The 57,671-nt window shown below is 69.2% G+C and carries 38 protein-coding genes (1 of these 38 cut by a window edge); 12 read left to right on the top strand and 26 right to left on the bottom strand.

The annotated features are described in order from the left end of the window. The 6 genes from lspA to ASE78_RS16325 form a co-directional block, all read right to left on the bottom strand. A protein-coding gene (gene lspA / locus ASE78_RS16350; RefSeq protein ID WP_200909712.1) for a signal peptidase II crosses the window boundary here: on the bottom strand, positions 1 to 80 show its 5' end (the start). It extends 433 nt beyond the left edge of the window; 80 of the gene's 513 nt are visible here — the first part of the coding sequence; the start codon lies at positions 78 to 80; its stop codon lies beyond the left edge, outside the window. Continuing rightward, complete coding sequence (gene ileS / locus ASE78_RS16345; RefSeq protein ID WP_056498552.1) at positions 77 to 2,992, bottom strand: isoleucine--tRNA ligase; 2,916 nt, start codon at positions 2,990 to 2,992, stop codon at positions 77 to 79. Before ileS ends, lspA begins: the two co-directional genes overlap by 4 nt. Before the next feature lie 227 nt (positions 2,993 to 3,219). Then, positions 3,220 to 3,621, bottom strand: a complete 402-nt coding sequence (locus ASE78_RS16340; RefSeq protein ID WP_056499237.1) for an acyl-CoA thioesterase — start codon at positions 3,619 to 3,621, stop codon at positions 3,220 to 3,222. Further along, positions 3,618 to 4,259 (bottom strand): hypothetical protein, encoded by a 642-nt coding sequence (locus tag ASE78_RS16335; RefSeq protein ID WP_056498550.1) that lies wholly within the window; start codon positions 4,257 to 4,259, stop codon positions 3,618 to 3,620. The genes ASE78_RS16340 and ASE78_RS16335 overlap by 4 nt, the downstream gene beginning before the upstream one ends. Further along, entirely contained in the window at positions 4,256 to 4,597 is a 342-nt protein-coding gene (locus ASE78_RS16330) for a hypothetical protein (protein ID WP_056498548.1), read from the bottom strand. Before ASE78_RS16330 ends, ASE78_RS16335 begins: the two co-directional genes overlap by 4 nt. A 60-nt stretch (positions 4,598 to 4,657) precedes the next feature. Then, a complete protein-coding gene (locus ASE78_RS16325) occupies positions 4,658 to 6,037 on the bottom strand; it encodes a multidrug effflux MFS transporter (RefSeq protein WP_235515115.1) in 1,380 nt (459 codons plus the stop codon). Between the two features lie 32 nt (positions 6,038 to 6,069). Between ASE78_RS16325 and ASE78_RS16320 the strand changes: the two genes are divergently transcribed. From ASE78_RS16320 to ASE78_RS16310, 3 genes are all read left to right on the top strand, one after another. Continuing rightward, positions 6,070 to 7,023: an isopenicillin N synthase family dioxygenase gene (locus ASE78_RS16320; RefSeq protein WP_056499236.1), complete on the top strand. Its 954-nt coding sequence runs from the start codon at positions 6,070 to 6,072 to the stop codon at positions 7,021 to 7,023. 97 nt (positions 7,024 to 7,120) lie between these two features. Then, positions 7,121 to 8,407, top strand: coding sequence for a homoserine dehydrogenase (locus tag ASE78_RS16315; protein ID WP_056498547.1), 1,287 nt, complete (start codon positions 7,121 to 7,123; stop codon positions 8,405 to 8,407). A gap of 745 nt (positions 8,408 to 9,152) precedes the next feature. After that, a complete protein-coding gene (locus ASE78_RS16310) occupies positions 9,153 to 10,265 on the top strand; it encodes an acyltransferase family protein (RefSeq protein ID WP_056498544.1) in 1,113 nt (370 codons plus the stop codon). A gap of 7 nt (positions 10,266 to 10,272) precedes the next feature. Here ASE78_RS16310 and ASE78_RS16305 read toward each other — a convergent pair whose 3' ends face one another. From ASE78_RS16305 to ASE78_RS16255, 11 genes are all read right to left on the bottom strand, one after another. Beyond that, the gene (locus ASE78_RS16305) at positions 10,273 to 10,680 is read right to left on the bottom strand and encodes a hypothetical protein (RefSeq protein ID WP_414887053.1); all 408 of its coding nucleotides are present in this window, start codon (positions 10,678 to 10,680) and stop codon (positions 10,273 to 10,275) included. A 34-nt stretch (positions 10,681 to 10,714) separates the two neighbouring features. After that, positions 10,715 to 11,254 (bottom strand): demethoxyubiquinone hydroxylase family protein, encoded by a 540-nt coding sequence (locus ASE78_RS16300; RefSeq protein WP_056499232.1) that lies wholly within the window; start codon positions 11,252 to 11,254, stop codon positions 10,715 to 10,717. Then, on the bottom strand, positions 11,251 to 11,727 hold the full coding sequence (locus ASE78_RS16295) for a disulfide bond formation protein B (protein ID WP_056498542.1): 477 nt from the start codon (positions 11,725 to 11,727) through the stop codon (positions 11,251 to 11,253). The genes ASE78_RS16300 and ASE78_RS16295 overlap by 4 nt, the downstream gene beginning before the upstream one ends. A gap of 3 nt (positions 11,728 to 11,730) precedes the next feature. Then, positions 11,731 to 13,080, bottom strand: a complete 1,350-nt coding sequence (locus tag ASE78_RS16290) for a S41 family peptidase (protein WP_056499229.1) — start codon at positions 13,078 to 13,080, stop codon at positions 11,731 to 11,733. A 141-nt stretch (positions 13,081 to 13,221) separates the two neighbouring features. Further along, entirely contained in the window at positions 13,222 to 14,796 is a 1,575-nt protein-coding gene (locus tag ASE78_RS16285) for a glycoside hydrolase family 28 protein (protein ID WP_082467281.1), read from the bottom strand. A gap of 58 nt (positions 14,797 to 14,854) precedes the next feature. Then, a complete protein-coding gene (locus ASE78_RS16280) occupies positions 14,855 to 17,932 on the bottom strand; it encodes a TonB-dependent receptor domain-containing protein (RefSeq protein ID WP_056498541.1) in 3,078 nt (1,025 codons plus the stop codon). Between the two features lie 146 nt (positions 17,933 to 18,078). Then, positions 18,079 to 18,261: a hypothetical protein gene (locus ASE78_RS16275; protein ID WP_056498539.1), complete on the bottom strand. Its 183-nt coding sequence runs from the start codon at positions 18,259 to 18,261 to the stop codon at positions 18,079 to 18,081. Positions 18,262 to 18,292: 31 nt separating this feature from the next. After that, positions 18,293 to 18,748 carry a MarR family winged helix-turn-helix transcriptional regulator gene (locus ASE78_RS16270; protein ID WP_055757618.1) on the bottom strand — a complete coding sequence of 152 codons (456 nt, stop codon included), beginning with the start codon at positions 18,746 to 18,748 and terminating at the stop codon, positions 18,293 to 18,295. Continuing rightward, positions 18,724 to 19,197 carry a hypothetical protein gene (locus ASE78_RS16265; RefSeq protein WP_056498537.1) on the bottom strand — a complete coding sequence of 158 codons (474 nt, stop codon included), beginning with the start codon at positions 19,195 to 19,197 and terminating at the stop codon, positions 18,724 to 18,726. Before ASE78_RS16265 ends, ASE78_RS16270 begins: the two co-directional genes overlap by 25 nt. A gap of 21 nt (positions 19,198 to 19,218) precedes the next feature. After that, a complete protein-coding gene (locus ASE78_RS16260) occupies positions 19,219 to 19,557 on the bottom strand; it encodes a hypothetical protein (protein WP_056498535.1) in 339 nt (112 codons plus the stop codon). Between the two features lie 29 nt (positions 19,558 to 19,586). Then, entirely contained in the window at positions 19,587 to 20,021 is a 435-nt protein-coding gene (locus ASE78_RS16255) for a LuxR C-terminal-related transcriptional regulator (protein ID WP_082448062.1), read from the bottom strand. Between the two features lie 151 nt (positions 20,022 to 20,172). On the opposite strand from ASE78_RS16255, the gene galA reads away from it, so the two are divergent. After that, positions 20,173 to 22,659: a beta-galactosidase GalA gene (gene galA / locus ASE78_RS16250; protein WP_056498533.1), complete on the top strand. Its 2,487-nt coding sequence runs from the start codon at positions 20,173 to 20,175 to the stop codon at positions 22,657 to 22,659. A gap of 230 nt (positions 22,660 to 22,889) precedes the next feature. Here galA and ASE78_RS16245 read toward each other — a convergent pair whose 3' ends face one another. Continuing rightward, a complete protein-coding gene (locus ASE78_RS16245; protein WP_056499222.1) occupies positions 22,890 to 23,342 on the bottom strand; it encodes a tRNA (cytidine(34)-2'-O)-methyltransferase in 453 nt (150 codons plus the stop codon). A 107-nt stretch (positions 23,343 to 23,449) separates the two neighbouring features. Here ASE78_RS16245 and ASE78_RS16240 point away from each other — a divergent pair, with 107 nt between their 5' ends. Together ASE78_RS16240 and ASE78_RS16235 are read left to right on the top strand one after the other, a co-directional pair. After that, complete coding sequence (locus ASE78_RS16240) at positions 23,450 to 24,061, top strand: TetR/AcrR family transcriptional regulator (protein WP_056498531.1); 612 nt, start codon at positions 23,450 to 23,452, stop codon at positions 24,059 to 24,061. A gap of 318 nt (positions 24,062 to 24,379) precedes the next feature. Beyond that, entirely contained in the window at positions 24,380 to 25,723 is a 1,344-nt protein-coding gene (locus ASE78_RS16235; RefSeq protein WP_235515114.1) for a polysaccharide deacetylase family protein, read from the top strand. Positions 25,724 to 25,880: 157 nt separating this feature from the next. Here ASE78_RS16235 and ASE78_RS16230 read toward each other — a convergent pair whose 3' ends face one another. After that, on the bottom strand, positions 25,881 to 26,360 hold the full coding sequence (locus ASE78_RS16230) for a nucleoside deaminase (protein WP_056498529.1): 480 nt from the start codon (positions 26,358 to 26,360) through the stop codon (positions 25,881 to 25,883). Positions 26,361 to 26,504: 144 nt separating this feature from the next. Between ASE78_RS16230 and katG the strand changes: the two genes are divergently transcribed. The 5 genes from katG to ASE78_RS16205 all read left to right on the top strand — a co-directional run bounded on the left by katG (position 26,505) and on the right by ASE78_RS16205 (position 33,167). After that, positions 26,505 to 28,724, top strand: coding sequence for a catalase/peroxidase HPI (katG, locus tag ASE78_RS16225; RefSeq protein WP_056498527.1), 2,220 nt, complete (start codon positions 26,505 to 26,507; stop codon positions 28,722 to 28,724). Between the two features lie 121 nt (positions 28,725 to 28,845). Further along, entirely contained in the window at positions 28,846 to 29,148 is a 303-nt protein-coding gene (locus ASE78_RS16220; protein ID WP_321163102.1) for a PadR family transcriptional regulator, read from the top strand. Further along, positions 29,145 to 29,780 (top strand): hypothetical protein, encoded by a 636-nt coding sequence (locus ASE78_RS16215; RefSeq protein ID WP_056498522.1) that lies wholly within the window; start codon positions 29,145 to 29,147, stop codon positions 29,778 to 29,780. Before ASE78_RS16220 ends, ASE78_RS16215 begins: the two co-directional genes overlap by 4 nt. Positions 29,781 to 29,807: 27 nt before the next feature. After that, a complete protein-coding gene (locus tag ASE78_RS16210) occupies positions 29,808 to 30,890 on the top strand; it encodes an alpha/beta fold hydrolase (protein WP_056498521.1) in 1,083 nt (360 codons plus the stop codon). Between the two features lie 153 nt (positions 30,891 to 31,043). Then, complete coding sequence (locus ASE78_RS16205) at positions 31,044 to 33,167, top strand: TonB-dependent siderophore receptor (RefSeq protein ID WP_235515113.1); 2,124 nt, start codon at positions 31,044 to 31,046, stop codon at positions 33,165 to 33,167. Between the two features lie 227 nt (positions 33,168 to 33,394). Here the strand turns inward: ASE78_RS16205 and ASE78_RS16200 are convergent, their stop codons facing one another. Then, on the bottom strand, positions 33,395 to 49,528 hold the full coding sequence (locus ASE78_RS16200; protein ID WP_056498518.1) for an autotransporter outer membrane beta-barrel domain-containing protein: 16,134 nt from the start codon (positions 49,526 to 49,528) through the stop codon (positions 33,395 to 33,397). A 400-nt stretch (positions 49,529 to 49,928) separates the two neighbouring features. Between ASE78_RS16200 and ASE78_RS16195 the strand changes: the two genes are divergently transcribed. After that, on the top strand, positions 49,929 to 50,888 hold the full coding sequence (locus ASE78_RS16195) for an AraC family transcriptional regulator (RefSeq protein ID WP_056498516.1): 960 nt from the start codon (positions 49,929 to 49,931) through the stop codon (positions 50,886 to 50,888). A gap of 46 nt (positions 50,889 to 50,934) precedes the next feature. On the opposite strand, the gene ASE78_RS16190 is transcribed toward ASE78_RS16195, so the two are convergent. The 6 genes from ASE78_RS16190 to ASE78_RS19275 form a co-directional block, all read right to left on the bottom strand. Further along, on the bottom strand, positions 50,935 to 51,285 hold the full coding sequence (locus tag ASE78_RS16190) for a DUF6481 family protein (RefSeq protein WP_055757587.1): 351 nt from the start codon (positions 51,283 to 51,285) through the stop codon (positions 50,935 to 50,937). A gap of 114 nt (positions 51,286 to 51,399) precedes the next feature. Further along, positions 51,400 to 52,299 carry an SDR family NAD(P)-dependent oxidoreductase gene (locus tag ASE78_RS16185; RefSeq protein ID WP_056499214.1) on the bottom strand — a complete coding sequence of 300 codons (900 nt, stop codon included), beginning with the start codon at positions 52,297 to 52,299 and terminating at the stop codon, positions 51,400 to 51,402. Positions 52,300 to 52,319: 20 nt separating this feature from the next. Then, on the bottom strand, positions 52,320 to 53,894 hold the full coding sequence (locus ASE78_RS16180; RefSeq protein ID WP_056499209.1) for an AMP-binding protein: 1,575 nt from the start codon (positions 53,892 to 53,894) through the stop codon (positions 52,320 to 52,322). Beyond that, complete coding sequence (locus ASE78_RS16175; RefSeq protein WP_156351534.1) at positions 53,885 to 55,516, bottom strand: carboxylesterase/lipase family protein; 1,632 nt, start codon at positions 55,514 to 55,516, stop codon at positions 53,885 to 53,887. The genes ASE78_RS16180 and ASE78_RS16175 overlap by 10 nt, the downstream gene beginning before the upstream one ends. Then, positions 55,513 to 56,811 carry a spinster family MFS transporter gene (locus ASE78_RS16170; RefSeq protein WP_200911074.1) on the bottom strand — a complete coding sequence of 433 codons (1,299 nt, stop codon included), beginning with the start codon at positions 56,809 to 56,811 and terminating at the stop codon, positions 55,513 to 55,515. Before ASE78_RS16170 ends, ASE78_RS16175 begins: the two co-directional genes overlap by 4 nt. Before the next feature lie 3 nt (positions 56,812 to 56,814). After that, the coding region (locus ASE78_RS19275; RefSeq protein WP_200911073.1) for a TonB-dependent receptor at positions 56,815 to 57,671 on the bottom strand (857 nt) is incomplete at its 5' end.

Below are 57,671 nucleotides of genomic sequence, written 5' to 3'. Positions count from 1 at the left end.
GTGACGAGATATTTGACGAGCTGGTCGATCGCCAGCACGGCGACCGCCAGCACGACGGCGACCTTGCGCGCGCGGATCATGCCACCACCTTTTCGCAGCGACCGCACAGCGCGCCGTCCTCGACCACATCGGGCAGATGCCGCCAGCACCGCCCGCACTTGGCATAGCCGGTCCGCTCCACGCCGATCGCATCGTCATCGCCCTGCGTGACTTTCGCCACGATGAACAGTTCGGCCAGTTCGTCCGCCGGCAGCGGCAACGCCGGCACGACCACCTCGGCTTCGAGACTGGAACGCACCGTCTTGGCGCGGCGCAGCGGTTCGATCGCCTCGGTCACCTGCTGGCGCAGCGCACGCACCTCGGCCCATTCGGTGCCGAGCGGCAGGTCGGCGGGCAGATGCGGCAGCTCGGGCCATTCGAGCAGATGGACCGACCCATCCTCGCTGGGGAAGCGTGCCTGCCATACTTCCTCGGCAGTGAAGGCGAGGATCGGCGCGGCATAACGCACCAGTGCATGGAACAGCGTGTCGAGCACGGTGCGATAGGCGCGCCGCTTGGGATCGTCCGCCGCATCGCAATACAGCGAATCCTTGCGAATATCGAAGAAGAACGCCGACATATCCTCGTTGGCGAAATCGATCAGCGCGCGGGCATAGCGGTTGAACTCATACGCCTCGGCCGCCGCCCGCAGTTCGGTGTCGAGCTGGCCGAGCAGGTGCAGGACATAGCGTTCCAGCCCCGGCATGTCGGCCACCGCCACCCGCTCGGCCTCGTCGAAGCCGTCGAGCGCGCCCAGCAGATAGCGGAAGGTGTTGCGCAGCTTGCGATAGGCATCGCCGGTCCCGGCGAGCACTTCTTTGCCGATGCGCACATCCTCGAAATAATCGGTCTGCGCGACCCACAGGCGCAGGATGTCCGCACCCGACTCGCCGATCACCTTCAGCGGATCGACGACGTTGCCCAGACTCTTCGACATCTTGCGGCCGTTGCCGTCGAGCGCGAAGCCATGAGTCAGCACCGCCTTGTACGGCGCATGCCCCCGCGTGCCGCACCCTTCGAGCAGCGACGACTGGAACCAGCCGCGATGCTGGTCCGACCCTTCGAGATACAGGTCGGCGCGAGTGCCCTTGCCGAAGCGCGCCTCGATCGTGAACACATGGGTGCAGCCCGAATCGAACCACACGTCGAGGATGTCGGTGACGACCTCATAATCGGCCAGATCATGGTCGGGGCCGAGCAACGCCTGATGATCGGCGGCATACCATGCGTCCGCACCCGATTCGCGGAAGGCGGCGAGGATGCGCTCGTTGACCGCTTCGTCGCGCAGATAGTCGCCGGTTTCGCGGTTCACGTACAGCGCGATCGGCACGCCCCATGCGCGCTGGCGGCTGATGACCCAGTCAGGGCGGCCCGACACCATCGCGCCGATGCGGTTGCGCCCCTTGTCCGGCACGAACCGCGTCCGCTCGATCGCATCGAGTGCCAGTTCGCGCAGGGTCGGGCCGTTGCCGATGGGCAGCGGGGTGAGGTTGGTCAGCCCCAGCAACGGATCGGTCGCGGGCATCGCGGCGGCGGCGATCGCCAGCGCGTCGACGTTGGCGCTGCGGTCCATCGGGATGAACCATTGCGGCGTCGCGCGGAAGATCACCTTGGCCTTCGAGCGCCAGCTATGCGGATAGCTGTGCGCGAAATCATCCGATGCGGCGAGCAGCGCGCCCGCTTCGCGCAGGTCCGAACAGATCGGGCCGTCGCTGGCGGTAAACTTCTTGTTGATGACGCTGCCTTGTCCGCCGAGCCATGCCCAGTCGGCGCGGTAGCTGCCGTCGCCCTGCACCGCGAACACGGGATCGATGCCGTTCGCCTTGCACAGCTCGAAATCGTCCTCGCCGTGGTCGGGGGCCATATGGACGAGGCCGGTGCCGGCATCGGTGGTGACGAAGTCGCCGGGCAGGAACGGGCGCGGACGCGCGAAGAAGGGGCCGAGCGCGTGCATCGGGTGGCGGGCGGTGGCACCGGCGAGTTGCGAGCCTTTGCCACGCCAAAGTATTTCCGGGTGAGCAAGTAGCCCAAGACGCTTCGATACGATTGGCAGTAGCGCTTCGGCGACAACGATGCCGTGACCGTAAACGACTTCCGCAGACTTCTCATCGAGCGGGCCAAAAACCGAGGATACTGCTGTACCTTCGCAACGGAACAGAACGTACTCGACCTCCGGCCCATAGGCCAACGCCTGGTTCACCGGGATCGTCCACGGCGTCGTCGTCCAGATCACCGCATGCGCGCCGACCAGTTCGGGCGCGTTGGGCGCGTCGACGATCTCGAACGCCACGTCGATCTGCGTCGACACGACGTCCTCATATTCGACCTCGGCCTCGGCGAGCGCGGTCTTTTCGACCGGCGACCACATCACCGGCTTGGCCCCGCGATAGAGTTGCCCGCTCATCGCGAACTTGAGCAGTTCCTCGGCGATCGTTGCCTCGGCGTCGAACTTCATGGTGAGGTACGGATCGGCCCAGTCGCCCATCACGCCCAGCCGCTGGAACTGCGCCTTCTGCACATCGACCCATTTGGCGGCATAAGCGCGGCATTCGGCGCGGAATTCGGCGGCGGGCACCTCGTCCTTGTTGCGCTTCTTGGCGCGATACGCTTCCTCGATCTTCCATTCGATCGGCAGGCCGTGACAGTCCCAGCCGGGGATATACGGCGCATCCTTGCCCATCAGCGACTGGGTGCGGACGACGATGTCCTTGAGCACCTTGTTCATCGCATGGCCCATGTGGATGTCGCCATTGGCGTAGGGTGGGCCGTCGTGCAGCAGGAAGCGCTCGCGCCCGGCACGTTCGGCGCGGAGGCGATCGTACAGGCCGATCTTCGCCCAGCGATCGAGAATCGCCGGCTCCTTGGCGGCAAGCCCCGCCTTCATCGGAAAGTCGGTCTTCGGCAGGAAGACGGTGTCGCGCCAGTCGCGTGCGGTATCGGGCGTGTCAGTCATAGGAATGTGCGCGATTAGCCGATGCGAGCGCGTGCGCCTAGGACGGAATCTCTTTGGGGGGGCGGATGGCGGGAAGAAGGGTTTGTTCGCGCGGAGGCGCAGAGGCGCGGAGGGGGGCCGCCCGGCGGCAACTGCCGCCTTCTCATCTCGACGGTATGGAAAGGAAAGAGCGCTGCCACGCGCGCAACACCTCCGCGCCTCCGCGCCTCTGCGCGAACCAACTACTTCTACCCGACGAACCGCGCCGCCACCTCGGCCGGCACCCGCAGCAAGCGGCCGCTGGCCCGGTCGATCAGCGCCCATGTCGTCTTGGCATCGACCTTCACCCGCCCGTCGGCCCCGGTAAACCGCATCATCCGGTCGAAGCGGGCACCACGCGGACCTTCAGGAATCCATGTCTCGCCAAGCACCGTCTCGCCTACGCTCACGTTGCCGCGATAGTCGATCTCGTGCCGGGTCACGACCCACAGATACGCCGCCTGCTGTTCGGGCGTGGCGACCGCGCACCAGTGGGCGACCGCCACGTCCTGAATCCAGCGGACCCAGACCGCGTTGTTGACATGGCCCAGTTCGTCGATCGCTTCCGGCCCGGCGGTGATCGACAACGAGAAGCGCGGCGTCGGGCTCACCGCGCGGCGTCGCCCGTCGGTCGTGGCTTGAGCGCGCTGGCCGAAATCCGCCATGATCGCTGCTCGGCGGTCGCGCCATCGATGTCGCCGGTACGATGCAGCGTCACCGGCCCTTCGAGGACCACCGGCGTCCCGTCGCGCAACCGCCCGGTCACGCGCACCGGAATGTCGATGTAGCGCTGCCCCGCGCCGGCATCAATGCGGCCGGGGGTGCCGATCGTCGCGCGATACTCGTCATAGTTCGCGAAACTGTCGGCGAACGCCCGCGCGCTCATGCCCGCTGCCTCGCCGCGTCCGTTCCACAGTCGGTACGCCTCGGCATAGCGCCTGCCCGACAGTGCGGCGAAATAATCGCGCAGGACCGTAACCGCCGCATCGGCACCCGCTTCCACCGCGACCGGGGGGTTGGGCGACGCTGCCGGCCCCGGCGTTTCGGCCGGTAGCGGTGCGGAAACGCCGGGGATGCCCTCGCCCGCCGGCAACGGTGTCGAGGGGGTCAGCGGCGTCGGTGCGCCCGCGACCGGGGTCGGCTCGGCCGGTGCGACGTTGTTCGCAACCGCACCGTTGTCGCCCATGTCGTCACCGCCGCCGCATGCGCTCAGCAGCAGCGCGGCGGCGGCTCCGACCGACGCTCTCACGGCTCGATCGCGTCGCGATCGGAATCGTCGAGGTCGCCGTCCTCGGCGAGATTGTCCTCGTCAAAATCTTCCTGCAACTCGTCCTCGGTCTGGTTGCCCTTGCCGGTGACGGTCACGTCGTCGTCCTCTTCGGCAAGGTCGTCGTCCGCCATCTCCAGCTCGTCCTCATCCTCGTCATCGGACATGCCAAGATCGGGTTCGAGGTCGGTCAGGATCGTACCGTCGCTGGGGCCGTCGCGCGTGGCTTCGAGGATTTCGGCGCGCTGGCTTTCGTCATAGCCATCCTCGTCATAGCCATCGTCGCCCGTGCCCTGTCCGTTCACCTGATGACCGCCCATCGCCTGACTCCTTGAAAGGTCGTTGAACAGGATCAAACCCGCCGATCGGGGCTGCGGTTCCTACCCCCGCTGGAACAGGCGGCCGTGTTCGGTGCGATGGACGACGACGAGCGCAATCAGCCCGAGGATCAGGAACCCGCCGTAGAGCGGCACGGTCGTCCCGTCGAACGACTGGCCGATTGCCGCGCCCAGCAGCGCGCCGACGAGCATCGAGACGAACCCCTGCAACGACGAGGCGGTGCCGGCGATCGACCCCATATTCTCCATCGCCATCGCCGAAAAGTTGGAGGTGGCAAGCCCGAAACAGGCCATCATGATCGCCTGCAACACGATGAAGCTGGCGAGCGATTCGACGCCAAGCAGCGTCACCGCCAGATGGACGCCTGCGACCACGACGAGGCCGGTAAGCGCGGCATGCGAGATCAGCCGCGTGCCGAACCGCATCACGATCCGCGAATTGAAGAACGACCCCGCCGCCATCGTGCCCGCGACGCAGGCAAAGACGATGGTGAGGAGCTGCGGCGCGCGGAACGTCACTTCCATGATCTGCTGGATCGACCCGACGAACCCGAACAGCCCGCCCGACAGCAACGCGGCGGCGACGGTATAGCCGACCGCGTAGCGATCGCGCAGGACGATGCCATAGCCTTGCACGATGCGTCGGAGATCGAGCGAATGACGGTCGCCGACCGCCAGCGTTTCGGGCATGCGCGCGACGAACCATGCGAAAATCACCACGGTGACGATGGTGATCCCGCCGAAGATCCAGCGCCACGATCCGAACGCCAGCACCGCCTGCCCGAACGACGGGGCGAGGACGGGGGCGGCCATGAAGAAGATGAAGGCAAGGCTCATCACCCGCGCCATCGCCCGACCCGAATAACAGTCGCGCACCAGCGCCACCGTCACCACCCGCGCGCCCGCCACCGCCGCACCCGAGGCAAAGCGCGCGAGCAGCAACAGGGTGAAGCTGCCGGCGACCGCCGCGACCAGATTGGTCAGCGCACTGGCGACCAGCGCGAAGATCAGCACCGGCCGCCGGCCATAGCGATCAGCGAGCGGACCATAGGCGAGCTGCGCGACCGAGAAGCCGAGCAGGAACGCAGTGACGACGAACTGGCGGCTGTTCGGTTCGGCGACGCCGAGCGCCTCGCCGATCGCGGGTAGTGCCGGCAGCATCGAATCGATGCCGAGCGCGGTCAGCGCCATCAGCGCGGCGATCAGCGTGACGAACTCGCCGAACGGCAGCGGCGCGCGGTCGGCCGATGCGGTCGGTTGCGCGGACGCCAGGTCGGCGGCGGCGTCGACGCCGGTATCGGGACGGGCGAGCGGGGCGGTATCACGGCGATCGAGCATAGCAATATCCCCATGACGGATGTCGTCGTCGGCGTCACGCAAAGGATGGGCCTGTTCGCGGCCCTCGCCACGGTCTATCGTCATCGCTTGTGAATTCCGTGTGTTTGGGAATGGATATGGTCGACACGCTGCTTGCAGAAGTTCCGCTCGTCTCGATGGCGCAGGCCGAAGCGGACCCCGATGGTTTCGCACAGGCGTTCGGGCAGTCGTTCCAACGTTTCGGTTTCGCGATGGTATCCGACCATGGCGTCGATCAGGCGGTGATCGATCGCGCCTGGGCGATGACCAAGGCGTTCTTCGACCTGCCCGAAGCGGAAAAGCGCGGCTATTTCGTCGAGGGCGGCGGTGGTGCGCGCGGCTATACCCCGTTCAAGACCGAGATCGCCAAGGGGGCGAGCCATGTCGATCTGAAGGAATTCTGGCACGTCGGGCGCGAACTGGCCGCCGGGCATCACTATGGCGACGTCATGCCCGCCAACGTCTGGCCGACACGGCCCGAAGGATTCCGCGAGGCGTTCCTCGACCTGTTCGCCGCGCTCGATGCCGCCGGCGACCGGTTGCTGTCCGCCATTGCCCGCTATCTCGAACTGGCACCCGACTGGTTCGATACGGCGGTGAAGGACGGCAATTCGGTGCTGCGCCTGCTCCATTATCCGCCGGTCGCGGCGGATGCGCCCGAGGTGCGGGCCGGGGCGCACGAGGACATCAACCTCATCACCCTGTTGCTGGGGGCCGAGGAAGCGGGACTCGAACTGCTCGACCGCGACGGGCGCTGGCTGCCGGTCGCGCCGCCGCCGGGCGCGATGGTGGTCAACGTCGGCGACATGCTCCAGCGGCTGACCAACCATGTGCTGCCCTCCACCACCCACCGTGTGGTCAACCCGCCAGCCGAGCGGCGCGGCCATTCGCGCTATTCGATGCCGTTCTTCCTGCACCCGGCACCCGACTTCCTGATCGAGACGCTGCCGGGCTGCGTGTCGGACGCGAACCCCGACCGTTATCCCGAGCCGATCACCGCGCACGACTATCTCTACGAGCGGCTGGTCGAGATCGGGCTTATCAAGAAGTAAGCGTCTTTCCCTTGGCGCTGGCAACGACTAGAGACACGAAACCGGCCGGGGCGATGCTCCGGCCGCAATTTTGTTACGTCTGTAATAAGAGGAAGTTATGACCGAACCGCTCCGCATCGCCATCGCCGGTCTTGGAACCGTGGGTGCGGGTGTCATTCGGCTGATCGAAACCAATGGCGAGTTGATCGCGCGGCGTGCGGGGCGAAGGATCGAGGTCGTCGCGGTATCGGCACGCGATCGCAGCCGCGATCGTGGCGTCGACCTCTCGCGCTACCAATGGGTCGACGATACCGCCGCGCTGGTGACGACCGGCGATGCCGATGTGGTGGTCGAGCTGATCGGCGGGTCGGACGGCCCGGCGCTGACGCTGGCGCGATCGGCGCTGGGGGCGGGCAAGGGCTTCGTCACCGCGAACAAGGCGATGATCGCGCATCACGGCCTCGAACTGGCTAAGGCTGCCGAGGCCCGCGGCGTCGCGCTGAAGTTCGAGGCGGCGGTGGCGGGCGGCGTGCCGGTCATCAAGGGGCTGCGCGAAGGAGCGGCGGCCAACGAGCTGTCGCAAGTGTACGGCATCCTCAACGGCACCTGCAATTTCATCCTGTCGAAGATGGAGGCCGAGGGCCGCGACTTCGCCGGGGTGCTGGCCGAGGCGCAGGCGCTGGGCTTTGCCGAGGCCGATCCGAGCTTCGACATCGACGGGGTCGATGCCGCGCACAAGCTGTCGATCCTCGCCAGCGTCGCGTTCGGCACGCGCCCGGCATTCGATGCGGTGGCGATCACCGGCATCCGCCATGTGCTGGCCGCCGACATCGCCGAGGCGGCGGCGCTCGGCTATCGCATCCGGCTGGTCGGCATGGCCGAGGCGGGGCCACGCGGGCAGTTCCAGCGGGTGCATCCGCATCTGGTGCCGCTCGACCATCCGCTGGCGCATGTGACGGGCTCGCTGAACGCGGTGGTGGCCGAAGGCAATTTCGTCGGCCGCCTGTTCTTCCAGGGGCGCGGTGCCGGTGATGGCCCGACCGCGAGCGCGGTGGTCGCCGACCTGATCGACATCGCGCGCGGCGAATATGGCGTACCCTATGCCATGCCCGCCGCTGACCTCACCGCCCCCAGCCCCGAAGCGCCGGGCGAACGACGCGGCCGCGCCTATGTCCGCCTGACCGTGGCGGACAAGGTCGGCGTGCTGGCCGAGATCGCGGCGGCGATGCGCGATGCCGGCGTGTCGATCGAAAGCCTGATCCAGCGCGGGGCCAATCCGGGCGGCGACGTGCTGGTTGCGATCGTGACGCACGAGGGGCCGGAACGCTGCGTGGCGCAGGCACTCGACAAGCTGACCGGATCGCCGAGCGTGATCGGGCAACCGATGTGGATGCACGTGTTGTAGGCGCGCCGGGCAACGGCGTAGCAACGCTACGCCGAGCCTCAAGGTGCGCCCGGCCGGCGGCGCTGGCAGCGCCGACCGACGCCACGGGCTTTGCCCGTGGCGGGGCCTTGGGTCGATCGGAGCTGCGGGTGGACAGGAGCCGCGAGGTCGGCGCGTATGGATTCCGGCCTGCGCCGGAATGACAGTGGGGAGCGATGGGGGTGGCTCGCCCTCTGACGCAGGGCATCCAATTCCCCCCAAAGTTGACAAAGTTTACACTAACGGCGCAGTTGTTGCGACTGAATCGCAACGGTCGGATAGCGTTGGCGTACCGCCACGGACGACGCAGCGGCGATTCCAGAGGAACGAAAGGACAGCGGCGGGCGGGGCATAGTTCCCGATCCTATCGCGCACCCCATGCTGTAGGACAGCGCCTCTTGTGGCAGCGCCGGCTTACCTAGGACCGATCGAGATTCAGACAGACGGCGGTTTATGCACCTCCCCTCCCTGACAAGGGAGGGCCGGGGGTGGGTCGGCCCGAGAGGGAACCTACGCGCTCCACAACCGGCCTACCCACCCCCAACCCCTCCCTTGTCAGGGAGGGGAGCAGATCGGGACGGCATTTCCTTGAATGTCGCGTCCGGCCTCTGCCCTGCCGGCGCCATGCGTACCGGCGATCAACCGGAATTGTCAGGCGCTTTTCGTCGTACCCCGCTATGCTCGCCGCACGCGACGGACGGGGACCGCGCATGGGGGATCAACGGATGTGAGCGGGCAGCCGAAATCGGACATCATCGCGCCGCTGCAATTCCTGCGCGGAATCGCCGCCTGCGCGGTCGTCGTCGAACATCTGCTCAACCGCTACGAACGACGCGGAACGGCGCTCGCCGGACTGCCCGATCTGCTGTGGCATCTGGGGGAAACGGGGGTCTTTACCTTCTTCGCGATCAGCGGATTCATCATGGTGCATATCGCGCGGCGCAAGGTGCCGGAGCGCGACCGGAAAGCGGCGGGATGGCAGTTCGTGTGCGATCGCTTCACCCGTATCGCCCCGCTCTATTATCTCAGCATGATCCTCTATGTGGCGTTCAGCTACGCGACGCTGGGCGTCAGCACCAATGCCGGTTTCCGCTTCCCCGGCGTCGCCGAATGGGTCCATTCGTTCCTGTTCCTCCCCTATGTCCAGCCCGATGGGCTGATCCAGCCGATCTATCGCCTCGGCTGGACGCTCCAGTACGAAGTGTTCTTCTACGCGCTGTTCGCGATCGGGATGGTGCTGGGGGCGCGGCGGGGGATGGCGTTCGTCTTCGTCACGCTGTTCGCGCTGGTGACGATCGGACTGTGGATCGCCGCGCCGGCCCGGCCGTTCGGCTTCGCCGTCCTCGCCTATGCCTGTACCCGGCCGGTGCTGCTGTATTTCGCGATCGGCATGGGCGTATCGCTGTTGCGACAGACATTGGCGGCCCGGCTGACCATCGCTCCGGCCGGGCTATTGTCAGCGGTCGCGCTGCTGCTCGTCGTGGTGGCGGCGACGAAGTGGGTGCCGGGGTTGCAGATGCTCGCAATCGGCGCGGCGCTGATCGTGGTGACGATGGTTCGGACCAACGCGGACCGATCGCTATGGTTCGAACGGCTGTCACTGGCGCTCGGCAACGCATCCTACGCCATCTACCTGACGCACAGCTTCCTGCTCGGCGCATTCGCCGCCGTCACTACCCGGTTCGTGTCAGGGCAGCCCGCGCTGCTGCTGCCCGCCTTCCTGATCGCCTGCATCGGCAGTGCGGTCGCAGGATGGTTGGTGTGGCGCTTCGTCGAATATCCGCTGACGGTCCGGCTGCGCGGCCGCCCGCTGGCGGCACCGATGACCGTCGCGCCCTGATACCCCCTTACGGCAGCGGGATGTTCGTCTCGGCATCGCGGCGGGCGCGGCGTTCGGCGCGGGCGGCGTTGGCGCGCTGGACGAAGCAACCGGTCTGGCCGCCGGGGCCGACGGTCGAGCAGCTTCCGGTGCCGGTCGCGCCGACATTCTGGTTCGCTTCGGCACGCATCGCCCAGCTTTCGTTCTCGGGCGTCACTTCCAGCTCGCGCAGCTCCTTCGGGATACGGAAGCGTTCCTGTTCGCTGCGGCGGACGCAGACGACAATTTCCTCGCCATTGGTGTTGGTCGGGCATTTGTCGTTGCCGTAGATGACCAGCGTGCCGTTCTGCACCTGCGCGGCGGCAGGCGTGCTGAAAACGGGCATGGCGAAGGCGGTGATCGCGGCGACACCGGCGAGAAGATAGCGGGTCATCATACGCTCCTGTTCAAAGCCGACAACGCACCGTCGGTCAAATCCGTTTCGATACTTCGATGGCGATGCGACACCCCGCGCGGATCGCCCCCGACAACAGCGGATAGGCGGGCGCGCGTTCGGCCCCATGTGCCAGCGCCGCTTCCTTGTGCTCCAGTTCTTCGGCCTGGAACTTGGCGATCGCCGCGCCCAGTTCGGGATCGTCGTCACCCAGTTCGATCAACTGGTCCTCGTAATGTTTGTCGATCTCGGTCTCGACCGCGGCGGTGCAGGCCATCGCCGCCTCCGGGCCGATCGCCGCCGTCACCGCGCCCAGTGCGAAGCCCGCCACGTCCCAGATCGGCTGGATGATCGTCGGGCGCACGCCGCGTTCGGCCATCAGCGCGTCGAAATAGGCGCGGTGCTCGACCTCCTGCGCCGCCATCCCCTGGATCGCCGCCGACATCGGGCTGCGATCGCCCATCACCGCCAGTTGCCCGGCATAGATTCGCGTCGCGCCATATTCGCCCGCCTGATCCACCCGGATCATCGAGCGGATACCGCCCGGTTTCCGGTCGCCCGGCCGCCATTTGCTCATGTCCGCCTCCGCGTCGCCAGCCACAGGATCATGAACGCGCCAACGAGCGAAAAGATCGCGTTGAATCCCGCCAGCGAGATGCCGAGGAATGACCATTGCGCCACGTCGCAGCGGATGACCGGCTGCGCGACGATCGCCGCCAACAGGTCGCCGCCGCCGCGCAACGTGTTGGTGCAGGCGGTGACGCCCTGCCACCAGTGATATTCGACGCCGGCGTGGAACACGCCGATGAGGCCACTGATCGCGACCGACGCCCCGGCGAGCATCACCAGCGCGCGCTTGGCATGGGTGCGCGGCACCACGAACGACAGCGCGGCGAAGCCGATCGCGGCATAGTGCGGCCAGCGCTGCCAGTGGCACATCTCGCACGGAACCAGCCCGCCCAGATATTGCGAGGCCAGCGCCCCCGCGATCAGCGTCAGCGGCAGGAGCAGCGCGATCAGGCGCGCGAGCGGAAGGTCATTGGCCCGCATGGATCAGCGCCGGGTCGCTTTGGGCGCGGCGGTGGCCGCCATGCGGGTCGCGGGACCGGTGCGGCCCATCGTCTGCAGCGCGTAATAGAGCTGGAAATCGTCGACCCCGCGCTTCTTCAAGGATTCGGCGGTTTCGGCGAAGCGCGGATCGTCCTTGGTATCCTCGGTCAGCGTCTTGTCGTCGACGCCGGCTTCGTTGACGAGGTGGCGGCGCAGATCGGCCTCGCGATAGACCGGGCGATCCTTGTAATCGGGATCGGAAATCTGCGGCACCTTCAGGTCGGGGTCGATGCCGCCTTCCTGCACCGACCGGCCCGACGGCGTGTGATAGCGCGCGGTGGTCAGGCGGACGGCGGTGTTCTTCGAGAGATCAAAGATCGACTGGACCGATCCCTTGCCGAAGCTGCGCTCGCCCATCACGATCGCGCGGTGGTGATCCTGCAATGCGCCGGCGACGATCTCGGAGGCGGATGCGGTGCCGGGGTTGGTCAGCACGATGATCGGCAGCCCCTGCGCCAGATCGCCCGGCACCATCTCCTCGGCGAAATAGCGTTCGGTATCCGCCTTGTCGCGGCCGCGCTGCGAGACGATCTCGCCGCGCGCGAGGAAGGTGTCGGACACCTCGATTGCCTGCGTCAGCAGCCCGCCGCCATTGTCGCGCAGGTCGATGATATAGCCCTTGGGCTTGTGGCCCAGTTGCCGGTCGATCGCGGCGATCGCGGCGCGGGTGTCGGCACCGGTCGATTCGCTGAAGGTGTTGATGTTGATGACGCCGATGTCGTCCTTCACCTCCCACTTGACCGGCTTCTGCACGATCGTGCCGCGCACCAGCGTCAGTTCGATCGGCTTGTCGCGGCCGGGGCGGACCAGCGTCAGCGAGACCTTCGACCCGGTCGGCCCGCGCATCTGCGCGACCGCTTCGTCGAGCGTGCCGCCGACGATCAGCTTGCCGTCGACATGGGTGATGTAATCGCCCGACTTGATGCCGGCGCGCGCGGCGGGCGTATCCTCGGTCGGGGTGATGACCTTGACCGCGCCGTCCTCCATCGTGACCGACAGGCCGAGGCCGGAATAATTGCCCGAGGTGGCGATGCGCAGATTCTCGAAATCCTTGGCGTCGAGATAGCTCGAATGCGGGTCGAGTGCTGCGAGCATGCCGCGCATCGCGCCTTCCATCAGCGTCTTGTCGTCGACCTTGTCGACATAGCTCGCCTTCACCCGGTTATAGACGTCCATGAAGGTATCGAGTTCGCGGAAGCTGCCCGCATCGGCCTGCGCCATCGCCCCCGTGGCGACGGGAACCAGTGCCAGCGCGCCGAGAATGGCGGCGGCGTGGGAGTACGAACGGGACATGACCATAGGAGCTTTCAACTGCGGCACCGGCGCAACACTAGCGGGAAAAGTCCGTACGATCAAAGAACAGAGTGGATGAACGGGAGATGGATGGGGTGCGGGCATGACCGGGGCATCCGTCACCCCGGGCAAGGGCTTTTCTCAGTAGCGCGCGTCGAGCGGGCCGGCGAGCTGACGGTCCGCCGTCCAGCGGTTGCCGGTCAGCGACAGGTCGCGCACGTCCCGCGTCACCAGCGCGCCGGCCCCGGCGGGCACGCGGATGCGGTGGAGATCGGCGCCCACCACATCCTCCAGCCGCAGCGCCGGGCGCGGATCGGGCGCGGCGACGGCGATCTCGATGTCGCGCAGTTCCAGCCCCCGGACATGGCGCACGAACAGCCCGGTCGCGGGCAGATCGCCGAACATCGTCGCTTCGGGATAGCCCAGTTCGTTCTCCGGCGGCACCAGCGCCGCCATCGCCGGGGCCGCGCCGCCGACATGATGGAGATAGAGGCCCGAGATGGTCAGATCCTCGATCGGACGGTCGGCCAGCCCGGCGACGACCGACGGGAGCGGCGTCGCGTCCGAACTGGTGACGTTCTGGATCAGGATACGCTTCATCGTGCCGATCGGCCGCCCGGCGGGGCCGCGCATCCGCTTGCCCAGCCGCAGGAACAATGGGCCGTTGACGGTGCCGCGCATCGTCACGTTGCTGACGGTGATGTCCTCCACCACGCCGCCGTCGACGGTTTGGAAGGCGAGGCCCCGGCTCTGGTCGAAGATGCAGTTGGTGATGGCGATGTTGCGGAAACCGCCGTTGCTCTCGGTCCCGAACTTGATCCGGCCATGGATCAGCGGGGCGAACTCGGGTGGCATCCGCTTGAAGGTGCCATCGAGGACCGATCCGACCTGATAATTGCCCATCACCAGACAATTGGCGATAGTGACGTTCTCGGTCACGCGCGCCTCGCCCAGCGCATAGCTGCTCTTGGGGCAGATCGCGTCGTCATAGGGCGAGTTGACGGTGCAGTTGCTCACCCGGACGTTGCGGCAGCAATCGATGTCGAAGCCATCGCGGTTGGTGTCGCACAGCACGTTGTCGATCACCAGATTGTCGACGCCGGTCGCGAGCAAGGCGAACCAGCCGCCCTCCAGCATGCGGAAATCCTGCAAGGTGACGTTGCGGCAGTTTTTCAGCGCGATCGCCTTGTTGCCGGTGCCCGGACCATTGGGGTCCTTCAGCCAGTCGTCCTTGCCGTCGCCGCGCCCCAGTCCCTTGCCCCAGATCAGGCCGTGCCCCTCGATCGCGATGTCGTGGAGCCCTTCGCCCCAGATCAGGCTGTTGCGCCAGTGGCTGTGGCCGTAATCCTGGTACATGTCCCATGGATTGGGTTCGGCGATGTCGTAGCCGGTGGTGCCGACGGGGGCGGCGGCGAGAATGACCGCGCCATTGTCGAGGTGCAGCGTCACCCGGCTTTTCAGGCGGATGGTGTAGCAGGCATAGGTGCCCGCCGGAAAATACACGGTGCCGCCGCCGCGCGCCGCGACATGATCGATCGCCTTGTTAACGGCATGGCTGTCGATGCGGATGCCGTCGCCTTTCGCGCCGAAGCGGCGGACGTCGACCATGCCGCCACCGCGCAGGGGCCGGGCCAGCGCGCGGGCGGGATGCGCACCAAGGGTCGCGGCGGCGAGCAGCCCCGCCCCGCCCAGCATGACATGACGACGATCCAGCATCAGCGAGCCTCAAAAGAAAAAGGGGCCGCGCAGGGGATTGCGCGGCCCCAGGGAGGGATCAGAATTTCAGCGTCGCGCCAAGGAAGAATTCCGCCCCGATCACGTCGTAGGTGGCCGAGAAGGTGTTGGCGTTCGGCCCCTGCGTCGTCACCGGCGGATCGCGGTCGAAGATATTGTTCACACCCCCGAACAGTTCGATCTTGCGCGTCGCGTCATAGTTGAACGACAGGTCGAAATAATTCTGCGCGGGCAGGCGCGGATAGACCAGCGTCGCCCGGTCGGGCACCACCGCCGCGCCCTGACGCGACGGCACCAGATAGCGATCGGTATAGACCGGGCCGATGTAGCGATGGCGCAGCGACAGGCTGAGGCCGTCGTTGTTCCACGTCAGCCGGGTATTGCCGCGCCAGCGCGGCAGCGGCTGACCGCAGGTCGTGCCGAATGCGCCGACGCATTCGTTGCGCAGGTTGGGCAGCGCGGCGACCGGCGTCGAGGTGAACTCGTTCAGCCACGTATAGCTGGTGGCGATGTCGAGCGAGCTGTCGCTCGCCACACCGGGGAAGCCGAAGCCCAAGGGCACGCGGTAGCGCAGCGCGAAGTCCAGCCCCGAGGTCTTGAGCAGGCCGCTGTTGGCGTTGCGCACCTGTACCGCGAACGGCTCGTTGATCTCGCCGTTCAAGGGGTTGCGCTGCACCGCGCGGCAGAACTCGCTGTTGATGTCCTGGATGGTGTAATAGCACAGGTTCAGCGTGTTCTGGAGCCCGCCGCCCAGTTGCGCCACGGCCCCTTCGAGCGAGATGTTGAAATAGTCGACGCTGGCGGTCAGGCGCGGGGCGAAGCGCGGCGTGAACACGACGCCCAGCGTATAGGTATCCGACACTTCTTCGCGAAGGTTCGGATTGCCGCCGAGGTCGGACGAGAAGAACGCATTGGGCTGCACGCCGCCGCCGAACACGTTGGCGGCGGGCACGCCGGTCGCCACGCACAGGGCGCGGACGGCGGCGGTCTGCTGCGCCGCCGCCGACCGGCCGGAGCAGGGATCGGTCGCGGTCGCGATCTGCCGGCTGGTGCCGCCGAACAGTTCGGCGACGCTCGGCGCGCGGATCGCGCGCTGATACTGGCCGCGCAACGTCACGTCGCGGTTGATCCGCCAGTCGAGCCCGCCGAGATAGGTCCATACCCCGCCGATGCCGTTCAGGTCGTAGTTGGAATAGCGGAACGCGCCATTGGCGACGAGGCTGTCGATGAACGGCGTGTTGTGGATCAGCGGCACGCGGACTTCGCCGAACACTTCCTTCACGCCCACCTTGCCGGCGGTCGGCAGGCCGGGGTTGAAGCCGACGACGTCGCCCGAGGCGAGGAAGGTGTCAGGCGTGAAGCGCGCGCTCGATTCGCGCCATTCATAGCCATAGGAGAAGCCGACCGGCCCGGCGGGCAGGCGGAACAGATTGCCGGTGACGCTGGCCTGCGCGACCTGCTGCGTCGCCATCGTCGTGTTGGTCGCACCGATCGACACCGCGCTGACGCACGCCGCCGACACGTTGGCGCCAAAGATGTTGCAGACCGGCGCGGCGCCGTTCTGCGACAGGAGCGCCGTCTGCAAGCGGCTGCGCGAGATGGCGTTGCGCAGTTGCAGCGTGTCCTCGCTGCGGGCGTAGGTGTAATAGACGTCGAACTTCAGGTCGGTCAGGAAATTCTCGGTCGCATCGCCGATCGTGCCGCGCAGGCCCCATGCGCCGCGGAACACGTTGCGCCGTTCGCTGGCGAAGCGCGCGCCGTTCTCCACGTACCGCCGCCCGGCGGTCAGCACCGCCAGCCCGTCGCCGGCGACGGTCGTGCGGCGCGCCGATCCGCTGGTGACGGTGATCGTCCCCGTCTCCGCCTGATCGAGCAGGCGCAGCACGTTCTGAAGCTGCGGCGTCAGGAAGGGATTGTTGACGTCGAGCAGCGTCGAGGTGCCGACGTTGACCGGGGCGAGCTGCGCATCGACCGTATTGTTGCTGTAGTGCAGCTCCATATAAGCGGTGATGTTGTCGTTCAGGTCGTAATGACCGAAGCTGTTAATCATCCAGCGCTCCTGCGGCTGGATGAGATAGTTGAACGGCCCGAGGTTGAAATCGTCCTGCGGGGTGAGCGCCGGACGCGCGGCGGTGCCGCCATTGTTGAACGTGAAGCCGCGCGAGCCGAGTCCGGTCAGGCCGGCGGCGGCATAGGCCGCCTGCAACGCGGGGCTGGCGTTGGCGAAGGCGGGGATGCCCGAGAAACGGCCGTTGGGAATATCACCGCTGCCGCCCGCCACGAAGCCCAGCTCGCCGCCGTTCGCGGCGCAATTGGTCGTCGAGCTGTTGCTGAACGGGGTTCCGGCGCGGTTCGGGCTGGCGGTGCCGGGCACGACGCAACCGTCGACCAGCGTGTCGAACGCATAGCCGCCGCGCTGCCCGCGCGTGATCGACCCGCGCTTGAGGTAGTTGCCCGAGACGACGACGTTGCCGCGATCCTCGGCGAAATTGCCGCCGAGCGTCACGTCGAAGTTGTAGACCGGGGTGGTGGTATGCGCGTCGAGGTTGACCTGGGCGCGTGCCTCCAGCCCCTCGAAATCGTCGCGCATGATGAAGTTGATGACGCCGGTGATCGCATCCGATCCATAGACCGCCGACGATCCGCCGGTCACGACCTCGGTCCGGGCGATCAGCGTCGAGGGGATGGTGTTGAGATCCGTTACCTGCTCCGGCCCGAAGATCGCGAAGCGGCGGCCGTTGACCAGCACCAGATTGCGCTGCGACCCGAAGCCGCGCAGGTTCACGTCGGCATAGCCGCCGGGCACGGTGTTCGCGGTGGCGCTGCCGAGCGCCGAGCCGACCGCCTGCGGGATCTGCGCCAGCGTCTTTTCGACGTTGACGTTGCCCGACAGCTTGATGTCCTCCTGCCCCACGACGTTCACCGGGGTCGATGCGTCGAACCCGGTGCGGGCGATGCGCGATCCGGTGACGACGATCTCGGCGGCGGCATCCGGTTCGACGGCGGGAGTCGCCTCGCCCTGCGGCGCGGCCTGTTGCGCGAACGACGGCGACGCCAGCATTGCCAGCGGTAGCAACGCGACGGAGCAAAGATGGCGAGTGGCCCGGTGCTGTTTCATATGTCCTCCCCTAGTCCCTCCCGTCGCCGCGACTGCGACACGGGTTTCCGCCGCCGATCCTTCGGCTGGCGGAAAGGAATGATAGCGCTACCAGTTTTGGACCGCTGTATCCCTGAGCGAACTGCTACGATTGCCAGCGCTGGCAGTCAATCGGCAAAATGATGGAAATTATGCCCGCGCCGATCGAGCAGCGCGTCGCCGGGATGATGGAGGTGCATCCGCTGCCACCACCGGGCGATCGCGGGGCGATGGGTCGCCGCCCCGCCTGCCGCGCCGGCGATGGCGACCGACATGATGGCCGACAGGACGAGGCGGCGGGTCCGGGTCATCGATCGATCACGTGGGGCCGATGCGGCCGCGTCAGCCAAGGTCGGGCAGCGCGCCCCGGCCGAACGAATCGAGCCAGCCGTCGAGCGCGTTCGCGAGCGTTGGCAGCATCACGATCAGGATGCTGCGCGCGTCGGTCGGATCGGGCCGCCGTTCGACATAGCCGCGCGCCTCGAAATTCTCGATCAGGCGCAGCGCGGTGGTGGTCGACGCGCCGCTCGCCGCGCAGAGTTTCAGGACGTTGGTCCGCTGCCCCTCGGCGGTGGCGACATAGAGCGCGAGGATCATGTCCCACGCCGGTTCGACGAAGCGCAGCCCCGCGAAGGCGGCACCGCGCGCGCGGCGGCCGGCGAGCATCGCGCTCGCCTGTTCCAGCCGGCGGGCGGCGGGATCGACCGGGTCGGGCCGGGCGGTGCCGACGAACTGCAGGACGGTGGCGCGCGGCAGGCGCACCAACACGTCGATCATTTCGGTTGCGGTGGCATCCATGACGATCGGAATCCATTACGAAGGACCGGCCCGGCGTCGCGGGGCAATTGCATCGTGCCGAGCGCCAGCGCCGCGAAGGCGAGATAGGCGTAGAGACCGAGGCCGGTGTGATAGACGAAGGGCGCGACCGCCGGCAGCAGCGCGGCGGCGATGCTGACCAGCAGGTTCGCCAGCGTGAAGCCGAACGCCCAGACCGGCCAGAAGCGCGTCGTGCGCACCGCCAGCCAGAAGAAGCCCGCCGCCACCGCGAAGTCGATCGTCAAGACCGACAACGCGGCGGGCAGCCATGCCGAGGCCGACAGCAGCCGGACGACCAGCGTCGCGATGCAGCCGACGACGTTGATCGCCGCGCCGATCCGTTCGGGCCGGCCGCCGCGCCACGCGGCATAGCCGTTGACGCCGAGGAAGACGGCCCAGAACAGCAGCGCGAAAAGGACGTTCGTCGCCATCGGGAAGCTTCGGCCGCCGGATCAGGCCATGACGGGCACGGGCGCGTCGGCGCTGCCCGACGGTTTGGGCAGCAATTCGCCCCAGCTCGTCTCGGTCAGGCCGAGTTGCCGTCCGGTCCGCTCGATCGCGACATGCGCGCGCATCGCCATCTGCGACTGGCTTTCGACCAGCGAGCCGAGCGCGCCGACCGTCGCCTTGACCGTGCCATGCGTCATCGCCGCCGACAGGCCGTGCGCCGAGGTGGCGTCGAGCGTGGTCATCAGGAACTGCGCGGTATCGCGCATCGCGACGTTGATCGAATGTTCGGCGCGACGCAGATCGTCGGCGACGGCGAGACTGGTAGCGGTGAGGTGCTGCATGGTCGTTCCCCTCGGCATCTGCATGCCGGCTATGATGCGGTCTGGCCGAACAGCAGCCCCAGTGCCACGATGACCATCGCCGCCACGGTCAACCCGACCGGGGTGGCGATCGCGATGATCGCCCCCCACAGGGCGACCTGTTGCCAGCTCATCATGTTCCTGCGGCCGGTGCTGTCCGGCAACGGCATGGGAAGCGGCCAGAGCGGCGGCGGGGAAGATGGAGAAGATACAGGGTGTATCGATTCCACCCCCGATTCATGCGCCGCGAACCGCCGCGCGGCATCGAACCGGCTGGTCGCGCCGAGGATATTCTTGGCGTCGATCAATTGGTTATCGACATAGCGCGCGCTCAGCCCCAGCATGTGGGCAATCTCGGCCGATTTGCGGTGTTCATGCACCAGCCGCAGCAATTCGCGCTGGCGCGGGGTCAGTTTCGCGAATCGGTCGTCGGCGGGATGCTCCATCACGCGATCATTAACGTCATTTTCAGCGAGATCGACCGGGCGTACGCGGCGGCGAAACCACATTGCTGCCGGGTATATTCTTGGCTACGCATTCATCAGACAAATCAAGGCGGGCCGGAAGCGGCAGCCGCCACGTCAGGAGAGACGAACGATGCTGATTTCCCGTCGCGAGGCGATTGCCGCGGGCGCGCTGGCCGGAGCGGTCGCGCTGCCGGGACTGGGATCGGCGCATGCCGGCGTGTCGGGCGAGGCCCCTGCCCCGGTGTACATCGGTCCCCGGCGGGTCGAACGGCTGGCCGACTGGCGCTTCCATCTTGGCCATGCCGCCGACGTCGAACAGGACTTCGGCTTCGGACGGTATCAGCGGACCTATGCCAAGGCGGGCGTCACCGCCGACGCCTCCAGCCCGGCGTTCGACGACAAGGGCTGGCAGGCGGTGATGGTGCCGCACGACTGGGCGGTGGCCTTGCCGTTCGCCAAACCGGCCGCGCCGGCGACGAAGGAAACCGAGGACGCCGCCGCCGCGCATGGCTTCAAGGCGATCGGCCGCGACTTTCCCGGGAACAGCGTCGGCTGGTATCGCACCCCGATCGCCATCGACGCCGCCGACCGCGACCGCGCGCTCTGGATCGAGTTCGACGGCGTGTTCCGCGACTGCATCGTGTTCGTGAACGGCTATGTCGCCGGCCGTAACGAGAGCGGCTATGCACCGTTCGCGGTGCCGATCGGCGACTTCCTCGATTACGATGGCGGGCCGAACGTCATCGCGCTGCGGGTCGATGCGTCGCTTGGCGAAGGCTGGTTCTATGAAGGGGCCGGGATCTACCGCCATGTCGACCTCGTCCGCGCCAATCGCGTCCATGTGCCGCAATGGGGCAGCGTGGTGCGCAGCACCGTCGGCAGCGACGGCGCGATCGTCAGCGCGGCGCTGGACATCCGCAACGACGGCCCCGCCCCGGTCGCGGCGGTGGTGCGCCAGCGGATCGTCGGCGCAAACGGACAGGCGGTGGCGGCGCTGCCCGAAACGTCGCTGACGGTTGCCCCGCACACCACCGCGACCGCAACCGGCAGCGCGCGGATCGCCGCGCCACAGCTCTGGTCGGTCGAGACGCCGTATCGCTACCGGCTGCACAGCGAGGTGGTGGTCGACGGCATCACGGTCGACACCTATGTCACCCCGTTCGGCATCCGCACGGTCCGCTTCGACGGCGCGGGCGGCTTCCTGCTCAACGAACGGCCGGTCAAGCTGCTGGGAAGCTGCAACCATCAGGACCATGCCGGGGTCGGCACCGGCATCCCCGACGCGCTCCACGCATGGCGGATCGCGCAGTTGCAGGAGATGGGATCGAACGCCTGGCGCAGCGCGCACAATCCCCCCGCCGCCGCGATGCTCGACCTGTGCGATGCGATGGGCATGCTGATGATCGTCGAGGCGCGGCGCAACAGCAGCGATCCCGCGGCGATGGACGAACTGTCGCGCATCGTCCGGCGCGACCGCAACCATCCCAGCGTCATAAGCTGGTCGCTCGGCAACGAGGAACCGCAGCAGGGATCGCCGCGCGGCGCGCGGGTCACGCAAGCGATGCAGGATCTGGTGCGCGAGCTTGACCCGACCCGGCCGACGACCTTCGCGTTCGACAATAGCTGGGACAAGGGAGCCGCTAGGATCGTCGACGCGGTCGGCTTCAACTACCGCACCGACAGGATGCCCGCGTTCAAGGCGGCCCATCCCGGCGTACCGGTCTATGGATCGGAAACCGGCAGCACGGTCGCGACGCGCGGCGCCTATGCCAACGATGCCGCACGGCAGATCGTGCGCGCCTATGACACCGAACATCCGTGGTGGGCATCGACCGCCGAGGAATGGTGGACGATCGTCGCCGACCGAAGCGACATCGCCGGCGGGTTCATCTGGACCGGGTTCGACTATCGCGGCGAACCGACGCCCTATCCGGCGTTTCCCAGCATCTCGAGCTATTTCGGGGTGCTCGACACCTGCGGCTTCCCCAAGGACAATTTCTATTATTACCGCGCGTGGTGGCGGCCCGACCAGCCGCTGGTCCATCTGCTGCCGCACTGGAACTGGCCGGGCAAGGACGGCCAGCCGATCGAGGTGTGGGTGCATGGCAATTGCGCCGAGGTCGAGCTGCTGCTCAACGGCCGCTCGCTCGGACGCAAGCCGATGCCGCGCAACCGGCACCTGCGCTGGGACGTGCCCTATGCGCCGGGCCGGATCGAGGCGCGCGGCTATGACAAGGGCCGCCGCACCGCGCGCGACGTGCGCGAGACGGCCGGGGCCGCCGCCGGCGTCGTGCTGACCGCCGATCGCCGTCGGCCGCTGGCCAGCGGGCAGGACGTGGTGATGGTCCGCGCCGAATTGGTCGATGCGAAGGGGCGCATCGTGCCGGATGCCGCCGATCTGCTGCGCTTCGCGGTGGCGGGCGATGCGACGATCATCGGCGTCGGCAATGGCAACCCGACCAGTCTCGAGGCCGATCAGGCCGACCGGCGCCGCGCGTTCGCCGGGCTGGCGCAGGCGATCGTCCGCATCGGGCGCGGCACCGGCCCGGTCAGGATCACCGCCACCGGCGACGGGCTGACATCGGGGCAGTTGCTGTTGCTGCCACAGGCGGTGTGATGCTCGGTCCACGGGGATCCAACCCGGAGGCGACAGTCATGCCCTTACCGTCACCCCGGACTTGTTCCGGGGTCCACCCGGCCGCAAATGCTGCCGCCAGAGACTCAGGCTACATCGATTGCCGCACCGTGGACCCCGGAACACGTCCGGGGTGACGACGAGGATGAGTACAGCGCGTTCAACCCGAAACGCCGGATCTTGTGCCACGCAAAGCTGAATGTCGATCGATCCTACCCCGGCAGGCCGCCGGTCTGGCGCAGCGCCTCGCCCAGTGCCAGCGCGGCGGAGGTGGCGAGGTTCATCGATCGCACCGCGCCCTTCATCGGCAGGCGGACGAGTGCGTCGCACGCATCGGCCACGGTTTGCGGCACGCCTGCGCTCTCCTTGCCGAACAGCAGCACATCGCCCGGCGCATAGGCGAAGCGATAGGCCGACTCGGTCGCCTTGGTGGAGAACAGCACCAGCCGGCCGCCGTCCAGCGTGGCGCGAAACGCAGCGAAATCGGCGTGGCGGGTGACGGTGACGTGATCGATATAGTCCATCGCCGCGCGGCGCACCCGCCGGTCGTCCCATGTAAAGCCCAGCGGCTCGATCAGGTCGACCGTGGCGCCCAGACAGGCGCACAGGCGCAACACGGCACCGACGTTACCGGCGATCTCGGGTTCGAACAGGGCGATACGCATCGCCGCCGCTTGGCGTGGGCGCGCGCGCTTGGCAAGCGGGGCGATCACGGCCGCCGCCGCCACGCCGGCTTGCCACCGGGGGACGCCCTCCTTATGTACCGGCCGTTATGGAATCGCTTGCAACTCCCCCGCCCAAGGGTCGGCCCCGCGAATTCTGCGTCGATGCAGCACTCGCCAAGGCGCTCGGCGTGTTCTGGGCGAAGGGCTATGACGGCGCGTCGATGGCCGATCTGACCGACGCGATGGGCATCACCAAGCCCAGCCTCTATGCCGCGTTCGGCAACAAGGAAGCGTTGTTCCACAAGGCGCTCGACCTCTACGAAGCCGAGAAGATGGCCTATACCCGCGAGGCGCTGAACCAGCCGACCGCGCGCGCCGTCGCCGAATATTTCATGCGCGGCGCGATCGATGCGCAGACCGACAGCGGCGGCCCGAAGGGGTGCCTCGGGGTTATCAGCACCACCGCATGCGGCGCGGACGCCGGATCGATCAAGGCCGACATGATCCAGCGGCGCGCCTGCGCGCAGGCGGCACTGGTCGAACGATTCGAACGCGCCAAGCACGACGGCGACCTGCCCGACCATGTCGATGTCGCCGGTTTGACCGGCTATCTCTACGCCGTGTTGCAGGGGATGGCGGTGCAGGCCGGATCGGGGGCGACCCGCGTCGATCTGGAGCGGGTGGTCGCCACCAGCCTGATGATGTGGCCGGGGCGATAAAAAGCTACCGGTCGGTATAAAAGGCGTTGACGACCGCTTCTCCGCTTAATATACCGACCAGTATAGAAGAGGGCATCGCAGCGGTGCCTCCATGGTATCCGCAAAGGCTGCACCATGCCTGACCCTGTGTGTTCGCGGTGATCGCCCGGTAACGTCGGCGACGCCGCAGTCCAATGCTTCGATTTCGGCACGTCCGCCGGCCCGGTACTCGGGCGGATGGTGGAGGTGCATCTGCACGTCGGCACCATCATGGGGCCGCGACCGCCCGGTCGCGCCTCGATCAAGCCACCGTGCGCCATCCAAAGGGAGGATCCGTTCATGGCCTATGTCGATTTCACCGGTGATCCGATGCTCGCAGTGCAGGCAGGCAGCGTCGAGACCGCCGCTGTGCCGCGTACCGGGCTCAGCGCGCTCGAATGGTCGGTCGTCGCCCTGGCGCAGCATGACCGCCTGTCGTCGCTGCGCGAGCCGGGGCGGGTATCGGTCGCGCTCGGCCGGGTGTTCGGTACGCGACGCGGCAGTCCGCACCTCGCCGATCCGCAACTGGAAGCGCTGCGCCGCATGGCGGTGCTGAGCTGGCATCGCGGGTTCGCGGTGCCGGTGCATGAACTCAAGACGTTCCTGCGCGCGGGCTTTTCGACCGACCAGTATGAAACCATGGTCGCCAGCATCGGCACGGCGCGCAGCCGGAACCGCCTCGAAACTCGCTCTCCCGCGAATTTTCAAACGGACTCCGACACACCGGGGGTGCAGCGATGGCCGGGGTCGTGCGTTCGCCCCGCCATGGCCACACACCACGATCGTTATCCCTATCGCAGCATCGTCGATCGCCCGGTCTATGACTGGCCGGGCGGCAAGCGCCTCGCGCTCTATCTCGGCGTCAATTACGAGGTGTTCGACTTCGGCGGCGGGCTGGGCGCCGAACTGGCGCCGTCGCAGACCGACCCCGATGTGATGAACTATGCGTGGCGCGATTACGGCAACCGCGTCGGGGCATGGCGGCTGTTCGACCTGTTCGACCGGCTGGAGCTGCGCACCACCGCGCTGCTCAACGCCGATGTCCTCGACCGCTGCCCCGGCCTTGCCGAAGCCTGCCGCGACCGGGGCGACGAGATCGCGGCGCATGGTGGCAGCAACGCGCGGGCGCAGGGCGACATGACGCCCGGCCGCGAAGCACGTCTGATCGCGGACGTGACCGAACGCCTCGCCGCGCTCGGCACGCGGCCGACCGGGTGGCTCGGCCCATGGATTTCGGAAAGCCACGACACGCCCGACCTGCTGGCGCAAGCGGGCTATCGCTACGTCCTCGACTGGGCGCACGACGACCAGCCGACCCGGATGTCGACCAGACACGGCGGCATGCTATCGGTGCCCTATTCGCAGGAGATCAACGACATCCCGTCGATCATCCAGCGCCGGCAGGAGGCGGAGACGTTCGCGGCCATGATCCGCTCCGCCGTCGATCAGCTCCTGTCGGAATGTGACCGCCGCCCGGTCGTGCTGGGCATCGCGCTCCACCCCTATATCATGGGGCAGGCGCACCGCGTTCCCGCGCTCGCCCGGGTGTTGAGCGACCTGCGCGGGGCGGACGATCCGCGCATCTGGTGGACGACCGCCGGCGAGATCGCCACCCATGTCGAGGCGAACGGGCTGGCGGTGTAGGATCGACATTCGCCGGACTCCGGCAAGTTGCCCCCCTCCCGGACAAGGGAGGGGCTGGGGGTGGGTGGGTCGAACAGGAAACGTAAGCTTCCCACAACCGGCCGACCCACCCCCGCCCCCTCCCTTGTCAGGGGGGGGGAGACGTCGAACGCCTTGTTCAATCCCGGTCCGTCCCACGTCGCGCATGCAGGGCGCGGACCTCGTCGGCGAATTGCTCGACGGGTCCCATGACCTCGATACCGGGAACCACATCGGTAACGCGCAGCGGCGCGATGCCGAGCGACGGCCTACCCAGCTCGGCCAGCCATCGTCCCAGTTGCGGCGTCGATGTCGCATAGACGATCCGCCCCAGCCCGACGAGGCCGTGCGCCGCCGCGCACATCGCGCAATGTTCGCCCGAGGTATAGACGGTCGCGCCGCGGCGTTCCTCCGACGACAGATGCTCCGCCGCGAAGCGGGCGATCGCGAATTCGGGATGCCGCGTCGGATCGCCGCCGCCTGTCCGGTTGCGATCCTCGAACAGCACCGTGCCATCGGCGGACACCAGCAGCGACCCGAACGGTTCGTCCCCCGCCGACACCGCTTCGCCGGCCAGATCGACGCAGCGACGGAGACAGGCAATATCGGTTGCGTTCATGACGGGCCTCGATGGAATTCGTGTGACCGGTCCGCCGCTGCGGCCGGCCCATCGAAAAATCCGATCGGACACATTGGTTCAAATCGTTGGAATACGTGTCCCCGGTCGGTCATCCCACGCGGAATAGTCATGGAGAGAGTTGCGATGGACGCCATCCCCGAAAACAGCCCGATCAACGATCCCAAGAAGCAACCTGCCGCGATGCGCCGCCTGCTGGGCCAGACCGCGCGCGACTGGTGGCCCGAGGCGCTGTCGATCGACATCCTCCATCAAAAGGGCGTGAGCGGCAATCCGTTCGGCAACGACTTCGACTATCGCGCCGAATTCGCAGGCATCGATTATGATGCGCTCAAGGCCGATCTGACCGCGCTGATGACCGACAGCCAGCCGTGGTGGCCGGCCGATTACGGCCATTACGGCCCGTTCTTCATCCGCATGGCGTGGCATTCGGCCGGCACCTATCGCACCGGCGACGGGCGTGGTGGTTCGTCGGCGGGGCAGCAGCGCTTCGCCCCGCTCAACTCGTGGCCCGACAACGGCAATCTCGACAAGGCACGCCGCCTGCTGTGGCCGATCAAGCAGAAGTACGGCCGCCAGTTGAGCTGGGCCGACCTGTTCATCCTCGCGGGCAACGTCGCGATCGAATCGATGGGCGGGCCGACCTTCGGCTTCGGCGGCGGTCGCGAGGACGTGTTCGAGCCCGAAAAGGACGTGTACTGGGGCACCGAGGAAGAATGGCTCGGCCAGACCCGGATCGACGAGGAAGCCGGCCTCGCGCTTGAAAGCCCGCTCGCCGCGATCCAGCACGGGTTGATCTACGTGAACCCCGAAGGTCCGGGCGGCTGCCCGATGCCCAAGGGCTCGGCGCGCGACATGCGCGAGACGTTCGCGCGCATGGGCATGAACGACGAGGAGACGGTGGCGCTGACCGCCGGCGGCCATACTTTCGGCAAGGCGCATGGCGCGGGCGATCCCGCCCATGTCGGCACCGAGCCCGAAGGCGCGGACATCGCCGCGCAGGGTCTGGGCTGGGCATCGACGCACGAGAGCGGCATGGGCGATCACACGATCACCTCGGGCCTCGAAGGGGCATGGACGCCGACGCCGACGACGTGGGACATGACCTATTTCGATATGCTGTTCGACCATGAATATGAACTGGTGAAGAGCCCGGCGGGCGCGCACCAGTGGCAGCCGGTCGGCAATCCCGAGGATACGCTCGCCCCGGCGGCGCATACCCCGGAGAAGAAGGTGCCGACGATGATGTCGACCGCCGACATGGCGTTGAAGGTCGACCCCGCCTATAACGCGGTCTGCCAGAAATTCCGCGCCGATCCGGCCTATTTCGCCGACGTCTGGGCGCGCGCGTGGTTCAAGCTGACCCACCGCGACATGGGGCCGAACGTCCGCCTGCTCGGCCCGGAAGTGCCCAAGGAAGACCTGATCTGGCAGGACCCGGTCCCCAGACTCGAAGGCGAGGCGATCGGCGATGCCGAGGTCGCCACGCTGAAGGAAGCGATCGCCGCGTCGGGCCTGTCGATCGCCGAACTGGTGACGACCGCATGGGCCTCTGCCTCGACCTATCGCGGGTCGGACAAGCGCGGTGGCGCCAATGGCGGGCGCATCCGCCTTGCCCCGCAGAAGGACTGGGAGGTCAACGAGCCGGAACAACTGGCGAAGGTGCTGGCGGTCTATGACGGGATCAAGGCCGGTTTCGACGGCAAGGGCGGCAAGAGCGTGTCGATCGCCGACCTGATCGTGCTGGGCGGGGTCGTCGGCATCGAACAGGCGATCGCGCCGACCGGTCACGACGTCGCGGTGCCGTTCGTGGGCGGCCGGACCGACGCGACGCAGGACTGGACCGATGTGGAGAGCTTCGCGGTGCTCGAGCCGAAGGCCGATGCGTTCCGCAACTATCTCCAGGTACAGTTCAACGTGCCGACCGAGGAGCTGATGATCGACCGGGCGCAACTGCTCGGCCTGTCGGCGCCCGAAATGGCGGTACTGGTCGCGGGGCTGCGCGTGCTGGGGGCGAACCACGGCAAGGCGAAGGAGCACGGCGTGTTCACCACCCGGCCGGGGCAGCTCACCAACGACTTCTTCGTGAACCTGCTCGACATGGCCACCGCGTGGAAGCAGGTCAGCGACGACAGCGATCAGGAGTTCGTCGGCACCGATCGCCACACCCACGAACGCAAGTGGACCGCGTCGCGCACCGATCTGGTCTATGGCTCCAACTCGCAGTTGCGCGCGATTGCGGAAGTCTATGCCTGCGACGACGCCGGCGAGAAGTTCGCCAAGGACTTCGTGGCGGCATGGACCAAGGTGATGATGGCCGACCGGTTCGATCTCGGACAGGCATGATCGCGCTCTGATCCACGCTTCGGCGTGACGGGGGTGTCCGGGCAGAGCGTCCGGGCACCCCTTTTCATGGGTGTCGATCGTACCGCTTGACGCTTAACTCTACATATGTTGTTATTGGTGCATGGCCCGGACCCGTCGCCCTTCGCCACAGATGCTGACGCTGATCGAAGCACTGGCGGCGCGCGCGCCCGAATGGTGGCACGGCTATGAGCTGATGAAGGCCACCGGGCTGATGTCGGGGACGATCTATCCGTTGCTGATGCGCATGACCGATCAGCGACTGGTCGAGGCGGAATGGTGCGCGCCCGAGCACCCCGGCCGGCCGCCGCGCCACGCCTATCGATTGACCGCCGCCGGGCTGCAACTGGCGCGGGACCTCGCCACCGATCGCCCCACGCCCGACGGCGTGCCGTTTCCGGCATGAGCGCGCCGCTCGCCCGGCTGCTCCTCGCGCTCGCGGTCCGCAGCCTCGGCACGCGCCATGCGGCATGGGGTGCGGCGATGCTCGCCGAACAGCCCGCCGCCGCCGCTGATGGACGGTCGCTCCGCTTCGCGCTGGGGTGTCTGATCGGGGCATGGCGCATGCTGCCACGGCATGGTGAGGGCCGCCGGTTGCTGGCCGGCTATGCGCTGGCGTTGGGGCTGCTGTTGCCGGTGGCGGCGATGCTGGTGGTCGCGACGCTGTTCGGCTTTCCCTTCGTCACGGCGAGCGACGGCCTCGGCGGCTTCCTGACCGGCAGCGGCACGCACGTCTCGCTGCTGAACGCGGGCACGCGGTCGACCGGCCCGGTGCTGGCGGTGCTGTTGCTGGCGCTGGCGGGTTGCCACCTGCCGCTGGCGTGGTGGGTGCTCGACCGGAACTGGGCACGGGTCGCGACCGCGATGCGCTTCGGCGCGGCGACGATCACGACGCTCGCGCTCCTGACGGCGTGCGCGATGCTGGACGTGACCACGCTGCTGCCGCCGGTCGCGGCGGTGGTGGCCGAACTGGCGGCGGTGTCGACCTTCGCTTGGTGGCACGACGCGGCGCAGGAGGATTTCGGGACGGCATCCTGACCGGCCCGATCCAGCGGGAGAGGAAGAATGACCGGCGCATTGAACCTGATGCGGCTGGCGGCGGGGCTGTGCCCGGCGCTGATGCTGGGCGGACTGTTGCCATCGGCCGGCGATGCCCGGCCGGCACGAATCGCCGAACGCCCGACAGGCATGGCAACCGAGGTGCGGATCGCGTCCGAACCGGGCGTCACCCTGGCCGGCACGCTGCATCTGCCGGCCGCCGTGCCCGGCGCGCGGTTTCCGCTGGCGGTGCTGGTCCAGGGCCATGGTCGCAACGGGCGCGGTGGTTATGGCGACCTCATCCGGCGGCTGAACGCCGACGGCATCGCCGCGCTCGAATATGACAAGCGCGGCGTCGGTCAGTCGGGCGGCACGTACCAGGAGGATCTGACGCTTCTGACCGCCGATGCGGCGGCCGCCGTCGCGGCGATGCGCGCGCGCGGCGACATCGACGGGCGGCGCATCGCGGTGGTCGGGCACAGCCAGGGCGGCGTCATCGCCCCGGCGGTCGCGGCAGTCGATCGGGGGGTCGCGGCGGTCGTGACGCTGGCCGGATCGGTCGGCGACGGCCTGCCCTATCTCACCCGCGCGATCCGCCATCAGATGATCGCCGCCGGCCGCGCGCCAGCGGTGGTCGACCCCGCGATCGGCGCGATCACCGCGCTGCTTCAGGCGCGGATCGACCGGCGGGACATGGCCGCGATCGCGCCGCTGCGCATGGCGGCGATCGCGCGGTTCGAGGATGCCGGCTTCTCGCCCGCGCAGGCGCAAGGCGCACTGGCGATGATCGATACCGAGGAAGCGTGGCAGGCCGACCGGCTACGCTCCGCCTCCGACCTGAAGGCGCTGCACGTTCCGGTCCTCGCGGTGTTCGGCGCCAAGGACCCGCTGATCTCCGCCGCCGAAGAGTCCGCCGCCGCGCGGGCAGCGTTGCGCGACAACCCGCGCGGCAAGGTGGTCGTACTCGCCGGCCTCAGCCACTGGTTTCAGGACGGTGCCGTGACCGGTGGCGAGGACGAGGTGGCAAGGCTCGGCCCCAACTTCAGCTCGCCGCGCGCGGTCGCGCTGGTCGGCGACTGGCTGGACGATGCGCTGTCAGTGAAGCGATAGCCGGGTCGGCGTTGGCGGCGTAACTGATATAACATCTCATTGACGATGGTGTAACGTGCCGCCAATAGGCGCGCTCCTGTCGCCGGTCCTGCCCGCGCGGTCTGGCCAATAACGGGGGTTGATATGCTGCGCCACGCTTCGCGCGCGAGTTTGATGATGCGCCTCGCCGGTTCGGCACTGCTGGCGGCGGCACCGGCGGCGGCGCACGAGCCGGGGGACGATGCCGCGCCGGCCGATCAGGAAATCACCGTCACCGGCGTGCGACAGGCCTATCGCGGCGACTTCACCCTTGCCGAAATTCCGCAGTCGATCGCGCAGATCGACGAGGAAACGCTCAAGGAAAACAATTTCCTGCGGCTGGGCGATGCGCTCGATCTCAACGCCTCGGTCTCGCGGCAGAACACGCTCGGCGGCCTGTTCGACAGTTTCGCGGTGCGCGGCTTCGCCGGCGACGAGAATATCCCGACCGGCTATCTCGTCAACGGCTTCAACGGCGGGCGCGGTTTCGGCGGCCCGCGCGACGTCGCCGGGATCGAACGGGTCGAGGTGTTGAAAGGCCCGGCGGCGGCGCTGCTGGGACGCGGCGAGCCCGGCGGCACCGTCAACCTCGTCACCAAACAGGCGGAGATCGGCCGCACCTTCGGCAGCACGTCGCTGCAACTCGGCAGCTTCGACCGGCTGCGCAGCGAAGCCGACGTCAACCTGGCGCTCACCGACACGCTCACCGCCCGGCTGATCGGCTATGCCGAGGATGGCGACACGTTCCGCGACAGCGTCGACCTCCACCGCCGGGGCTTCCTCCCTTCGGTCGGGCTAGCGATCGGGTCGAAAACGCGGCTGACCTATGATTTCGAATGGACGCGAGTCGAGACACCGTTCGATCGCGGCATCGTCGTGCTGAACGGCGATTTCGCCACCGTGCCGCGCACCCGCTTCCTCGGCGAGCCGGGCGACGGCGATACCGTCGCGCGCGCGACCGGCCACCAGCTTCGCGTCCAGCACGACCTGAGCGGCGACTGGAGCCTGCTCGTCGGCGCCAGCCTGCGCGACACGCTGCTCACCGGCTTTTCATCGGATGCCGAACTGGTGCCGGCCCGCCAGAAGCTGTTCCGCGACGGCCGCTCGCTGTCGCGCCAGCGCCGCTCGCGGCGGTATGATTCGCGCCAGTGGGTCGTGCGTGCCGAACTGTCGGGCGCGTTCGATACGGGCACGCTCGGCCACCGCGTCCTGATCGGCGCCGATCTCGACCGGTTCGACAACGACCAGCAGTTCGGCCGCGTCCGCCCCGCCGTCGTCGGCGCGACGACCACCGACCGCGCGGGCTACGTCCTCGACATCGCCGATCCGGTCTATGGCCGCTTCCCCTTGCCGACCCCGGGGCCGCAGAACGATCGCCTCGACGTGCAGGAATCAGCCGGGGCGTTCGTGCAGGATCAGATCGCGCTGACCGACCGGCTGCAACTGCGCGTCGGCGGGCGGTATGATTCGGTCCGCCTGCGCACGCTCAACCGGTTGACCGGAATCGACAGCGACCGCAGCGTCGGCCGCTTCAGCCCGCAGGCCGGGCTCGTCTATCGGTTGAGCGACCCGCTGACCCTCTATGCCGCCTATGGCGAGGGGTTTCGCGCCAACATCGGCACCGACGTGACCGGCGCGATCTTCGATCCCGAGATCAGCCGGTCGAAGGAAGTCGGCGTCAAGCTGACCCTGCCCGGCGGCCGGTGGAACGCCACGCTGGCGGCGTTCGAACTGACCAAGTCGAACGTGCTGGCCAGCGACACCGGCAACCCCGGCTTTTCGGTCGCGATCGGCAAGGCGCGCAGCCGCGGCGTCGAACTCGACCTGACCGGCCGGCTGCCGGGCGATGTCGAGCTACTGTTCAGCTATGCCTATCTCGATGCCGAGGCGCGATCGACGCTGCTCGAACCCAATTTCAACTTCCAGATCCGCCCTGGCGACCGGCTCATCAACATTCCCGACCACAGTCTGAACGTGCAGCTTGCCAAGGACTTCACCATTGCCGGCCGCACGGCGCGCGCCGGGGCCGGCATGCACCATGTCGGCGATCGATCGGGCGAAACCGGCACCGCCTTCACCCTGCCCTCGCACACCCTCGCCCGCATCTTCGGCGAGGTCGAGCCGGTCGACGGCGTCACGCTGTTCGCGGCGGTGCAGAATCTGTTCGACGCGCGCTGGTACGCCAACAGCTATTCGCCGCTGTGGGTCCAGCCCGGTGCCCCGCGCACCGCCGCGATCGGGCTGCGCACGAGTTTTTGAGGAGGAGGAAACCGGCCCCCTCCACCGCGACACCGGCTGGCCACCGCAAGACCGGGCGGAGCGGATACTACGGCTGTTCGTCGTTCCCGCGCAGGCGGGAACCCATAGACGCAACGGGCTCGGTTCGATCACCAGCGTCGGCGTGTATGGATCCCCGCCTGCGCGGGGATGACGCGGAGGGGGGCAAGGGCAGATTTCTCCCTGCCAAAGCTGAATGTCGATCCGCCCTAAAACCCAAGCTTCGCCTTCAGGCGCAGGTTCTGGACCGTCGTCGTCCTGCCCCATTCCGCGCGATAGCCGGCATCGACCGAGAACCGGTCGGCGCGCACCAGCGTCAGGTTGACGCCCGCCGCCCATCCGGTCCGGTCGAAGCCCGAGCGGATCGTTGCCGGATCGGCGCTGGCGTCCGCGCCGAGCAAACGGAACGGCGCGGCATAGCTCGACTTGTCGTGCAGCACCGCCGCACCATTGGCCGAGAGTTGCACCCCGTCGCTCAGCTTCACGCCCAGCGTCACGCTCGGTGTCGCCGTGGCGATCCAGTCGCGATGGCGCACTGCCTGCACACCAAGCCCGAGCAGACCCTTCTCCGCGAACTCGCCCTGGCCCAGCCCGACATAGGACAGGTTCAGTTCGGGCCGTGCGAACACTCGGCCCGCCGTCAGCGTGTAGGCGGCGTTGGCGTTGAACGCGACATAGTCGTTGCGGACGCGCGACTGGCCGACCGCATCGACGAACACCGTCTGGCGACGGTCGATGTCGCCGCGTTGCAGGCCACCCGCGACGCCCAGCGATACCGCGCCCTGCGCGTCGCCGCCGATCGCGCGGCGGACCGCGACACCGGCATGGACGGCGTTCCAGTCGCCAAGCGCGCGACCGCCGCCGACGTCCAGCCGCCCGCTGTCGTCATAACCGACCGCCCCGGCCAACGCCCAGGCCTCCGCGAAGGGCAGTTCGAACCCGGCGCGCAGATGCGCATTGTCGTCCTGCGCGATCGTGGAATCGCCGGTCTTGTCGTTGCGGTCGTACTGGTTCCGCTCGACCCGGCCCCAGACGCACCGCGTACCCGCAGCAAGCGCGTCGCAGCCGGACAGATGGCCGGCGAAGGTACGCGCCGCCGCGAACTGGACCAGCCCCGGCGCCAGCAGCGGTTCAGGGTCGAGTTCGGCCATGATCCGCTGGTAGGTCGCCTCCTGCCCGGCCCCCAGATTGCCGAGCAGCGCCATCAGCCGGCCGATCCCCGCCGCATTGCCGACGGTCAGCGCGGAATCGAGCGACCGGCCGATCGCCTGCTGGTTGGCGGTCAGGAACGACAGGCCGAAATTGCTGGTGATGCCGAGCTTGATGCCCTGCGCATCGGCGATCGTGCGATAATCGATCGCCAGCGTGTCGGGGATCGACAGGCCGTTGTCGACCCCGCCGCCCGCCGCCGCCCACAACAGCACCGGCGCGCTGTTTTCCAGCCAGGTGAGCGTGATGCCGGCGGTGCCGTTCACGCTCGCCCGCCCGGTCACGTCGAACCGGTCCGACGCATAGGGGCCGAACGCGACGTCGAACGTCGTGTTGCCCGTCTTCGTCTGGACGAAATCGCCGTCGAGCGCGACCTGGCTGATGACCCGCGTACCGTTCAGCAGGTCGGTCCTGGCATCGGCCACCGTCCGCACCGGCTGGGTCGCCCCGGCGAGCAGGTCGATGGGATAGGCGCTGGCCGACAAGCCAAGGCTGAGCTGCCCCTCGTTGGTAAAGGTGCCGCTGCTGCCGGCCCCGTCGCGCAGGTCGATCGTGTCGAGCGTGACCAGCGTCGCGCCGGCCGCATTCTCCAGCGCGTTGGTGCCGCCGCCGAGCGTGAAATTGCCGACCGCCAGCCCGGTGTTGACGACCCGGTCGTTGCCGGCACCGCCGACGACCGCGAGGCCCGAAACCGCCGACAGCGTTCCCGCGCTGCGCACGACATTGTTCGCACCGCCCGCAAGGCGGATCGCCGCGCCCGCGCCGCTGCCGCCGCGAACGTTGCCGGAGGTCGTGACGGCGATGTCGCCCGCCCCCTGCGACCCCATGCTCTGCGCGACGATCGCGGTCGAATCGACGCCCACCGCCATCACCGATCCCTGCACGTCGAGCGTGACGGCACCGGCCGAACCGACCCCGCCCGCCGACCCAGCAAAGCTGTCGCCGATCAGGCCGCCACCGCCACCCAGGCTCTGCGCGACGATACCGAACGCGCGGTCGCCCCCGACGATCACGTCGCCCTTCTGCGTCACGGCGATCGTGCCGCCATTGCCGCTGTTGGCCGCCGACAGCGTCGCCGCCGTGCGCGCGAAGGCGCCCGAGACGATGCCGCCGCCGCCGCCGATCGACTGCACGACCATGCCGTGCGCGCCGGTTCCCTGCGCCGTGACGGCACCGGTGTTGGCGACGCGGATCGCACCGCCCGATCCGCCGGCCCCGTTGACGCCGCCGACGATCAGCGATGTCGGCTGCAACCCGTCGAGCGACACCGATCCGCCGCCGGCCCCGATCGACTGGACGATCAGGCCATGGGCCTGCGCGCCCTGCGTCGCGAAGCCGCCGTTGAACGTCACGTCGACCGCGCCGCCGTCGTTGCGCGCGCCGCCGTTCGCGCCGAGCGAGACGATCGCAGCGGCGATCGGCGTCGAGGCCACGGCTGCCGCCGCCCCGCTGGCCGGCGTCATCGCCACCCGCCCGATCGCGGAACCGCCGCCGCCGCCGATCGACTGGATCAGCGCGCCATGCGACAGCGCCTGCGTCGTCGCGACGATGCCGTTCTGCGTCCGGGTAATGGCCCCGCCCGACGACCCCGACGTGCCGACCCCGCCCAGCCCGAAGCGGACGCTGTCGATCAGCGTCGCATCCTCGGTCGTGACGTTGACCAGCGCCGATCCGCCGCCGCCGCCGATCGTCTGCACCATGATGCCGGGCGTCGCCGCGCCGGTGGTCACGACGTCGCCGGTCTGCGTCGACACGATGTCCGCGCCCGAACCGTCGGTGCTGTTCTTCGCCCCCAGCCCGATCGCGTAGATCATCTGCGCGCTGAAGCTTTCGGGCGTGGCGGCCGCGAGCCGCGCCAGTGCGTCGCCGGGGACGGACGCGGTCGCCGTGGCGGCGAGCGGCACGACCGCCTTGACCAGATTGCCCTCGATGGTCAGCGCACCGCCGCCGCTCCCCACGGAGATTTCGGTGATGCCCGCGCCGTAATCGCCGGCGGTGCGGACCGTGCCGGTATTGCTGACCGTCACCTTGCCCGCGTTCATCGACGCGACCCCATCGGCACCGAGGCGCGTGGCGACGATGACCGGCGTGACCTTCCGGTTGACCGGTTCGCCCGCGACCAGATTGGGGATGCCGTCCAGTTCGCCGAGCGGCGGAATGGCGACGCCCGGAATCGCGACGCCGACGCTCGGCAGTTGCAGGTCGGCGAGCGAGAAATGCGTGCCGCCACCGCCGCCGTTGATGCTTTGCGCGACGATCGCCTTCGCGCCCGCGCCGGTGACGGTGATGTCGCCGCTGTTCTCGACGAACACCTCGCCGCCCTTGCCCGACCCGCCGCCGCCGACCGCGCCGACCGTCAAGGCCAGCAGGTTGGAGGCGACCAGCGTGCGGACCTCTCCGGTCAGGCCGACCGCGAGGCCGGCATTGCCGCCGCCGCCGCCGATCGACTGGGCGACGATGCCGTCGGCACGCGCGCCGGTGGTGAAAATCTGCCCGGTGTTGACGACGCGGACCGTGCCGCCGTCGTTGCCGGTGCCGCCGATCCCGCCGAGCGCGAGGATCGGTGCCCGTTTGGTCGCGCCGCCCCAGAAGCCGTTGGTCGCCACGGTGACGCCGCCGTTGCCACCGCCCCCGCCGATCGACTGGGCAAGGATGCCATGCGATTCGACACCGTCGGTATAGATCCGCCCGCTGTTCTCGACGGTAACGCTGCCGCCGAGGTTGCCGTCGCCCCCCGCGCCGCCGAGGCTGAGCCCCGCCGAGACGCTGTCGGCACCGGCCGAACCGAACAACAGCGACAGGACCGACGATCCGTTGCCGCCACCGCCGCCCAGGCTCTGCGCGAAGATGCCGTGCGCCTTGGCACCGCTGGTGGTGATCGTGCCTTCGTTGATCGTCGCGCCGGCGATATTGGCGACGCGCACCGTGCCTCCTGAACCGCCCGAGCCGCCCGAACCGCCGATCGCCACCTGGACGACGGTCGCGTCGCCGCTGCCCGCGCCGATCTTGGTGATGTTGCCGACCGACCCGGCATTGCCGCCGCCGCCGCCGATCGAATTGGCGCCGATACCGTGCGACCCTTCGCCGGCGGTGCGGATCAGGCCGTAATTGGTCACATCGACCCGACCCGCCGCATTACCCGACCCGCCGCTGCCGCCCAGCATCAGGCTGAACGACTTGAGTTCGGTGCCCGACGCCTTCTGTACCATGTACGCGGCACCGCCCGACCCGCCACCGCCGCCGATCGACTGGGCGCGAATGCCCAAGCTGTCGTCGGCGGTGGTCGACAATTGCCCGAAATTGTCCACCTGCACATCGCCCGCGACCGCGCCGGACCCGCCGCTGCCGCCGACGGTCACGCCCACCGTCGCAAAGGTCTTGCCGGCAGGCGCCTCGCCCTGCCGCAACGTCGCGGCGGCCCCGGCGATACCGCCGCCGCCGCCGATCGACTGGGCGAAGATCGCATCGCCGCTCACCCCCGTCGTCACGATCGTGCCGAGATTGCGGACCGACACCTTCTGACCGCGCGAACCGCCGCCACCGCCGCCGCCCAGCGCCAGCGAGACGCTCTGCGCCTGTCCCCGGCCCAGCACCGACGCGCTGCCGCCGACGCCGCCGTCGCCACCGATCGATTGCGCGAGGATACCGCGCGCGTTCCGGGCGCTGGTGACGATGTCGGCACGATTGTCGACATCGACCGTGCCGGCCAGGCCGCCCGCGCCGCCCTCCAGCCCGACCGACAGCGCGAAGCCCTGCTTGATCGCGGTATCGCCCGATCCATCCTTCGCCTCGCCGCCGACCACCGACGTACCGCTCAGGCCGCCCGCGCCACCGATCGACTGGGCGACGATGCCGTTGCTGTCGTTCCCGTCGACGACCAGCAGCCCGCTGGCCGTGACCGCGACATTGCCCGCGCGACCGCCCCGGCCGCCCTGACGGCCGATGCCGATCGACAACAGGTTGTCGGCACCCACGACCGCACCGGTATTGAGCGCGACGTTCCCGCCACCGCCCGCCATCGACTGCGCGACGATCGCGCTCGAACTGTTGCCTTTCGTCTGGATCGTGCCGTCATGGCGGACGGTCACGGTGTTCGATGTTCCGGCGTCGCCCGCCGCCCCGCCGACGGCAACGGCAAGGCCGTTGATCGTCGACGACTTGCCCGAATCGGGGGCACCCTTCGCCGCCTTCACGACGAGGATGCCCAGATTGACCGCGGCGTTGCCGCCGCCCTTGCCGATCGACTGGGCGAGGATGCCTTCGCTGGCCGCGCCGTTGGTCTGGATCGACCCGACATGGACGACGTTCACCCGCCCGGCATCGCCCGACGTGGCGCCGTCCCCGCCGACCTGGAACAGGCCGCCGAACGACGTGCGCTCGGCGGGCGTCTGCGCGAAGCCGAGCGACAGGTTGGTCGCGGCGCTGCCGCCACCGCCGCCGATCGACTGGGCGACGAGCCCGGTCGAGGCGATGCCGAAGGTGTTGATGAGCGACCGGCTGATCGATCCGTCCTCGCGCAGCCCGCGAATGACGGTGACGTCGCCCGCGTCGCCGCCGACATCGCCGCTGCCCCCCACCGCGACGACCAGCGGGCTGTTCTTCAACGCGACCGTGCCGACGAAGTTGAAGCCGCCGTTGCCGCCGCCGCCGCCGATCGACTGCGCCTTGATGCCGGTCGACATGCCCTGCTCGGACCCGGCCGACAGCACGGCATTGTTCCTGTCGTCGACCGTGACGACCGTGTTCATCAGGATGTCGCCGGTGCTTTCCACCCGGACGTCGCCCGCCTTGCTGCCGCGCCCGCCGCTGCCGCCGACGCCGATCGCGGCGGTGAAGGAATCGGACTGGCTGTTCCCGCCCTGAAGGCTGATCGCCGAGACGAAGCTCATGCCGCCGTTGCCGCCGCCGCCGGCGATGCTCTGCGCCAGCACGCCGGTGGAATTGAAGCCGTTCACGACGACCTCGCCGTGCTGATACGCCGTCACGTCGCCCGACGAATTGCCGACGCCGCCATCGCCGCCCATGCCGAACACGATCACCGGCTCGCGCCGAAGCGTCTTGAGACCGCCCGAGATGTTGATGCCGCCATTGCCGCCGCCGCCGCCCAGCGACTGCACCGCCAGCCCGCTCGACTGATAGCCGGTGGCGAACAGATCGGCATCGACCCGCGCGACGACCGCACGGCCGAAACCGCCACCGCTGCCGCTGCCGCCGATCCCGGCGACCACTTGCCCCTCGGTCGTGATCCCGCCCGAGACGTTCAACGCGCCGTCACCGCCGCCGCCGCCGATCGACGCGACATAGATCGCCGATTTCTGGTCGCCCGTGCCCTGCACCTGGATGCGCGGACCCGATGCTGCGCCGATGGTCGCGGTCACGTCGCCGGCATCGCCGCCCGCCCCGCCGAACCCGCCGATGCCCAGCACGAGCGCGCTGGCGTTGCCGTCCCCCTTGTTCGGGGCCAGCGCGATGCCGCCGCTGATGTTGATGCCGCCCGAACCGCCACCACCGCCGAGCGACTTGACGACGATCCCGCTCGATCCGTTGCGCAAACTGGTCCTGGCACCGAAATCGACCACTTGGTCATCGGCCAGCGCCAGATCCTCGGGATGGAAGGGCGTCGCCGCGTCGCTGCCCGCCGCCCACACGCTGTCGCGAATGGTCGCGTCGACCTTGCCGGCATTGCCGCCCGCACCACCAAAGCCGCCCACGCCGATCACGACGCTGGTGCCTTCGCCGTCGAGCGTGCCCGAAATACCGCCCGACACGTTCATGCCGCCGCGGCCGCCACCGCCGCCGATCGACTGCGCGACCACGCCGTCGGACGATGCCTTTTGCGTCACCGTCTGTCCGGTGCGGGTCAGCGTCACGTCACCCGACGTGCCGCCGTCGCCGCCGAAGCCGCCCACGCCCATCGCGACACTGGTGCCCGCGCCCTTCGACGAAATCGCCAGCGTGCCGGACACGTTGATGCCGCCATCACCGCCACCGCCGCCCAGGCTGGTGGCGACCACGCCGGCCGCGCCGACGCCGTCGGTCCGGTACAGGCCGTCGACGCTCGCCATCACCCGCTTCGCATCGCCGCCGCCGCCGCCGAAGCCGCCGACGCCGATCCCGACCGAGGTGGAGCTGGAATCGCCCACCGAAACGCTGACGCCGCCGGTGACGTTCATCGCCCCGACCCCGCCGGCCCCGCCAAGGCTGAGGAACAGCGCGCCGTACGCGCCGGCCCCGCTGGTCGACACCGACCCGCGCGTCGTCGCATCGACCGTTCCGGCATCGCCGCCGGTGCCGCCGAAGCCGCCCACGCCGATGCCGATATTGCCCGTGCCGCCCTTGCCGATGGCGACGCCGCCGGTGATGTTCATCCCGCCGGCACCGCCGCCGCCACCCTGCGACTGGACGAGCAGGCCGTGCGCCTGCGCGCCGCTGGTCGTGATGCTGCCCAGCATCCGCGCAACCACGTTGCCGGCATCGCCGCCGCCGCCGCCGAACCCGCCGAAGCCGAGGCCGAACGTGCCCGCCGCCGATGTACCCATCGTCAGGCTGACGCCGCCGGTGACGTTGAAGCCGCCGATGCCGCCCGCGCCGCCGATGCTCTGGATCGCCGCGCCATACGCATTGTTCCCGGTCGTCACGATGTCGCTGACCAGCGCCGCGTCGACCGTGCCGGCGTTGCCGCCCGCGCCGCCGAACCCGCCGACGCCGATCATGATATTGCCCGCGCCACCGCTCTTGGTGGCCGCCAGCCCGCCCGATACGTTGAAGCCGCCATTGCCGCCACCGCCGCCGACCGACTGGATCAGCGCGCCGCCGGCATCGATGCCGCCGGTCGCGATGTCGCCGTGGATGCGCGCCTTCACCGTACCGCCCACACCGGCGATACCGCCCGATCCGCCCATGCCGAAGCCGAGGTTGCCGGCATCGTCCTTGGCGATCGCGACGCCGGCCGACACGTTGAACGACCCGTTGCCGCCCCCGCCGCCCAGCGACTGCGCGACGATCGCGGTCGATCCGTCGCCCGCCGTCGCCGCCGCGACCAGCGCGTTGGTCGGATCGCTGCTGTGCTGGTTCACGTCCAGTGTCACGCTGCCGGCGTCGCCGCCGCTGCCGCCCGATCCGCCGACGCCGATCGTGACGTTGCCCGCGCCGCTCTTGGCGAGCGCGATGCTGCCCGCCACGTTGAAGCTGCCGTTGCCGCCGCCGCCGCCGACCGACTGGGCGAGGATGCCGATGCTGCCGGCCCCCGCCGTGGTCGTCCGGCCGGTGATGTCGCCGATGACGCTGCCGGCATCGCCGCCGCCGCCACCCGATCCGCCGATACCGATCGCAAGGCCCCCCGCGCCGGTCGCCGCGCCGCTGACCTGCCCGCTGATATTGAAGGCGCCGTCGCCGCCGCCGCCGCCCAGCGACTGGACGACGATGCCGCGCGATCCCGCGCCGGTCGTGCTGGCCGCGAACAGGTCCAGTCCGGGGACGATCACCCCCGAATTGACGCGCACCGCGGCATCGCCGCCCTTGCCGCCGCCGCCGCCCGATCCGCCGACGCCCATCACGCCCGCGCCCGCGCCCTTGCCGGCGAACGACAGCGCGCCCGACACGTTGAAGCCGCCATTGCCGCCGCCGCCGCCGACCGACTGCACGACGATCGCGTCGCTGCCCGCACCGCGCGTGATCGTCTGTCCGGTGATCGATGCGGTCGCGAGGCCGCCGTCGCTCGCCTTGCCGCCCGATCCGCCCACGCCGAACGCGACGCCGCCCGCGCCGGTGCCGGCGATCTGGACGATGCCGGAGATATTGAACGCGCCATTGCCGCCGCCGCCGCCCGTCGACTGCACCACGACGCCACGCGCCTGATCGCCCGAGGTCAGCGCCGCGACCAGATCGCGCCGGCTGTCACGGACCGTGGCGTTGATGATCGCCGATGCCGCCCCCGCCGCGCCGCCGTCGCCGCCCGACCCGCCGACCCCGATCGCCACCGTGCCGGCACCCTTGCCGGCCAGCGAGATGCCGCCCGCCACGTTGAACGCGCCGTCACCGCCGCCGCCGCCGATCGATTGCGCCAGCACCGCGTCGCTCTTGAAGCCCTGCGTCAGCGTCGCGCCCTGCACGACCAGCGTCGCCCGGTCGCCCTTGCCGCCGCCGCCGCCCGAACCGCCGACCCCGATCGCGAGGCCGCCTGCGCCCTGGCCCGCGGCATTGAGCTGTCCGGTGACGTTGAACCCGCCGGTGCCGCCGCCGCCGCCCAGCGACTGCGCGACGATGCCGCGCGATTCGCTGCCCTGCGTCGATGCCGCGATCAGCCCGTCGGCGGGATCGACGATCCCGTAGTTGACCAGCAGGTCGACGGTGCTGCCATCGCCGCCCCCGCCACCGCTGCCGCCCATGCCGAAGCCGAAATTGCCGGCCCCCTGTTTGGCGATGGCGATGCCGCCGGTGATGTTCATCGCCCCCGACCCGCCGCCGCCGCCGACCGATTGCGCCAGCACCGCGTCGCTCGCCTTGCCGCTCGTCGCCGTCCGGCCGCTGATCGCCGCCGCCACCGCGCCGCCGCTCCCGCCGCCGCCGCCCGATCCGCCGATGCCGATGCCGATCGCCGCCGCACCCTGTCCGGCGAGGCTCAGCCCGCCGGTGACGTTGAAGCCACCGATGCCGCCGCCGCCGCCGATCGATTGGGCCAGCACGCCGCCCGAACGATCGCCGCCGGTGACGGCCGCCGCCACGTCGGTGTTGGTCGTGATCCCGGTGTTCAGCCGCAGGTCGACCGCGCCGGCGTTGCCGCCGCCGCCGCCCGATCCGCCGATGCCGACGCCGATCGCCGCCGATCCGCCCCCTGCCAACGCGATGCTGCCCGCGACGTTGAACCCGCCGCTGCCGCCACCGCCGCCGACCGACTGCGCCACCACGCCATGGCTGTCGGCCCCCAGCGTCTGGGTCATTCCCTGTACCGACAGGTCGACCGCCTTGCTGTCGCCGCCGTCGCCGCCGGCACCGCCGATGCCGACCGCTACCGCGACGCCCAGCGCCGACGCGCCCGACAGCGCACCGGACACGTTGAAGCCGCCATTGCCGCCACCGCCGCCCAGCGACTGCGCGACGATGCCGCGCGACCCATCCCGCTCGGTCGATGCCGCGACCAGCGTATCGGCGGGCACCGCCACGCCCTGGTTGACGCCCAGCCGGACCACGCCGGCATCGCCGCCGCCGCCGCCCGATCCGCCGATGCCGATCGCGACCGATCCCGATCCCCCTGCCGACAACGCCACGCCGGCCGCGACGTTGAAACCGCCCGAACCGCCACCGCCACCAATCGATTGCGCGACCAGCGCGTCGCTGCCCGCGCCGGCCGTCGCCGTTCGCCCGGTCACGGTCGCGTCGATCCGTGCGCCGTCCCCGCCGCCGCCGCCCGATCCGCCGATCCCGAACGAGGCCGCTCCGGCCCCGCCCGAACCGATCGCGATCCCGCCGCTGACGTTGAACGCCCCGCCGCCGCCGCCGCCGCCCAGCGACTGGATGACGACGCCGCGCGATCCCGATGCCTGCGTCGTCGCGGCGAACAGCGCCGCATCGCTCGCATCGGCCCCGTCGTTCAATCGCAGGCGGACCGCGCCCGCCTGACCGCCCTTGCCGCCCGACCCGCCGATCCCGACGCTGCCGGTGCCGCCCACGCCGCCCGCGCCGATCGCCAGCGCGCCCGACACGTTGAAATCGCCGTTGCCGCCGCCGCCGCCCAGCGACTGGATGACCACCGCGTCGCTGTTGACGCCGGTGGTCAGCGTCCGCCCCCGGATGGTGGCGTCGACCGAATAATCCTGATCGCGCAGCGCCGTGCCCGGCACCTCCGCGCCCGCCTTGCCGGCATCGCCGCCGTCGCCACCCGATCCGCCGATGCCGAAGCTCACCGCGCCCGCGCCGCCGCCGCTCAGGCTGACGGCCGCACTGACGTTGAAGCCGCCGTTGCCGCCACCGCCGCCCAGCGATTGCGCGACGATGCCGCGCGATCCTTCGCCGGCGGTCGCCGCCGCGATCAACGTCGTCGCGGGGTTTGCCGCCGCCGCGTTGACGGCCAGCGTGACGCTCTCGCCCGAGCCGCCCTTGCCGCCCGCCCCGCCAACGCCGACGCTGACCGCCGCGTCCCCGCCGCCGGCCAGCGCCAGCGTGCCCGAAATGTTGAACGCACCGTTGCCGCCGCCGCCGCCGACCGACTGCGCGATCACCGCGTCGCTCTTGGCCCCTTGCGTCGTTGTTCGGCCGCTGACCTTGGCGACGACCGCGCCCGATCCGGCACCGTCGCCGCCGATGCCGCCGACCCCGACCGCGATCGTCGCGCCGCCCGCGCCCGACAGCGTCGCGCCGCCGGTCACGTTGAAGCCGCCATTGCCGCCGCCACCGCCGACCGATTGCGCGACGATCCCGCGCGACCCGTCGCCAACGGTCGTTGCGGCGACCAGCGCCGGATCGCCCGCCGCCGCACCTTCGTTGACCTCCAGCGTGACCGCACCGCCGGCCCCGCCGCCGCCGCCCGCACCGCCGATGCCGACGCCGATCGCTATCCCGGTCGTGCCGCCGGCCGCGATGCCGCCGGTGACGTTGAACGCACCATTGCCGCCACCGCCGCCCAGCGACTGCGCGACGATACCGTCGCTGTTCTTGCCGCCGGTCACGGCGTCGCCGCTCACGCGCAGCGTCGTCGCCGCCGCGCCGCCACCGCCGCCGCCCGATCCGCCGAGGCCGAAGTTGAACGCGCCCGCGCCCATGCCGCCCGCCGCGAGTCCGCCCGCGATGTTGAACCCGCCGACGCCACCGCCACCACCGACCGATTGGGCGATCACCGCGTGCGACATGTCACGCTTGGTCGATACGCTGCCGATCACCGTCGCATCGACGACACCCCCGGCACCGCCGCCACCGCCCGACCCGCCAAGGCCGACGCCGACCGCCGCGCTCTGACCCGCGCCGATCGCGATCCCTGCGCCGATGTTGATCCCGCCGGTGCCGCCCGCCCCGCCGACCGACTGGGCGACGAACCCACTGGATTTCAGACCCGCGGTCGTCACCGAATGGCCGACCGCGGTGACGGCGCCGCCATCGCCGCCGCCACCGCCGGCGCCGCCGAAGCCGATCCCGATGCCGATGCCCGCTGTACCCGTCAGCGCCACGGCCGCCGCGACGTTCAGGCCGCCGGCCCCGCCGCCGCCGCCGGTCGACTGGACCAGCACGCCGGTGGAATTGTCGCCCTGCGTCGTCACGGTTTGGTCGGCATAGCCCTCGACCTTACCGCCCTTGCCGCCCTTGCCGCCCGATCCGCCGAAGCCGAGCGAGAAACCGCCGCCGATTGCCGCGCTCGCCGTGATTCCGGCCGCGACGTTCAGCGCGCCGTTGCCGCCGCCGCCACCGACGCTCTGCACCACCAGCCCCGACGAATCGGCATTGTAGGTCGCGATCGTCCCGCTGCTGCGGCCGGTCACGATGCCGCCGTCGCCGCCCAGCCCGCCCGCACCGCCGAAGCCGATCGACGCGCCGCCCGCCAGCGTGCCCGCCGCCGTCAGGTTGCCGCTGATGTTATAGCCGCCGTTGCCGCCGCCGCCGCCGGCCGACTGGACCAGCACGCCGGTCGATCGCTCACCGCGCGTCACCACGCCGCCGCCAACCGTGCCCTTGACCTCGCCGCCGCTGCCGCCGCCGGCCCCGGCGCCGCCCAACCCGATCGCCACGCCGATCGCGACGCGCCCGCCGCCGGCGATCGCCCCCGAGGTATTGGCCCCGCCGTTGCCGCCGCCGCCGCCGACCGACTGGATGACGGCACCCGCCGAATCGCTGCCCGACCCGTCGATGTTTCCGGTGGCGATCGACCCGTCGTACACGACGTCGACATCGCCGCCCGCGCCGCCGCCAGCACCGGTGCCGCCCATGCCGAACGCGACGCCCAGCGCCGCGATCGATCCTGCGGCAACCGCGCTGGAGATGTTGTAGCCGCCGTTGCCGCCGCCGCCGCCGACCGACTGCGCCAGCAGCCCGGTCGAGAACATCCCCTGCGTGACGATCGATCCGCCGGTGGTCAGCTTGACGAAGCCGCCATCGCCGCCGCCGGCCCCCGATCCGCCGATGCCGACCGCGATCGCCGCGCCGTCGGCGGGCGTGACCGCGGTCGCGATCGAATAGCCGCCCGCCCCGCCGCCGCCGCCGACCGACTGCGCGTAAAAGCCTTCGCTGTTCGCGCCGGCGGTGAAGATGCGGACGTCGCCGGTGCCGCGCACCTCGCCGCCCTTGCCGCCGCCCGATCCCGATCCGCCCAGCGCGACGCTGACCGCGCCGATGATTCCGCCGGTCGCCTGTACCGCGAAGCCGCCCGAACCACCGCCACCGCCGACCGATTGCAGGAACACGCCGCGCGACCGCTCGCCCGCCGTCGTGATCGTCGGGTCGAGCAGCGTGGCGACGCCGCCGACATCGATCGACTGTTGCGCGAAGTTGAGCGTGGCGGTGGCGCCATCGCCGGCACCCGCGCCCGATCCGCCGATCGCGACCCCGGCGAACAGGCTGAGCGAGGTGCTCGACCCGCCGTTGCCGCCGCCACCGCCGACCGACTGGGCGAACAGGCCGTGCGAATCATCGCCCCGGGTGACGATGCTGCCCGAACTGTCGACCGTGACGATGCCGCCACTGCCGCCACCGCCGCCCGACCCACCGATCGCCAGCAACATCGCGAAGCCGGTATCGCCGTCGATGCCGGTCGTCCCACCCTCGCCACCGCCGCCGCCGATCGATTGCGCCAGAATGCCGTGCGAACGGTTCCGGTTGGTCGTGATCGCGCCGCTGTTGCCGACGGTGACGTCGCCGCCCTGGCTCGCCTTGCTGCCGCTGCCGCCGATCGCGGCCAGCCCCGATCCGTCGCCGCCGGTGCCGCCGCCGCCACCGACCGACTGGGCGAGGATGCCGCGCGACAATTGTCCCCATGTCTGGATCTCGCCGGCATTGCGGACCGATACGGCACCGCCGATGCCGCCGCCGCCGCCCGATCCGCCCATCGCCACGACACCGCCCGACGACGCGCCCGCGCCACCGCCGCCGCCAACCGACTGGGCGAAGATACCGTCCGCGCCCAGCCCGCGCGTCGTGACGCTGCTCGCCTTCGTCGTCTCGACCCGGACCGTCTGGCCGTTGCCGGCGATCCCGCCGCTGCCGCCAAGCGCTACGACCCCGCCCGATGCCAGCGCGTTGCCGCCACCGCCGCCGACCGACTGGGCGAAGATGCCGCGCGCGTCGGTGCCGTCGCCATCCTTGCCGGTGACGATCGTCGCGCCCGACACGACGTCGACCATGCCGCCATTGCCGCCGACGCCGCCGGTCCCGCCCATGGTGAACACGCCGCCGGTCCCGAAGGCGGTGCCGCCCATCCCGCCGACCGACTGGGCAAAGACGCCGTACGCACCTTCGCCACTGGTTTCGATCAACGCCCCGTCGTCCAGCGAGACCTTGGCCGTGCCGCCCGATCCGGCGGTGCCGCCGCTCGCGCCGAACGAGACGATGCCCCCGGCGATCGCACCGAGGCCGCCGCCGCCGCCGATCGACTGGCTCGACACGCCGAACGCGAAGTCGCCCGTCGTCACGATGACGCTGCCGGCCACCGCGCTCGCCTCGGCCGTGCCGCCGTTGCCCGCACCGCCGCCGTCGCCGCCGAACGCGACCAGCCCGCCACCCGCGCCGGCATTGCCGCCGACGCCGCCGACCGACTGCGCCAGCACACCGTGCGCGGCTTCGCCGGCGGTGCGGATCCGCCCTTCGTTGCGGGCATAGGCGTTGCCGCCGTTACCGCCGACGCCGCCCTTGCCGCCGATCCCGACGATGCCATAGCTTTCGCCGCCGGTCCCGGCGCTGCCGCCCATGCTCTGCACGACCATGCCGGCCGCGCCCTTGCCATAGGTGAAAATGTCGCCGTAATTGTACCCCGACGCGACGCCGCCACTGGCCGCCGTCCCACCGCCGCCGCCGGTGCAACCGATATAGCAGCCGCCGCCCGACCCCGCCCGGCCCGCCGTGCTCTGCACCAGCATGCCATGGCTGTTCTCGCCATTGGTGACGACGTCGACGTAATTGTTGCCGCGAACCGTGCCGCCCGCGCCCGCAGCACCGCCCTGCGCCGCCGGGATGGTGCCATAGGCCGTGCCGCCCTCGCCGCCATTGCCGCCGGTGCTCACGATCGCGATGCCCGGCCGCTTGTTGGCGATGGTGGTGACATCGCCATTGGTCGCATCGACCGTAGCGACGAACGTCGGGCCCGCCGCGCCGGCACCGCCGGGCTTGGGATCATAGGCGATCCGCGCGCAGCCGAGCGCCCCGAAGCACACCTCGACGCCGCCGCCATCGCGACCGTTGCCGCCATTGCCGCCCTGCCGGATGTCGGAGAACTGGCCGCGCTCACCCGTCGCCCTGGGCAATGTGAAACTGGTGGCGGAACCCTGGCCACCGCCCGCCGCGGGCGGCGTGTAGTTGACCGGTTTGACGACGGCGGTCGTCGACACCACGTCCGCCGCATCCTTGAGCGTGACGCCTGTGACGCGGCCGTCGGTCAGCGACACGGCGGTCACGGTGTATGTCACCGTCTTGGTGCCCGTCGGCGTCGTGCTGGTATCGGGCACCGTCGCGGTAAAGACGTCGCCGACCGCCTGTGCCAGCAGGATGACGTTGTTCTTGTCAGTGCGGACCGAATGGTCGCCGATCAGTTCGATCACCGTTTCGGTGGTGCCCGTCTCCGGGTTGACGACCGAATCGCCCAATACCGGGGCGGCATAGGCGAATGCGGGCGCCGCACCGACGGTTGCCGCCGCCACGCCGCCCAGCGTCAGCGGCGCCAGTTGGCGCAGCAGCCGCTGCAATCGCCTGGCCTGCGTGGCGTTGCCGGAACGGACGGGACCCTGCCGGACGGGGCCAGGCGTTCCCAACGCCTGATCCAGCCGTTCCAGCGCGGCCGCAAGCCGTCCGTCATCGTCCGCCAGCGACGGGCGGAGCAAGGCGAGTTCGCGGCGGGCCAGCGACCGTTCGGCCGCCGTCAGTTTCGCGAAATCGAACTGGTCCATGAAGCGTTCGAGAACAACGGCGACTGCCGCCCGCGACACGGTGCGTTCCGAAATCATACTCTACCCCCGATACCCCGGCAGGATGATCGCCGTCGAACGAAACCCGTCATTCGCGAAGCAACATCGCCCTAATCCATCACCCATATCCGGCAGGGGCAAATTGACAATCGGCGTCGTCTTCCAAAAAATCGTTACGTCAGAGCATTTTGGAACAGTTGGGACGGCCGGCAATTCCATACGGGATTCTGTGTCGGACCATATCGGACACAATCGCCGGCATCATTTGCCAGGAACCCGCAAATCCCGATTTTTGCGCGTCGCAACATTGGCTTCCGAAGTAAAAGCCGTGGCACGGATAGCTTGCCCGAACCGTTTACTCGACCGATGACACGCGACGCGCAACAATACCGGGTCCGCAATGCACAACGATTCTCACGGCGCTATCCCGAAGATCGCCATGGATTCCTCGGTTCTGCCGGAGGCCGAGCAGTTCGCCTATTGGGCAGCGCACTCGCGCGGCGCACGGTTGCGACCGCTTGCGCCGGGACCGTTTCTGGCGCGCGGCGATCTGTGGGACCTCGGCGGGTTGCAGATCACGCTGGTCGAGGTCGATCCGTTCGTGGCGATCCGCGATCAGATGCTCGTCAACGCGGTCGATGCCGATTATCTGCAACTCGTCCAGTTGCTCGAAGGCTCGATCACGTTCGAATCCGATGGCGAGACGACGCTCTTGGAAGCGCCCGTCTCCTTCCTGCGCGACTATGGCCGGCCCAGCACCGCGACCTCGACCCGTATCCGCTGCCTGATCCTGTATTTCGCGCGCGATTTCCTAGAGGAAACGGTCGGGCCGATCGACTTTCAGGGTGCGCTCGCCCCCGTTCCCGACCTGATGTTGCTTCAGACCATCGCGACCCGGATGATCCGGTTCTTTCCGGCGGCATCGGCCGACAGCGCGCCGCTCTATGCGACGATCCTGCGCGATCTTGCCGCCGCCGCGCTGCTGCGCGCCGGCATCCACCGGCGCACCGACCAGTTGTCGCTGCTCGCCATGGCGAAAAACTATGTCGCGGCGCAACCGCCCGGCACCTTGTCGGTCGCGGGCATCACCGCCGCGCTCGGCATCTCGCGCTCGGTCGTCTATCGGTTGTTCGAGCGGGACGGCGGACTGCTCGCCTATGACCGGATGCGCCGCCTGCGGGCGGTCCACCGGGCGATGTCCAATCCGCTGAACGGCAGCACCCTGGTCGAGCTGGCCGCACGCTACGGCTTTCGCGATCAGGCAGCACTTTCCCGAAGCTTTCGCAAGGCGTTCGGATCGGCACCAAGCGACCTGGGCCACGGCCACGCCGCGATCCTGTCGTCGACGGCCAGTGCCGTACCCGACCGGATCCGACACGCGCTCGACAGTATCGATTAGCGGGGTTCAGCCATGCGACCGCATCGGCAGCAACCCCGCCGGCGTGTTATTTGCGGGCCTTGCGCGCGGCATAGCGGGCGTCGCGTGCCGCCTTCAGCTCGGCTGCGGTAGGCACCTTCGGACGCTTCGCCTTGATGGCTTCCGCTTCGGCGAGGGCAGCGGCTTCGGCCTCCGCTGCGGCTTGTGCAGCTTGCGCCTTGGCCAGTTCGATCGCCGCCTGCTTCGCGGCCTGGCGCTCGGCCTGCGCGGCCTCCCGCGCCTGACGCGCGGCCTGGCGTGCAGCTACATCGGCGGGGTCCGGCTCGGGCCGTTCGCGATATTGCTTCAACGCCTGTAGTTTGGCCGCTCGGGCAGCAGCAGTGCGCTCATTGAAATCAGGGGTTTTGAATGCCGGCATCAATACGTTCCATTGCAGGGGCGACTCTGCCCCCGGGCCGTATATAAGGCGCAACGGCGTCGACGAAAGAGACAACCGAACACAGGCCTGCTTCGGCGACAGTATATGCCGCGATCATCCAACACTTGCGGCGGCACACCGCGATGCTGCATTCCGCGCGCTGACGACTTCGCGCTCCGCCTGAAAAAATCCGTATTCGGGGACGGTTTCGCCGTTCCGGTCGCGAACCTCGTCCCAGCGTTCGATCAATCGATCGGCCGCATGGGGGCCGTCACCGATATAGACGCCATCGGTGAGGGTGACGTTGGCGACGGCGAAATGTCCGCCGCCCGCGCACAGGATCGCGCGCGTCGGTGCGGCATCGCCGGTCAGCGCCAGCAGGGCGTTGCTGACCAGTGCCGGGTCGAGCCGGGCAAGGCTGTCGTCGGGCAGCACGCCATGCGTCATCTGCGTCGCGGCGGTCGGGGCCAGCGCGTTGACGCGGATGTCGTATTTCGCGCCCTCGATCGCCAGCGTCTGCATCAGCCCGACCAGCGCCATCTTGGCGGCACCGTAGTTTGCCTGCCCGAAATTGCCGTACAGCCCGGACGACGACGTCGTCATGACGATCCGGCCATGGCGCTGTTCGCGCATCGGGTCCCACACCGCCTTCGAACAGATCGCCGCGCCCATCAGGTGGACGTCGATCACGGTCCGGAAATCGGCCATCGTCATCTTGGCGAAGCTCTTGTCGCGCAGGATGCCGGCGTTGTTGACGAGGATGTCGACCCGCCCCCACCGCGCCAGCACCGCGACCACGCCCTCGCCGATCGCCCCCTCGTCGCTCACCGATCCGGCCAGCGCCATCGCCGCCCCGCCGCCATCGCGGATTTCCTGCGCGACCGCTTCGGCCTGCTGCGGCGACACGTCGTTGACGACGATCCGCGCACCCTGCCGCGCGAGGAACAGCGCATGCGTCCGGCCCAGCCCGCCGCCGGCACCGGTAACGATCGCGACCCGATCTTGAAGCTGCATCCTGTCATCCTTTTCGAAGTTCATTGGCCATGCTCGGCACGCAGCCGCAGCTTGTCGATCTTGCCGGTCGCGGCCAGCGGCATGGCGGGCAGGCGTACGACCGCGTCGGGAATCCACCATGGCGCCACCCGCCCGCGCAGCGTCGCCAGCAGCGCCTCGTCGCGGATGTCCTCGCCGTCGCGCAGTTCGACGACCAGGATCGGCCGTTCGCCCCATTTGACGTCGCTGCGCCCGATCACCGCCGCCATCGACACCTGCGGCAACGCGCCGACCACGCCCTCGATCTCGGCCGGGTTGATCCATTCGCCGCCCGATTTGATGAGATCCTTGGCGCGACCGGTGATGAACAGGCTGCCGTCCCGGCCGATCCGCGCCAGATCGCCGGTCGCGAACCAGCCCGCCGCATCAGTCGCCGGTGCCGCATGGCCGAAATAACGGTCGACCACCGCCGCGCCGCGCACCTGCAAATGCCCTTCCACCTCGCGCTGTTCGGGCAGCGCAACGCCATCGGCATCGGTCAGCAACAGGTCGATCCCGATCGCCGGCCGGCCGGACGATGCTGCCTGCCGGTCGGCGTCGCCGGGCGGGGCGAAGGTGCCGGCGGGCGACAGCTCGGTCATGCCCCAGCTCGTCTGCACGGTCACGCCCAGCCGCCGTTCGAGCCGCTCCATCAGCGCAGGGGGCATCGGTGCGCCGCCGACGATGATCCGCTTCAGGCTCGGCACCTCGCCACCGACGCTGTCGAGATGCTCGACCAGCCCCAGCCACACCGTCGGCACCCCGACCGCGATCGTCACCCCTTCGGCGGCGATCAGCCGGGCGAGGCTCGCGCCATCGGTCGTCCGCCCCGGCAGCACCAGCGTCGCGCCGACCGCCGGCACCGCGAACGGCAGCCCCCACGCATTGGCATGGAACATCGGCACCGCCGCCAGCACCCGGTCGGCGGCGGTGATCGCCATCACATCGGCCTGCAAACTGCGCAACGTATGCAGGAAACAGGCGCGATGGGTATAGGTCACGCCCTTGGGCCGCCCGGTCGTGCCCGAGGTGAAGCACAGCCCCGACGGCATCCGCTCGTCGAACCCGCCCCATATCGCCGACGCCCCCGGCTCGACCAGCGTGTCGAGCGCGTCGACCGCCGCCGGCCCGTCGATCGCCAGCAATGCCGGCGGGTGGTCGAGCAGCGCCGCCGCCGCCTGCGCCAATGGGACCAGGTCGGCGCTCGCCACCACGATCCTCGCTTGCGACTGGCCTAGCATGTCGGCCAGTTGCGCGGGCGTCAGCCGGGGGTTGAGCGTGTGGCACACAGCGCCGATCCCCATGATCGCATACCACGTTTCGACATGCGCCCGGCTGTTCCATGCCAGCGTGGCGACATGGTCGCCAAGGCCGATCCCCTTGGCGATCAGCGCCGCCGAAATCGCCCGCGACCGCCGCTCCAGTTCGGCATAGCCGATGCGCTGCACCGACCCGTCGGGCGTGGCGGCGACCACTTCGGCATGGGGGTGCCATTTGCCGGCATGGGTCAGGAAGCGGTCGAGCGTCAGCGGGAAATCCTGCATTGCCCCCGGCATCACCTCGGCGGTCATCGGCATGCCTCCGTCCTGGCGAGCACCGGCGACGCCACGCCGACATTCCAGTTCCACGGCTGATCGCCCGCCGCGCGGCGACGACAGGTCGCGGCTTCGTGCAGCGCGTACATGTTGGGGAACAGGTACGCGCCCGGGCGCGGCTGGCCCGCGAACGCCATGAACCGCGCGCCTTCGCCATATGCCGGCCATGCCGGCGCATCCTTGGCCCGCGGCACCCCGGTCTTGGCGAACGATGTCCAATAGCCGATCATCGCCGTCGACAGCGCCCGCTCGCGCGGGGTGTCGGGCACCACCGGCCACGCCGGCGGCATGTCGCGCGCGGTGCCGAACACATAGGGGATTTCGGTGGCGTGGAAGGCGTGCAGCCCGTTGTCGTCGGCCGCCGGATAGCCATGGTCGAAATAATAGAGATAGGCGTCCTGCCCGGCCGCCGTCTGGCGCAGCGCGAGCCGGGTGGAGGTCCAGCCGTACATCGCGTCGCGCGTCGTCGCCAGCATCGACTCCGCCATCGTCGCGGCGGGATACAGCTTCAGGAACGGCGCGGCGAGATCGCCATAGCGCGCACCGATCGTGGCGACATAGGCGTGCGCGTCGGCCGGGGCCGGCGGCAACAGAAACCGCAGCGAGCGGATTTCGCCGGCGTTGAAGCCGGTCAGGATCGGCACCTTCGCCTGTTCGCCGCGATCGAACGTCTCGACCAGTTGCCGCCGCAACCACACGCCGTCGACGCTGCCCCACGGAATATAGCCCGACGCCGCCGCCTTCTGCACCAGCGTCGCCGCCGGCATCGCGCGCAGCGCGGCAAGGTTGCCCGCCCCAACCGCCGCCGCGACGCGCACGCCCTCGGCCTCCGCCGATGGCGTGCCGTGCGCGGTCGCGCGCAGTTCGGGGGTCGAGATCATATAGGCACTTTGCGCGATCGCCTTGTGGAACAGGCCGCGTGCCGCCGGCGACGCCATCAGATACAGGGTGCTGAGCGCGCCCGCCGACTCGCCCGCCAGCGTGACATTGGCGGGATCGCCGCCGAAACCGGCGATATTGCGCTGGACCCAGCGCAGCGCCGCGACCTGATCCATCAGCCCGTAATTGCCCGACAGGCGCTGTTCGTTTTCCGCGCTCAGCGCGGGATGCGCCAGATAGCCGAGCACGCCGAGGCGATAGTTGATCGACACGACCACCAGCCCCTGTTCGGCGAGCTTTCGTCCGTCGAACATCGCCTCATGACCATAGCCCGCGATCAGCGACCCGCCATGCACCCACACGAACACCGGATGGTTGCCCGGCCTGCGCGGTCGCCAGACGTTGAGCGCGAGGCAATTCTCGCTCATCCGGCGCGGCGGATCGGCATAGATGCTGCCCATGCGCGGTGCGGGCTGGACACACGCATCGGCGAACTCGGTCGCCTTGCGGATGTCGCTCCATTCGGCCGCCGGCACCGGCGCGCGCCAGCGCAGATCGCCGACCGGTGCCTTGGCGAAGGGGATGCCGCGAAACACATCGGTTTCGCCGAGGCGGACCCCCTCGACCCTGCCCGCCGGCAGGGTGGCGACCGGCCCGGCGGCGACCGCCGCACCGGTCGTCAGCAACGCGGCGATCGCCGCACCGAATGCGAAAGCGCGCATCATGCGACCTCTCCGGCAAGCGTCTCGCGACCGATCGCCCGGGCGAGCGCGAGGAACAGCAGCACCGCCACCGCATAGAAGGGGAGCAGCGTGTAGAACGCCATCTGCAACGGCCTGGCATGCCCCGCGCTCGCGAACCAGTCGCTCGCCGCGCCGAGATAGGTGGGGCCAAGGCCGAGGCCGATCAGGTTCATGACCAGCAGCAGCAGCGCGCCGGCCATCACCCGCTGCGCGGGCGGCACCGATTCCTGCACGAACGCGACGGCGGGCGAGAGGTAGAAATAATTCAGCCCCATCGGCAGCACCAGCAGCACCATCGCCAACTGCCACCCCGGCGCAGCGATGAATCCGGCGAAGAACGGCGCGGCGACGACCAGCGCGACGGCGGGAATATAGGCATAGGCCCGCCGGTCGCGCGGCACGAAGCGATCGACCATCCGCCCGGCGAGGAAGATGCCGCCGCCCATCGAAACCAGCACCAGCAGCGCGTACCACACCGCGACCTCGTTCAGCGTCATCCCCTTTTCTTCCATCAGGAACAGGGTGATGAAATTGGCGGCGGCATAGGTGATGAACTGGTTGGCACCGGTGGCGAGCGCGGTGAGCAGCAGCACGCGACGGGTGAAGAACATGCGACAGGTCGGCCAGAACGGCGCGCGTTCGGTGGCGATGCCGCTCGCTCCGTCCAGGCCGCCGCGCTTGGGCTCGCGGACCGTCAGGAATACGACGATCGCGGTCGCGACGCCGACGATGCCCAGCGCCATGAAGGCGTCGCGCCAGCTATAGGCGGCGGCGATCGACGCGCCGAACGCCACGCCCAACGCGTTGCCGATCGGCGGCCCCAGATTATAGAGGCCAAGCGCGGTGCCGCGCGTGCCGGGGCGGAAATAGTCGGAGATGATCGCATAGGACGGCGGCACGCCTCCCGCTTCGCCGACCCCGACCATCATCCGCGCGCCCGCCAACTGGCCGTAGTTGCCGGCAAGGCCACAGGCGGCGGTCGCCGCGCTCCACAATGCGCAGGCAAGCGCCACGACCCGCACCCGATTGCTGCGATCGGCGAACCACGCCACCGGAATCGACAACACGCAATAGAACAGCGCGAAATACAGCCCGCTTATCAGCCCGATCTGGCCATGCGTCAGGCCCAGTTCGTCGCGGATCGGCTTGGCGAGGATCGCCAGCAACTGCCGGTCGAGGAAATTCAGCACATAGACGAAGCACAGGATGGCAAGCACGAACCACGCGCGGCGGTTGGCGGGCGGCACGGCGGCACCGGCCGCAGCGATCGTCGCCACCGCTCAGAGGCCCTTTGCCAGACGGATGCCGATCGTGCGCGGGCGCAGCGTTCCGAACCGGCTCGCGAAAAAGGCTTCCGGGTGGATGTACGTCACCGAATGATCGTCGGTGAGGTTCTCGACATAGAGCTGCCCGAACCAGTCGCCATGGCGCAGCCCGGCGGCAAGGTTCAGGTTCACATATTCGTCGGTTTCGCCAAAGGTCGGCAGGCGCGCGCGCGGATTGCCCGGCACGTTCGGGAACGAGCTGTTGTACGACCCGACATATTGCGCGTTGACCGCGACGCTGGCGTTCCAGTCGGGCTTCAGGTCGAAGCCGTAGGTGATCGACGACGATCCCTGCAACCGCGGGGCCGACAGCCGGTGGCCAAGCACCGCGCCCGAAATCGCCGCCTCCGCCGCCGTGAGTTGGGTGATCTTCGCATCGTTATAGGCGACGTTGAGGCCGAGGAGGAAGCCGGTGGCCGGGATCACGCCCATCTCGACCTCGAACCCCTTGCTGCGCGCCGCGCCGACATTGGCGGCGAACTGCACCGAATCCGAAATGCGATTGGCCTGGACCTGGATGTTGCTCCAGTCGATGACATAGGCGGCGGCGTTGATCGTCACCCGTCCGTCGAGCCACCGTCCCTTCGCGCCGACCTCGTAACTCTTCAGGTCGTCCGACGACGCCCCGTCGGGGATCACCAGATCGCTCGGATTGACCGTGCTGACCCTTCCGGCGAACGCATTGACCACCGGCCCGCGATACCCGGTCGCGAACGTCGCATAGGTCGTGATGTGGTCGACCGGCTTGAAGCTCGCGCTCGCCTTGTACGACGGCTTCGATCCCCGCGCCTCGCGTCCGGTCGCCGCGGCGT

Source organism: Sphingomonas sp. Leaf25 (assembly GCF_001421635.1).
Classification (GTDB): domain Bacteria; phylum Pseudomonadota; class Alphaproteobacteria; order Sphingomonadales; family Sphingomonadaceae; genus Sphingomonas.
This window is presented reverse-complemented; position numbering and strand designations above follow the sequence as displayed.

Coding starts and splice junctions, on each gene's coding strand:
- ileS (WP_056498552.1), bottom strand. CDS start 2,992: ATGACTGACACGCCCGATACCGCACGCGACTGGCGCGACACCGTCTTC.
- ASE78_RS16330 (WP_056498548.1), bottom strand. CDS start 4,597: ATGGGCGGTCATCAGGTGAACGGACAGGGCACGGGCGACGATGGCTAT.
- ASE78_RS16325 (WP_235515115.1), bottom strand. CDS start 6,037: ATGACGATAGACCGTGGCGAGGGCCGCGAACAGGCCCATCCTTTGCGT.
- ASE78_RS16320 (WP_056499236.1), top strand. CDS start 6,070: ATGGTCGACACGCTGCTTGCAGAAGTTCCGCTCGTCTCGATGGCGCAG.
- ASE78_RS16315 (WP_056498547.1), top strand. CDS start 7,121: ATGACCGAACCGCTCCGCATCGCCATCGCCGGTCTTGGAACCGTGGGT.
- ASE78_RS16305 (WP_414887053.1), bottom strand. CDS start 10,680: ATGATGACCCGCTATCTTCTCGCCGGTGTCGCCGCGATCACCGCCTTC.
- ASE78_RS16300 (WP_056499232.1), bottom strand. CDS start 11,254: ATGAGCAAATGGCGGCCGGGCGACCGGAAACCGGGCGGTATCCGCTCG.
- ASE78_RS16295 (WP_056498542.1), bottom strand. CDS start 11,727: ATGCGGGCCAATGACCTTCCGCTCGCGCGCCTGATCGCGCTGCTCCTG.
- ASE78_RS16290 (WP_056499229.1), bottom strand. CDS start 13,080: ATGTCCCGTTCGTACTCCCACGCCGCCGCCATTCTCGGCGCGCTGGCA.
- ASE78_RS16285 (WP_082467281.1), bottom strand. CDS start 14,796: ATGCTGGATCGTCGTCATGTCATGCTGGGCGGGGCGGGGCTGCTCGCC.
- ASE78_RS16280 (WP_056498541.1), bottom strand. CDS start 17,932: ATGAAACAGCACCGGGCCACTCGCCATCTTTGCTCCGTCGCGTTGCTA.
- ASE78_RS16275 (WP_056498539.1), bottom strand. CDS start 18,261: ATGACCCGGACCCGCCGCCTCGTCCTGTCGGCCATCATGTCGGTCGCC.
- ASE78_RS16270 (WP_055757618.1), bottom strand. CDS start 18,748: ATGGATGCCACCGCAACCGAAATGATCGACGTGTTGGTGCGCCTGCCG.
- ASE78_RS16265 (WP_056498537.1), bottom strand. CDS start 19,197: ATGGCGACGAACGTCCTTTTCGCGCTGCTGTTCTGGGCCGTCTTCCTC.
- ASE78_RS16260 (WP_056498535.1), bottom strand. CDS start 19,557: ATGCAGCACCTCACCGCTACCAGTCTCGCCGTCGCCGACGATCTGCGT.
- ASE78_RS16255 (WP_082448062.1), bottom strand. CDS start 20,021: ATGGAGCATCCCGCCGACGACCGATTCGCGAAACTGACCCCGCGCCAG.
- galA (WP_056498533.1), top strand. CDS start 20,173: ATGCTGATTTCCCGTCGCGAGGCGATTGCCGCGGGCGCGCTGGCCGGA.
- ASE78_RS16245 (WP_056499222.1), bottom strand. CDS start 23,342: ATGCGTATCGCCCTGTTCGAACCCGAGATCGCCGGTAACGTCGGTGCC.
- ASE78_RS16240 (WP_056498531.1), top strand. CDS start 23,450: ATGGAATCGCTTGCAACTCCCCCGCCCAAGGGTCGGCCCCGCGAATTC.
- ASE78_RS16235 (WP_235515114.1), top strand. CDS start 24,380: ATGGCCTATGTCGATTTCACCGGTGATCCGATGCTCGCAGTGCAGGCA.
- ASE78_RS16230 (WP_056498529.1), bottom strand. CDS start 26,360: ATGAACGCAACCGATATTGCCTGTCTCCGTCGCTGCGTCGATCTGGCC.
- katG (WP_056498527.1), top strand. CDS start 26,505: ATGGACGCCATCCCCGAAAACAGCCCGATCAACGATCCCAAGAAGCAA.
- ASE78_RS16220 (WP_321163102.1), top strand. CDS start 28,846: ATGGCCCGGACCCGTCGCCCTTCGCCACAGATGCTGACGCTGATCGAA.
- ASE78_RS16215 (WP_056498522.1), top strand. CDS start 29,145: ATGAGCGCGCCGCTCGCCCGGCTGCTCCTCGCGCTCGCGGTCCGCAGC.
- ASE78_RS16210 (WP_056498521.1), top strand. CDS start 29,808: ATGACCGGCGCATTGAACCTGATGCGGCTGGCGGCGGGGCTGTGCCCG.
- ASE78_RS16205 (WP_235515113.1), top strand. CDS start 31,044: ATGATGCGCCTCGCCGGTTCGGCACTGCTGGCGGCGGCACCGGCGGCG.
- ASE78_RS16200 (WP_056498518.1), bottom strand. CDS start 49,528: ATGATTTCGGAACGCACCGTGTCGCGGGCGGCAGTCGCCGTTGTTCTC.
- ASE78_RS16195 (WP_056498516.1), top strand. CDS start 49,929: ATGGATTCCTCGGTTCTGCCGGAGGCCGAGCAGTTCGCCTATTGGGCA.
- ASE78_RS16190 (WP_055757587.1), bottom strand. CDS start 51,285: ATGCCGGCATTCAAAACCCCTGATTTCAATGAGCGCACTGCTGCTGCC.
- ASE78_RS16185 (WP_056499214.1), bottom strand. CDS start 52,299: ATGCAGCTTCAAGATCGGGTCGCGATCGTTACCGGTGCCGGCGGCGGG.
- ASE78_RS16180 (WP_056499209.1), bottom strand. CDS start 53,894: ATGCCGATGACCGCCGAGGTGATGCCGGGGGCAATGCAGGATTTCCCG.
- ASE78_RS16175 (WP_156351534.1), bottom strand. CDS start 55,516: ATGATGCGCGCTTTCGCATTCGGTGCGGCGATCGCCGCGTTGCTGACG.